The sequence below is a fragment of the Flavobacterium chryseum genome, assembly GCF_004362015.1.
Classification (GTDB): Bacteria; Bacteroidota; Bacteroidia; order Flavobacteriales; family Flavobacteriaceae; genus Flavobacterium.
In genome coordinates this window covers 1-57671 of sequence record NZ_SNWW01000012.1, presented here as the reverse complement: position 1 = coordinate 57671, position 57671 = coordinate 1, and the positions used below count along the sequence as shown (strand labels likewise).

Annotated in this window: 43 protein-coding genes (1 of these 43 running past the window's edge); 18 read left to right on the top strand and 25 right to left on the bottom strand. The window is 34.0% G+C overall.

The annotated features are described in order from the left end of the window. The 9 genes from nusG to EV143_RS18925 form a co-directional block, all read left to right on the top strand. Positions 1–136: the final stretch of a transcription termination/antitermination protein NusG gene (gene nusG / locus EV143_RS18965; RefSeq protein ID WP_133509511.1), read on the top strand. 416 nt of this gene lie to the left of the window's left edge; the window shows 136 of its 552 coding nt (coding positions 417–552); its start codon lies beyond the left edge, outside the window; its stop codon occupies positions 134–136. Positions 137–203: 67 nt separating this feature from the next. After that, the gene (rplK, locus tag EV143_RS18960; protein WP_007807442.1) at positions 204–641 is read left to right on the top strand and encodes a 50S ribosomal protein L11; all 438 of its coding nucleotides are present in this window, start codon (positions 204–206) and stop codon (positions 639–641) included. Positions 642–654: 13 nt separating this feature from the next. Beyond that, positions 655–1344: a 50S ribosomal protein L1 gene (rplA, locus tag EV143_RS18955; protein ID WP_007807440.1), complete on the top strand. Its 690-nt coding sequence runs from the start codon at positions 655–657 to the stop codon at positions 1342–1344. Between the two features lie 22 nt (positions 1345–1366). Then, positions 1367–1870 carry a 50S ribosomal protein L10 gene (gene rplJ, locus EV143_RS18950; RefSeq protein WP_056195154.1) on the top strand — a complete coding sequence of 168 codons (504 nt, stop codon included), beginning with the start codon at positions 1367–1369 and terminating at the stop codon, positions 1868–1870. Positions 1871–1959: 89 nt separating this feature from the next. Continuing rightward, on the top strand, positions 1960–2331 hold the full coding sequence (gene rplL, locus EV143_RS18945) for a 50S ribosomal protein L7/L12 (RefSeq protein ID WP_007807437.1): 372 nt from the start codon (positions 1960–1962) through the stop codon (positions 2329–2331). A gap of 261 nt (positions 2332–2592) precedes the next feature. Further along, positions 2593–6405 (top strand): DNA-directed RNA polymerase subunit beta, encoded by a 3813-nt coding sequence (gene rpoB / locus EV143_RS18940; RefSeq protein ID WP_133509510.1) that lies wholly within the window; start codon positions 2593–2595, stop codon positions 6403–6405. Positions 6406–6707: 302 nt separating this feature from the next. Next, positions 6708–11018, top strand: coding sequence for a DNA-directed RNA polymerase subunit beta' (gene rpoC, locus EV143_RS18935; protein ID WP_133509567.1), 4311 nt, complete (start codon positions 6708–6710; stop codon positions 11016–11018). Positions 11019–11029: 11 nt separating this feature from the next. Further along, positions 11030–11341: a DUF3467 domain-containing protein gene (locus EV143_RS18930; RefSeq protein ID WP_059116017.1), complete on the top strand. Its 312-nt coding sequence runs from the start codon at positions 11030–11032 to the stop codon at positions 11339–11341. 372 nt (positions 11342–11713) lie between these two features. Beyond that, the gene (locus EV143_RS18925) at positions 11714–12454 is read left to right on the top strand and encodes a hypothetical protein (RefSeq protein ID WP_133509509.1); all 741 of its coding nucleotides are present in this window, start codon (positions 11714–11716) and stop codon (positions 12452–12454) included. Between the two features lie 99 nt (positions 12455–12553). On the opposite strand, the gene EV143_RS18920 is transcribed toward EV143_RS18925, so the two are convergent. Both EV143_RS18920 and EV143_RS18915 read right to left on the bottom strand, forming a co-directional pair. Continuing rightward, a complete protein-coding gene (locus EV143_RS18920; RefSeq protein WP_133509508.1) occupies positions 12554–14146 on the bottom strand; it encodes a peptide chain release factor 3 in 1593 nt (530 codons plus the stop codon). A 153-nt stretch (positions 14147–14299) separates the two neighbouring features. Next, positions 14300–15742 carry an alpha-amylase gene (locus EV143_RS18915; protein WP_133509507.1) on the bottom strand — a complete coding sequence of 481 codons (1443 nt, stop codon included), beginning with the start codon at positions 15740–15742 and terminating at the stop codon, positions 14300–14302. Positions 15743–16262: 520 nt separating this feature from the next. On the opposite strand from EV143_RS18915, the gene EV143_RS18910 reads away from it, so the two are divergent. The 5 genes from EV143_RS18910 (at position 16263) to EV143_RS18890 (ending at position 25711) form a co-directional block, all read left to right on the top strand. Further along, the gene (locus EV143_RS18910) at positions 16263–17693 is read left to right on the top strand and encodes a peptidylprolyl isomerase (RefSeq protein WP_133509506.1); all 1431 of its coding nucleotides are present in this window, start codon (positions 16263–16265) and stop codon (positions 17691–17693) included. A gap of 76 nt (positions 17694–17769) precedes the next feature. Then, complete coding sequence (locus EV143_RS18905; RefSeq protein WP_133509505.1) at positions 17770–18723, top strand: AAA family ATPase; 954 nt, start codon at positions 17770–17772, stop codon at positions 18721–18723. Positions 18724–19157: 434 nt separating this feature from the next. After that, positions 19158–21929, top strand: coding sequence for a bifunctional aconitate hydratase 2/2-methylisocitrate dehydratase (locus EV143_RS18900; RefSeq protein WP_133509504.1), 2772 nt, complete (start codon positions 19158–19160; stop codon positions 21927–21929). 133 nt (positions 21930–22062) lie between these two features. Then, positions 22063–24327, top strand: coding sequence for an aconitate hydratase (locus tag EV143_RS18895; RefSeq protein WP_133509503.1), 2265 nt, complete (start codon positions 22063–22065; stop codon positions 24325–24327). Between the two features lie 250 nt (positions 24328–24577). Continuing rightward, on the top strand, positions 24578–25711 hold the full coding sequence (locus tag EV143_RS18890; protein ID WP_133509502.1) for a C40 family peptidase: 1134 nt from the start codon (positions 24578–24580) through the stop codon (positions 25709–25711). A 2-nt stretch (positions 25712–25713) separates the two neighbouring features. Here the strand turns inward: EV143_RS18890 and EV143_RS18885 are convergent, their stop codons facing one another. From EV143_RS18885 to EV143_RS18875, 3 genes are all read right to left on the bottom strand, one after another. Further along, positions 25714–26100, bottom strand: coding sequence for a response regulator (locus EV143_RS18885; RefSeq protein WP_133509501.1), 387 nt, complete (start codon positions 26098–26100; stop codon positions 25714–25716). Continuing rightward, positions 26090–27514 (bottom strand): sensor histidine kinase, encoded by a 1425-nt coding sequence (locus EV143_RS18880; RefSeq protein WP_133509500.1) that lies wholly within the window; start codon positions 27512–27514, stop codon positions 26090–26092. The genes EV143_RS18885 and EV143_RS18880 overlap by 11 nt, the downstream gene beginning before the upstream one ends. Before the next feature lie 425 nt (positions 27515–27939). Beyond that, entirely contained in the window at positions 27940–28386 is a 447-nt protein-coding gene (locus tag EV143_RS18875; RefSeq protein WP_133509499.1) for a hypothetical protein, read from the bottom strand. A gap of 299 nt (positions 28387–28685) precedes the next feature. Between EV143_RS18875 and EV143_RS18870 the strand changes: the two genes are divergently transcribed. Further along, a complete protein-coding gene (locus EV143_RS18870; protein WP_133509498.1) occupies positions 28686–30098 on the top strand; it encodes an APC family permease in 1413 nt (470 codons plus the stop codon). A 197-nt stretch (positions 30099–30295) separates the two neighbouring features. On the opposite strand, the gene EV143_RS18865 is transcribed toward EV143_RS18870, so the two are convergent. From EV143_RS18865 to EV143_RS18840, 6 genes are all read right to left on the bottom strand, one after another. Further along, complete coding sequence (locus EV143_RS18865; protein ID WP_133509497.1) at positions 30296–30757, bottom strand: DUF1810 domain-containing protein; 462 nt, start codon at positions 30755–30757, stop codon at positions 30296–30298. A 154-nt stretch (positions 30758–30911) separates the two neighbouring features. Continuing rightward, positions 30912–31538: an alpha-ketoglutarate-dependent dioxygenase AlkB family protein gene (locus EV143_RS18860; protein WP_133509496.1), complete on the bottom strand. Its 627-nt coding sequence runs from the start codon at positions 31536–31538 to the stop codon at positions 30912–30914. Between the two features lie 7 nt (positions 31539–31545). Next, on the bottom strand, positions 31546–32322 hold the full coding sequence (gene xth / locus EV143_RS18855) for an exodeoxyribonuclease III (RefSeq protein ID WP_133509495.1): 777 nt from the start codon (positions 32320–32322) through the stop codon (positions 31546–31548). A gap of 71 nt (positions 32323–32393) precedes the next feature. After that, positions 32394–33773: an exonuclease domain-containing protein gene (locus tag EV143_RS18850; protein ID WP_133509494.1), complete on the bottom strand. Its 1380-nt coding sequence runs from the start codon at positions 33771–33773 to the stop codon at positions 32394–32396. Positions 33774–33821: 48 nt separating this feature from the next. After that, positions 33822–35081 (bottom strand): Y-family DNA polymerase, encoded by a 1260-nt coding sequence (locus EV143_RS18845; protein ID WP_133509493.1) that lies wholly within the window; start codon positions 35079–35081, stop codon positions 33822–33824. Between the two features lie 105 nt (positions 35082–35186). Then, complete coding sequence (locus tag EV143_RS18840) at positions 35187–35636, bottom strand: LexA family protein (protein WP_133509492.1); 450 nt, start codon at positions 35634–35636, stop codon at positions 35187–35189. A 97-nt stretch (positions 35637–35733) separates the two neighbouring features. Between EV143_RS18840 and EV143_RS18835 the strand changes: the two genes are divergently transcribed. Beyond that, positions 35734–36507 (top strand): XRE family transcriptional regulator, encoded by a 774-nt coding sequence (locus EV143_RS18835; RefSeq protein ID WP_133509566.1) that lies wholly within the window; start codon positions 35734–35736, stop codon positions 36505–36507. Between the two features lie 108 nt (positions 36508–36615). Here the strand turns inward: EV143_RS18835 and EV143_RS18830 are convergent, their stop codons facing one another. From EV143_RS18830 to EV143_RS18785, 10 genes are all read right to left on the bottom strand, one after another. Next, on the bottom strand, positions 36616–37377 hold the full coding sequence (locus EV143_RS18830; protein WP_133509491.1) for a phosphatase PAP2 family protein: 762 nt from the start codon (positions 37375–37377) through the stop codon (positions 36616–36618). A gap of 228 nt (positions 37378–37605) precedes the next feature. Continuing rightward, positions 37606–39324: an ATP-binding protein gene (locus EV143_RS18825; RefSeq protein ID WP_133509490.1), complete on the bottom strand. Its 1719-nt coding sequence runs from the start codon at positions 39322–39324 to the stop codon at positions 37606–37608. 206 nt (positions 39325–39530) lie between these two features. Beyond that, positions 39531–40655, bottom strand: a complete 1125-nt coding sequence (locus EV143_RS18820; RefSeq protein WP_133509489.1) for a universal stress protein — start codon at positions 40653–40655, stop codon at positions 39531–39533. A 144-nt stretch (positions 40656–40799) separates the two neighbouring features. Next, the gene (locus EV143_RS18815; protein WP_133509488.1) at positions 40800–41876 is read right to left on the bottom strand and encodes a porin; all 1077 of its coding nucleotides are present in this window, start codon (positions 41874–41876) and stop codon (positions 40800–40802) included. A gap of 385 nt (positions 41877–42261) precedes the next feature. Next, the gene (locus EV143_RS18810) at positions 42262–42813 is read right to left on the bottom strand and encodes a K(+)-transporting ATPase subunit C (protein WP_133509487.1); all 552 of its coding nucleotides are present in this window, start codon (positions 42811–42813) and stop codon (positions 42262–42264) included. 105 nt (positions 42814–42918) lie between these two features. Then, complete coding sequence (gene kdpB, locus EV143_RS18805; protein WP_133509486.1) at positions 42919–44976, bottom strand: potassium-transporting ATPase subunit KdpB; 2058 nt, start codon at positions 44974–44976, stop codon at positions 42919–42921. A gap of 182 nt (positions 44977–45158) precedes the next feature. Then, positions 45159–46880, bottom strand: a complete 1722-nt coding sequence (gene kdpA / locus EV143_RS18800) for a potassium-transporting ATPase subunit KdpA (protein WP_133509485.1) — start codon at positions 46878–46880, stop codon at positions 45159–45161. Between the two features lie 100 nt (positions 46881–46980). Continuing rightward, positions 46981–47058: a K(+)-transporting ATPase subunit F gene (kdpF, locus tag EV143_RS18795; protein ID WP_073099479.1), complete on the bottom strand. Its 78-nt coding sequence runs from the start codon at positions 47056–47058 to the stop codon at positions 46981–46983. 184 nt (positions 47059–47242) lie between these two features. Next, entirely contained in the window at positions 47243–47566 is a 324-nt protein-coding gene (locus EV143_RS18790; protein ID WP_458692897.1) for a DUF7674 family protein, read from the bottom strand. Positions 47567–47768: 202 nt separating this feature from the next. Beyond that, positions 47769–49124 (bottom strand): sigma-54-dependent transcriptional regulator, encoded by a 1356-nt coding sequence (locus tag EV143_RS18785; RefSeq protein WP_133509483.1) that lies wholly within the window; start codon positions 49122–49124, stop codon positions 47769–47771. A 250-nt stretch (positions 49125–49374) separates the two neighbouring features. On the opposite strand from EV143_RS18785, the gene EV143_RS18780 reads away from it, so the two are divergent. After that, complete coding sequence (locus EV143_RS18780) at positions 49375–50610, top strand: polysaccharide deacetylase family protein (RefSeq protein WP_133509482.1); 1236 nt, start codon at positions 49375–49377, stop codon at positions 50608–50610. A gap of 105 nt (positions 50611–50715) precedes the next feature. Here the strand turns inward: EV143_RS18780 and EV143_RS18775 are convergent, their stop codons facing one another. The 4 genes from EV143_RS18775 to EV143_RS18760 form a co-directional block, all read right to left on the bottom strand. Beyond that, on the bottom strand, positions 50716–54255 hold the full coding sequence (locus EV143_RS18775) for an ABC transporter permease/M1 family aminopeptidase (RefSeq protein ID WP_133509481.1): 3540 nt from the start codon (positions 54253–54255) through the stop codon (positions 50716–50718). Between the two features lie 4 nt (positions 54256–54259). Further along, positions 54260–55144, bottom strand: coding sequence for an ABC transporter ATP-binding protein (locus tag EV143_RS18770; protein WP_133509480.1), 885 nt, complete (start codon positions 55142–55144; stop codon positions 54260–54262). 108 nt (positions 55145–55252) lie between these two features. Continuing rightward, positions 55253–55459 carry a helix-turn-helix domain-containing protein gene (locus tag EV143_RS18765; RefSeq protein ID WP_042564041.1) on the bottom strand — a complete coding sequence of 69 codons (207 nt, stop codon included), beginning with the start codon at positions 55457–55459 and terminating at the stop codon, positions 55253–55255. Between the two features lie 2 nt (positions 55460–55461). Beyond that, positions 55462–55977: a DUF2975 domain-containing protein gene (locus tag EV143_RS18760; RefSeq protein ID WP_133509479.1), complete on the bottom strand. Its 516-nt coding sequence runs from the start codon at positions 55975–55977 to the stop codon at positions 55462–55464. A gap of 186 nt (positions 55978–56163) precedes the next feature. Between EV143_RS18760 and EV143_RS18755 the strand changes: the two genes are divergently transcribed. After that, the gene (locus EV143_RS18755) at positions 56164–57165 is read left to right on the top strand and encodes an LLM class flavin-dependent oxidoreductase (RefSeq protein ID WP_133509478.1); all 1002 of its coding nucleotides are present in this window, start codon (positions 56164–56166) and stop codon (positions 57163–57165) included. Positions 57166–57671: the final 506 nt, after the last annotated feature.

Genomic DNA, 57671 nt, shown 5'->3' with positions numbered 1-57671 from the left:
CGATGGTCCTTTTAACGGATTTAACGGAACAGTTGAAAAAATCAATGAAGAAAAGCGTAAACTTGAAGTAATGGTGAAAATTTTCGGAAGAAAAACGCCATTGGAATTGAGTTTCATGCAAGTTGAAAAAGTATAATTTTTGTTACATCTATAATAACCACTATAATCGCTTCCAATGATTATGGTGTTAAATTTTTTAAAAAATGGCTAAAGAAATTAGTAAGGTAGTTAAACTACAAGTTAAGGGAGGTGCTGCGAATCCGTCGCCACCGGTTGGACCTGCTTTAGGAGCTGCTGGGGTTAATATCATGGAGTTCTGTAAGCAATTTAATGCTAGAACACAAGATAAACCTGGCAAAATATGCCCAGTACAAATTACTGTGTATAAAGACAAATCATTTGATTTTGTTGTTAAGACTCCTCCAGCTGCTGTCCAATTATTGGAAGCTGCAAAGCTAAAGTCTGGATCAGGTGAACCAAATCGTAAAAAAGTAGCTAGTGTTACTTGGGACGTTATCAAAGCAATTGCTGAAGATAAAATGGTAGACTTAAATGCATTTACAATCGAATCTGCAATGAGCATGATCGCTGGAACTGCTAGGTCTATGGGTATAACTGTATCAGGAGATGCTCCTTTTTAATTAAGAGAAAGAAATGGCAAAATTAACAAAAAAGCAAAAAGAGGCTGCTTCAAAAATTGAAAAGAACAAACTATACTCTTTGAAAGATGCAGCTGCATTGATTAAAGTTATAGCTTCTGCAAAATTTGATGAGTCTGTTGATATCGCAGTTCGTTTGGGTGTAGATCCAAGAAAAGCAAATCAAATGGTTAGAGGTGTGGTTACATTACCTCACGGAACAGGTAAAGACGTTAAAGTATTAGCATTGGTTACTCCAGATAAAGAAGCGGAAGCTAAAGAAGCTGGGGCTGATTATGTAGGTCTTGACGATTATTTACAAAAAATTAAAGATGGTTGGACAGATGTTGATGTAATTATCACTATGCCAGCTGTTATGGGTAAATTAGGTCCATTAGGTCGTATTTTAGGACCTAGAGGTTTAATGCCAAACCCTAAAACAGGTACAGTAACTATGGATGTTGCTAAAGCTGTTGCAGAGGTTAAAGCTGGTAAAATTGACTTTAAAGTTGATAAAACTGGTATCGTACATGCAGGAATTGGTAAAGTTTCTTTTGGAGCTGAGCAAATTTATGACAATGCACACGAAATTATTCAAACATTAATCAAACTTAAACCAACTGCTGCTAAAGGTACCTACATTAAAGGTATTCACCTTACAAGCACTATGAGTCCTGCAATTGCATTGGACCCTAAAGCAGTATAATTGGTAGTTAATAATTTTTAGTATGACTAGAGAAGAAAAATCAATCGCGATTGAAGATTTAACTGCACAGTTAGCTGGTACAAATATTATTTATGTATCTGATATTTCTGGATTAAACGCAGAAACTACTTCAAGCTTGAGAAGAGCTTGCTTTAAAGCAGGTATAAAATTAGAGGTAGTAAAAAACACTTTGCTTGCAAAAGCAATGGAAGCTTCTGCTAATGACTATGGTGATTTACCTTCAGTATTGACTGGTAATAGTGCTATATTTATTTCAGATGTTGCAAATGCACCTGGAAAAATAATTAAAGATTTCAGAAAAAAATCAGCAAAACCTGTATTAAAAGGAGCTTATATTAATTCTGAAATTTACATTGGAGATGATCAATTAGATGCATTAGCAACTATTAAATCTAAAGAAGAACTTCTTGGAGAACTTATTGGATTATTGCAATCACCAGCACAAAGAATTATTTCTGCTTTACAAAACAAATTCGCTGGTAGCGAAGAAGAAGCTGAAGCATAATAATTCAATACAAGGGAATTTCCTTGTAGCTTAATTAGCGCACAATAAACAAAATATAATTTTACAAATCATTTTAAACGATAGAAAAAATGGCAGATTTGAAACAATTCGCAGAACAATTAGTTAACTTAACAGTTAAAGAAGTTAACGAATTAGCAACAATATTAAAAGACGAGTATGGTATCGAGCCTGCTGCTGCAGCTGTAGTAGTTGCTGCTGGTGGTGGAGAAGGTGCTGCTGAAGAAGCACAAACTGAATTTACAGTTGTATTAAAAGAAGCTGGTGCTTCTAAATTAGCAGTTGTAAAATTAGTTAAAGAACTTACAGGCTTAGGTTTGAAAGAAGCTAAAGATGTAGTTGACGGTGCTCCAAGTAACGTTAAAGAAGGTGTTTCTAAAGAAGAGGCTGAAGGTCTTAAAAAATCATTAGAAGAAGCTGGAGCTGTAGTTGAACTTAAATAAGTTTACTCGGTTTTAAGAACTAGGTTTAGGTCTTGAGTCAACGCTCAATGGCCTAAACCATTTTTCGTATAATAAAATATTACAAGTTTTATTATCACATAGTTTAAAATACGAAAAAGTTTTTGATCAATACGAAGAAAAAAATTGAACTCATTTTCTTGTTCATTTTAAAGATGTATTGATTTTAAAAAGAAGGTATTAATTAAACATTGTGTTTTTACACAAAAATTTACTTTTTTTTAATCAAAATTTTGTCCATTGATGATAACAAATCAGACTGAAAGATTGAATTTTGCCTCTACAAAAAATATTCCTGACTATCCAGATTTTCTAGATGTTCAGGTTAAATCTTTTAAAGATTTTTTTCAATTAGAAACTAAATCTGACGAAAGAGGCAACGAAGGGTTGTACAATACCTTCATGGAAAACTTTCCAATCACAGATACAAGAAACAACTTTGTATTGGAGTTCCTAGATTATTTTGTTGATCCACCACGTTATACAATTCAAGAATGTATAGAGAGAGGTCTTACTTATAGTGTACCTTTAAAAGCCAGGTTGAAACTATACTGTACAGATCCAGAACACGAAGATTTTGAAACTATTGTACAAGATGTTTATCTTGGAACAATACCTTATATGACTCCAAGCGGTACTTTTGTTATCAATGGTGCTGAGCGTGTAGTAGTATCTCAACTACACCGTTCTCCTGGGGTTTTCTTTGGACAATCATTCCACGCAAATGGAACAAAACTTTATTCTGCCAGAGTAATTCCTTTTAAAGGATCTTGGATAGAATTTTCTACAGATATAAACAGCGTAATGTATGCTTATATCGATAGAAAGAAAAAATTACCGGTTACAACTTTATTCCGTGCAATTGGGTTCGAAAGAGATAAGGATATCCTTGAAATCTTTGACCTTGCTGAAGAAATTAAAGTTTCTAAAACTGGTATTAAAAAATATATTGGAAGAAGACTTGCTGCACGTGTATTGAACACTTGGCACGAGGATTTCGTTGATGAAGATACCGGTGAGGTAGTTTCTATCGAACGTAACGAAATCATCCTTGATCGTGATACAATTATCGATAAAGATAATGTTGAAGAAATCATCGATTCTAACGTTAAATCTATTTTGTTGCACAAAGAGGATAATAACCAAGCAGATTATGCTATTATCCACAACACGTTACAAAAAGATCCAACAAACTCTGAAAAAGAAGCTGTTGAGCATATTTACAGACAATTGCGTAATGCAGAACCGCCTGATGAAGAAACTGCTCGTGGTATTATAGATAAATTATTCTTCTCTGATCAACGTTATAACTTAGGTGAAGTTGGTCGTTATAGAATGAACAAAAAACTTGGTTTAGATATCCCAATGGAAAAGCAAGTGCTTACCAAAGAAGATATCATTACCATTGTAAAATATTTGATCGAATTGATCAACTCTAAAGCAGAGATTGATGATATTGATCACTTATCAAACCGTCGTGTTAGAACAGTTGGAGAACAATTGTCTCAACAATTCGGTGTTGGTTTAGCACGTATGGCTAGAACTATTCGTGAGAGAATGAACGTTAGAGATAACGAGGTGTTTACACCAATCGATTTGATTAATGCTAAAACATTATCATCGGTTATCAACTCTTTCTTTGGTACTAATCAGTTGTCTCAATTTATGGATCAAACAAATCCATTAGCTGAGATTACACACAAGAGAAGACTTTCTGCCCTTGGACCTGGTGGACTTTCGAGAGAGAGAGCTGGTTTTGAGGTTCGTGACGTTCACTATACACACTATGGTCGTTTATGTCCGATTGAAACTCCAGAGGGACCAAACATTGGTTTGATTTCATCTCTTGGTGTTTATGCAAAAGTTAACGGAATGGGTTTCATCGAAACTCCTTACCGTAAAGTAACAAATGGTGTAGTTGATTTAGAAAGTACTCCTATTTACTTAAGTGCTGAAGAAGAAGAAGGAAAAATGATTGCTCAGGCAAACATTGAAATGGATGCTTCTGGTAAAATTACAGCTAGCAATGTTATTGCTCGTGAGGAAGGTGACTTCCCAGTTGTTGAGCCATCAGCAGTACATTATACAGACGTTGCACCTAACCAGATTGCTTCGATTTCGGCTTCATTGATTCCTTTCTTGGAACATGATGATGCGAATAGAGCCTTGATGGGATCTAACATGATGCGTCAGGCGGTTCCTTTGATCCGTCCGGAAGCACCAATTGTTGGTACTGGTTTAGAGCGTCAGGTGGCTTCAGATTCTAGAGTATTGATTAATGCTGAAGGAGATGGAACTGTAGAATATGTTGATGCTAACATCATTACTATCAAATACGACCGTACTGAAGAAGAAAGAATGGTAAGTTTTGATGCTGATGAAAAAACATACAACTTAATTAAATTTAGAAAAACCAATCAAGGAACAAGTATCAACTTGAAACCAATCGTAAGAAAAGGTGACAGAGTTATTCTTGGACAAGTATTATCAGAAGGATATGCTACTCAAAATGGTGAATTAGCTTTAGGTAGAAACTTAAAAGTTGCGTTCATGCCATGGAAAGGGTATAACTTTGAGGATGCGATTGTAATTTCTGAAAAAGTAGTTCGTGATGATATTTTTACTTCTATCCACGTTGATGATTATTCATTAGAGGTTAGAGATACGAAGTTAGGAAATGAAGAGTTAACAAACGATATTCCTAACGTTTCTGAAGAAGCTACTAAAGATTTAGATGAAAACGGTATGATCAGAATTGGAGCAGAGGTTAAACCTGGCGACATTCTAATCGGAAAAATTACACCAAAAGGAGAATCAGATCCTACTCCGGAAGAGAAATTGCTTCGTGCAATCTTCGGGGATAAAGCAGGTGATGTAAAAGATGCTTCATTAAAAGCGTCTCCATCTTTACACGGTGTAGTTCTTGACAAAAAATTATTTGCAAGAGCCGTAAAAGATAAACGTAAACGTACTCAGGATAAAGATGCTTTAGGCGCTTTAGAAATGGAGTTTGAAACTAAATTTGTTGAATTAAAAGACAGATTGGTTGAAAAATTATTCTTGATCGTTAACGGAAAAACATCTCAAGGTGTAATGAATGATTTGGGTGAAGAAGTTTTACCAAAAGGTAAAAAATATACTCAAAAAATGCTTTACGCAGTAGAAGATTTTGCTCACTTAAGCAAAGGTCAATGGGTTGCTGATGATGCTACTAATAAAATGGTTAATGATTTAATTCATAACTATAAAATTAAGCTGAACGACTTACAAGGATCTTTAAGAAGAGAAAAATTCACTATTACAGTTGGAGATGAATTACCATCTGGAATCTTGAAATTAGCGAAAATTTATATCGCTAAAAAACGTAAACTGAAAGTAGGGGATAAAATGGCGGGACGTCACGGTAACAAAGGTATTGTTGCTAGAATCGTTCGTCATGAAGATATGCCTTTCCTTGAAGACGGAACACCGGTAGATATCGTATTGAATCCACTTGGGGTACCTTCACGTATGAACATTGGTCAGATTTATGAAACTGTTCTTGGATGGGCTGGACAAAATTTAGGTAGAAAATTTGCTACTCCAATTTTTGATGGTGCAACTTTAGATCAAATTAATGAATTAACTGATGAGGCTGGAGTACCACGTTTCGGACATACACACCTTTATGATGGTGGTACTGGAGAGCGTTTCCATCAAGCAGCGACTGTGGGTGTAATTTACATGCTTAAATTAGGACACATGGTTGATGATAAGATGCACGCACGTTCTATCGGACCATACTCGTTGATTACACAACAACCACTTGGAGGTAAAGCTCAATTTGGAGGTCAGCGTTTTGGAGAAATGGAGGTTTGGGCACTTGAGGCTTATGGAGCATCAAGTACACTACGTGAAATCTTAACAGTTAAGTCGGATGACGTTATTGGTAGAGCTAAAACTTACGAAGCTATCGTTAAGGGTGAATCTATGCCAGAGCCAGGATTACCTGAATCATTCAATGTATTAATGCATGAATTAAAAGGTCTTGGACTTGACATTCGTTTAGAAGAATAATAAGTATTAAGTAGTTTTCAGTTTTCGGATAGCAATATCTGAAAACTGATTACTCATTTATAAAAGTTTTTAGGATTTATACCCGTAAACCGTTCCGATTTTTTATATAAACCTGAAAAGTTTTATAATTAGCACTTCAAAATTTGTTTGAAGTTTAGAGAAGTAATCCGAGGTAGTGTTTAAGTCGAAAGTTTGAAAGTCCAAAGTCTAAAGTCGTTCGTGGCTTTAAAAACTTTATGACATTTGACTTTAGACTAAATAAAATCAATTTTTTAATTGCAGATAAATCAATAGTAAAAACTATGATGAATAATAGAAATAATAATAAGGATAAAAATCCAGTTAAAAGATTTAATAAAATCTCAATTGGATTAGCTTCACCAGAATCTATCTTGAAAGAATCAAGAGGAGAGGTGTTGAAACCAGAAACAATTAACTACAGAACTCACAAACCTGAGCGTGACGGACTTTTCTGCGAAAGAATCTTCGGACCTGTTAAAGATTTTGAATGTGCTTGTGGTAAATATAAAAGAATTCGTTACAAAGGGATCATCTGTGACCGTTGTGGTGTTGAAGTTACTGAGAAAAAAGTACGTCGTGACAGAGTAGGACACATCAACCTTGTTGTGCCAATTGCACATATCTGGTATTTCCGTTCTCTTCCAAACAAAATTGGTTATATCCTTGGTCTTCCATCTAAGAAATTAGATATGATCATTTACTACGAAAGATATGTAGTAATTCAAGCTGGTATTGCTAAAAATGCAGAAGGAGAATCATTACAAAGATTAGATTTCTTGACTGAAGAAGAATATTTGAATATTTTAGATACTCTTCCGCAAGAAAACCAATATTTAGATGATATGGATCCTAATAAATTTGTTGCCAAAATGGGAGCAGAGTGTATTATGGATTTATTAGCTCGTATTGATTTAGATGCTTTATCTTATGAATTAAGACACAGCGCTAACAACGAAACATCTAAACAACGTAAAACTGAAGCTTTAAAAAGATTACAAGTTGTTGAGTCTTTCCGTGAGTCTAACTTAAACCGTGAAAATCGTCCTGAGTGGATGATTATGAAAGTGGTACCAGTTATTCCACCAGAATTGCGTCCGCTTGTTCCACTTGATGGAGGTCGTTTTGCAACTTCAGATTTAAATGATTTATACCGTCGTGTAATCATCCGTAATAACCGTTTAAAAAGATTAATGGAGATTAAAGCTCCGGAAGTTATCTTAAGAAACGAAAAACGTATGTTACAGGAATCTGTAGATTCATTATTTGATAACACTCGTAAAGCTTCTGCTGTTAAAACAGAATCTAACAGACCATTAAAATCATTATCAGATTCCTTAAAAGGTAAGCAAGGACGTTTCCGTCAAAACTTACTTGGAAAACGTGTGGATTATTCTGCTCGTTCGGTAATTGTTGTTGGTCCTGAATTAAAATTATTCGAATGTGGACTGCCAAAAGATATGGCATCTGAATTATACAAACCTTTCGTGATCCGTAAATTGATTGAAAGAGGAATTGTTAAAACAGTAAAATCTGCTAAGAAAATTATAGACAAAAAAGAGCCTGTAGTTTGGGATATCCTTGAAAATGTAATTAAAGGACACCCTGTATTGCTTAACCGTGCTCCTACGTTACACAGACTTGGTATTCAAGCTTTTCAACCAAAATTAATTGAAGGAAAAGCGATCCAATTGCACCCATTAGTATGTACGGCTTTCAACGCCGATTTTGATGGGGATCAGATGGCAGTTCACTTGCCATTAGGACCAGAGGCTATTTTAGAGGCACAATTATTAATGTTGGCTTCTCACAATATCTTGAATCCTGCAAATGGTGCTCCAATTACTGTACCTTCTCAGGATATGGTCTTGGGTCTATATTATATGACCAAAGAACGTATCTCAACTCCAGAACATGTAATTTTAGGTCAAGACTTAACTTTCTATTCTGCTGAAGAAGTAAATATCGCATTAAATGAAGGAAGATTAGAATTGAATGCTCGTGTAAGAATCAGAGCAAAAGATTTTAATGAAGCCGGAGAGTTAGTGTACAAAATTATTCAAACAACTGCAGGACGTGTATTATTTAATGAAGTAGTACCTGAAGCAGCTGGATATATCAATGATGTATTGACTAAGAAAAACCTTAGAGATATTATTGGACACATTTTAAGTGTGACTAATGTACCTACTACTGCTGCTTTCTTGGACAATATGAAAGATATGGGTTATAAATTCGCATTTAGAGGAGGTTTATCTTTCTCTCTTGGTGATATTAGAATTCCAGAGCAAAAAACAAAATTAATTGCAGATGCCAGAGAGCAAGTTGAAGGTATTTCTGTGAATTATAACATGGGTCTTATTACCAATAACGAACGTTACAACCAAGTTATTGATGTTTGGACTTCAGCAAATGCTCAATTGACAGAATTAGCAATGAAAAATATTAGAGAAGACCAACAAGGTTTCAACTCTGTATATATGATGCTTGATTCTGGAGCGAGGGGTTCTAAAGAACAGATTCGTCAGTTAACTGGTATGCGTGGTTTGATGGCTAAGCCTAAAAAATCTACTGCTGGTGGTGGGGAAATTATTGAAAACCCGATTCTTTCTAACTTTAAGGAAGGTCTTTCGATTCTTGAGTATTTCATTTCTACTCACGGTGCTCGTAAAGGACTTGCGGATACGGCTCTTAAAACTGCCGATGCCGGATACTTAACAAGAAGGCTTCATGACGTTTCACAAGATGTTATTGTTAACATCGAAGATTGTGGTACATTAAGAGGTGTTGAAGTTTCTGCTTTGAAGAAAAATGAGGAAATTGTTGAATCTTTAGGAGAAAGAATTTTAGGACGTGTTGCATTGCAAGATGTTATAAATCCTCTTACTAACGAAGTATTAGTTCAATCAGGTCACCAAATTACTGAAGCAATCATGAGAGTTATCGAAGCTTCTCCGATTGAAAAAGTAGAGGTTAGATCTCCATTAACTTGTGAGGCTTTAAAAGGTATTTGTGCTAAATGTTACGGTAGAAACTTAGCTACCGGAAAAATGACACAAAGAGGTGAAGCTGTCGGAGTTATTGCCGCTCAATCTATTGGAGAGCCAGGTACACAGTTAACACTTCGTACGTTCCACGTTGGAGGGGTTGCAGGAGGTATTTCTGAAGAATCTAGTATTGTTACAAGATTCAACGGTAGACTTGAGATTGAAGATTTAAAAACTGTAAAAGGTGAAGATAGTGAAGGTAATGCGGTTGATATCGTAGTATCACGTTCAACTGAATTAAAATTAGTTGATGAGAAAACTGGAATCGTCTTAAATACACATAATATTCCTTACGGTTCTAGTATCTTCGTTAAAGACGGAGAAACTGTTACTAAAGGATCTGTAATCTGTAAGTGGGATCCATATAATGGTGTAATTGTTTCTGAATTTACTGGTAAGATTGCTTACGAGGATTTAGAGCAAGGACAATCGTTCATGGTTGAAATCGATGAGCAAACAGGTTTCCAGGAAAAAGTAATTTCTGAAGCTAGAAATAAAAAATTAATTCCAACTTTATTGGTTTACGGTAAAGAAGGTGAATTGATTCGTTCGTATAACTTACCAGTAGGAGCCCACCTTATGGTTGAGAACGGTGAGAAAATTAAAGCCGGTAAAGTATTAGTAAAAATTCCACGTCGTTCTTCTAAAGCAGGAGATATCACGGGAGGTTTACCAAGAATTACTGAGTTGCTTGAGGCTCGTAACCCTTCAAACCCAGCAGTTGTTTCTGAAATTGACGGTGTTGTTTCTTTTGGAAAAATCAAAAGAGGTAACCGTGAAATTGTTATCGAATCTAAATTTGGTGAGATTAAAAAGTATTTAGTTAAACTTTCAAGCCAAATCTTAGTACAAGAAAATGACTTCGTAAGAGCAGGAGTACCATTGTCTGACGGTGCAATTACACCAGACGACATCTTAAGAATTCAAGGACCGGCTGCTGTTCAACAGTACTTGGTAAATGAAATTCAAGAGGTATACCGTTTACAAGGGGTAAAAATTAATGACAAGCACTTTGAGGTAGTTATTCGTCAAATGATGCGTAAAGTAAGAGTTCAAGATCCAGGAGATACATTATTCCTAGAAGATCAATTAATTCACACTAAAGATTTTATCGTTCAAAATGATAAATTATACGGTATGAAAGTAGTTGAAGACGCTGGAGATTCTGCTGTATTGAAACCAGGTCAGATTATTTCTCCTCGTGATTTACGTGATGAAAACTCATTGTTGAAACGAACTGATAAAAATCTTGTTGTAGCAAGAGACGTAATTACTGCAACTGCAACGCCAGTTTTACAAGGTATTACAAGAGCTTCGCTACAAACTAAATCATTCATCTCTGCTGCTTCTTTCCAAGAAACAACAAAAGTACTTAACGAAGCTGCTGTAGCTGGTAAAGTAGATGATTTAGAAGGATTAAAAGAAAATGTAATTGTTGGACACAGAATTCCTGCGGGAACTGGTATGAGAGAATATGATAATACTATCGTAGGATCTAAAGACGATTACAATGAAATGATGGCGAATAAAGAAGAATATATTTATTAATTAGGGAAACTATGAGTAATCCGAAACAACAACAAGAGCAAATTAATATTGAGTTAGACGAAACTATTGCAGAAGGAATTTATTCTAATCTTGCGATTATAAATCACTCATCATCAGAGTTTGTTTTAGATTTTGTGAGCATTATGCCGGGTATTCCTAAAGCCAAGGTAAAGTCAAGAATTGTCTTGACACCACAACATGCTAAAAGATTATTGAAAGCAATTGGTGAAAATATTCATCGTTTTGAAGCCGCTCATGGCGAAATCAAAGACACTGAACAAGCACCAATACCGCTTAATTTTGGTCCTGCAGGACAAGCATAAATTTTAAAAGCCCCAGTAATGGGGCTTTTTTTTATTTGTAATTTTAAATAAATGCAGTTTACCCGATTAATTTCACTTTCATCGAGTATATTTCTTTTGTAAGTGTTATTCTCTTAATTTCGATATTCCTAATAAAAGATTAATTTTTTAGAATATAATGACTTAGTATAAGGTTGATTAATTCAAATTAATAAAAAAAGCGCTAGTGAAAATTAGCGCTTTTTTTTATTTAAGATCTTTCAGGAATTAAAATCGCAATAAAAATTGTGCTGAATAAAAATAATTTTACTTTCTTTCCAACCTTTTTATAAAAAATGTTCTCTATATAAGTAATAAGTATCTGTAAAAGATTTTAACTTAATAAAGTATAGTATGAAAAAGAAATTCACCTTAGAAATAGCAAACCCTTGTTCTGAAAATTTTAATAAAATGATTCCTAATGCAAGTGGTTCATTTTGTAATTCGTGCGCAAAAAATGTAATCGATTTGAGTAGGAAATCAAATTCTGAAGTTGCTAAATTTATCGCAGAGAGTAAAGATGCAACCATTTGTGCGAGACTAAAAGTAACACAATTAGAAGAAGAATTTCAATATAACGAAACTTCCAGACTTAATAATTTTAAATATGCAGCTATAGCAGCATCTGTTTTAATAGCATCAAATGTTGTTGGACAAGAAAAAGAAATAGTGAAAACGGAAGTAAATCGTCCATACCCGAATATGCATACTATGGGTAAAGTAGCATATACTAAAGTTGTTGAAGAAGAAGTTTCAATAACCGTAAAAGGGAAATTATTAGAAGCTAAAACAAGAAGGCCATTTAACAGCAAAAAATATCCAAATTTAGCACTTACTATAAACAGTTCTTCGGGTACAATAAAAGTAAATTCTAAAACGGGAGAGTTTTCAATTCCTGTGCAAGTTTTGAAAAACAGTAAAACTCTGGAAGTTACTATTACTGGAGATGATTATTATCTTTCAAAAACAATTCCGTTTGATATAAAGTCAGTTAAAAATGATATACTTTTTCAAAATATAATTATTGCCGAAGATGAACTTTCAAAAATTATGATTGCGGGAGGATTGGGTATTAATTATATTGATGGAAAGTAATTAAATATCTGAAATAAACATCTTGAAATTTCATGGAGATAAAAAAATGCCGTCTAAATTGCTTTAGACGGCATTTTTGTTTTCCTTTTAAAGAGGATATTAATCAAATTCTGAAGTGAAGAATAATTTCACACTCGGATATTTATTTTGTGTCATTTGAATCGTAAAATCAGAATCAGCTAAAAACACCAATTGACCATACTTGTCATGCGCTAAGAATTTTTGTTTGATACGTTTAAATTCTTTAAACTCATCGTTTTTGGCATCATCAGGTTTTACCCAACAAGCTTTATGAACTGGGAAATTTTCATAAGTACATTTTGCACCGTATTCATGTTCTAAACGATATTGAATTACCTCATATTGAAGTGCTCCAACAGTTCCAATTATTTTACGATTGTTCATTTCTAAAGTAAACAACTGCGCAACACCTTCATCCATCAACTGATCAATTCCTTTGTCTAGCTGCTTGGCTTTCATAGGATCAGCATTATTGATGTATCTAAAGTGTTCTGGAGAGAAACTCGGAATTCCTTTAAAACTCATAATTTCGCCTTCAGTCAAAGTATCTCCAATTTTAAAGTTTCCAGTATCATGCAAACCAACAATATCACCAGGATATGAAATATCAACGATTTCTTTTTTCTCAGCAAAAAATGCATTTGGACTAGAGAATTTTAAATTTTTCTTTTGACGAACATGGTAATAGGGTTTGTTTCTTTCAAAAGTTCCGGAAACAATTTTTATAAATGCTAAACGATCTCTATGTTTTGGATCCATATTAGCGTGAATTTTAAAAACAAATCCGCTCATTTTTTCCTCAGCAGGATTTACTAAACGTGTTTCAGAATCTTTTGGTCTTGGTGATGGAGCGATTGTAACAAAACAATCTAACAATTCGCGAACTCCAAAATTATTCAAAGCTGAACCAAAAAATACAGGCTGAATTTTTCCGTCTAAATAATCCTGACGTTCAAATTTAGGATATACTTCATCTATCAATTCTAATTCTTCACGTAATTTATCTGCTGGTTTTTGGCCAATAATTTTATCTAATTCCGGATTATTCTGAACATCAGAAAAAGCAATTGTTTCCTCAATATTTTTACGGCTGTCTCCACTAAAAAGATTAATGTTTTGCTCCCATAGATTGTAAATTCCCTGAAAATCATAACCCATTCCGATAGGGAAACTTAAAGGCGTAACTGTTAGACCAAGTTTTTGTTCTACTTCATCCATTAAGTCAAAAGCGTCTTTTCCTTCACGGTCTAATTTATTAATGAAAACAATCATCGGAATATTACGCATTCTACAAACCGCGACTAATTTCTCCGTTTGTTCCTCAACTCCTTTTGCAACGTCAATAACAACAATAACACTATCAACTGCAGTTAAAGTTCTAAAAGTATCTTCGGCAAAATCCTTATGACCTGGCGTATCAAGAATATTGATTTTTTTGTCTTTATAATTAAAAGCAAGTACAGATGTTGAAACCGAAATACCTCTTTGGCGTTCGATTTCCATGAAATCACTTGTTGCTCCTTTTTTAATTTTATTATTTTTTACAGCTCCAGCTTCCTGAATTGCACCTCCAAACAACAATAATTTTTCAGTTAAAGTTGTTTTACCGGCATCAGGATGCGATATAATTCCGAATGTTCTTCTACGTTGTATTTCTTTTAAAAAGCTCATATTTTGTATAAATAGGTTGCAAAAGTACTATTAATTACGGCTTAATAAAAATATTCACTTCTTAATTTAGAAGTCTTTAGTGTGTAAAAGAAATGTTTCAAACAAAAAGTAAGGCTGTTCTAAAAGAACAGCCTTAAAATATCATTTTATATATTATTGATTAATTGACCAAACAGTATATCCTTTAGGCGGACATTGAATTTTAACCCATTTATCTGCCTGTGTAGTTGGGTACCAGGTAGAATTTCCGGTAAAATCTTTAATTTGAGTATTGGCCCAATTGGTTTCAACCCATCTTTCCTGCCATGAAGTCGAATTGTTGATATAAACCACTAATCCAGGATTTCCGTTGTATCCGTTTCTTCTTGCCACATATTCATCATTATCAGAATATAAGATTGATGTTGTACCAGTTGCTTTATTGTTGTGAATCCAGATAAGATTGTTCAATTTAGCTTTATCCAGCCATTCTTCGTAATCTCTGTAGAAAATCGTTGGATATCCTTCGTGAGTTAAAATATAAGAATAGGCCAATAATTTATTTGAAATTTCATCGGTATCATGATTCGTAACAAAAGTTACCGCTTTGTACGGATTTCTTTTCCACATCATATCATCATTTAATACTGCAAGATTATTTCCGTCAAAAGCATCATTCATTTTATAATAACATGCAAAATCAAATACAGAACTGTTTGCGTTATTTGCCCAGTCATTTAATATGTTTACATTCGAATCCCACAATTCTCCAACAGAAAATCCACCAACATTCGCATTCCACGCATTGACAACCCAAGCACCAAAACCTTTTACATAATCAAATCTCCAGCCATCAAATTTCATGGTGTTTTTATAATATTTACCAACTCCGTCAGCTCGTAGCCACAACCAGTCTTTTACATAAGGATCTGCATGACATAAATCAGGAAATCCTCCAAAAGAACCTTCATCATTATTACCAAAACTGTTTTTGTAAAAATTAGTGTAAGTACGTTTGAATTTTCCCGAAGCAACTCCATTAAAGTTAGTCCAGGTATTAGTTCCGGTAAACGGATTTGCTTCTGATTGTCCTCCACTATTGTGATTAATTACAATATCAGCGTACACTTTCATATTTTCAGTATGTGCTTTTGTTATTAAACTTACCAATTCAGTTTTTGATCCAAATCTGGTTTCAATAGTTCCGTTTTGGTTAAAATCTCCAAAATCAAAATAATCAGTAGGATCATATCCCATCGAAAAGGGACCATTTTGTGCTTTAGAAACGGGTGGGAGCCAAACAGAGCCAATTCCGGCGTTCGACCAGTCGGTTAGTTTAGTAGTAACAGTGTTCCACCAATTTCCTCCGGCGGGAACATCCCAATAAAAAGCTTGCATCATGACACCTCCTCCCGGATTGTCTACATATTTTCCGGTAAGAGATGATTTTGTTTCTCCTGTGCTAAAAGGTTTTCCGTCGTGATGTGTTACATTGATGATTTTAAATTGCTGGCTTTCAGATTTTACATCATTTTCACTCATTTCATTTTGAGAACATGAAAACAGTAGCGTTGTCGTAGCCAAAATGCAATACATTTTTGCATAAGAATTTTTCATAATAAAGATTTGGTTTAGGTTAGTAAAGTGTAATTGTTGAATAATGTTGTTATAAATATGATATATTCATAATTTTAACACCAATAAATTGCTAATTACATATCGAAAGTATGTAAAATTTGCTATGTTTTTATTTATAGGAAAATATTTATGTTACGAAAACGTTGTAGTGTTGAAAACTTTTTGTATTTCATATAAGAATACTTGCTTCTGTATTGTCAAAATACTTAACAACGAAAAGTTTTAAGCTTATGAAAAAGTGTGTGTAATTTTGATTAGAACTGAAATTGTTGCCTGAAAAACAGCTTATTACTAATACTGCTAAAAAGGTATCCTATAATTTTTTGTTAATAGTATTGCTGATAGTTGTATTATGTAATTGAATTGTTATTTTTGTTCGTTATAAGTTAAAACAAACAAGATCTTATATATTGAATATTTTCAGATTGATTTTGAAAATCATAATAGAGGATCAACAGCTTAAACAAAGGTCTAAGGCATTCAAATTAAATTTAAAATAATGTTATTAAAAAAATTACAGCTAAAAACAATTGATTACAGATTCGGGTTAACAATATGTTTTTTATTTTTTTTCAACTCAATTATTTCGGCACAAGAAATTATACCAGATGTTGTTGCTGAAAAGCCAATTGAAACTCCTTCAGGACAAAAGCAAAAAATTGATGGTATTATTGCTAATGTTGGAGATTATATTGTTTTAGATTCAGACATTGATAAAGGATATTTAGAAATTACAAGTCAGGGAGGTTCTACAAAAGATATTACCAGATGCCAAATGCTTGGTAAACTGTTAGAAGATAAATTATACGCGCATCAGGCGATTCAGGATAGTATTATTGTAAGTGATGCAGAGGTTAGATCTATGATGGATGAACGTTTGAATTACATGATTCAACAAGTTGGTGATATTAATAAAGTTGTAGCTTATTACAAGAAAAATTCTGTAGAGGAATTTAAAACTTATTTTGCAGATATATTAAAGGAGCAAAAATTAGCTTCAGAAATGCAAAAAAAGATTATTGATGCAGTTGAAATTACACCCGAAGAAGTTCGTAATTTCTTTAAAAAAATACCAAAAGAAGAATTGCCAACTTTTGGAGCTGAAATGGAAGTAGCGCAAATTGTAGTAGAGCCTAAAGTTTCTGAAGAAGACAAACAAAAAGTTAAAGATAGATTAAATGCTATTAGAAAAGACGTTTTAGAAGGATCAAGTTTTGCAACAAAAGCAGTTTTGTATTCTCAGGATCCGGGATCTGCACATAGTGGAGGTTATTATAAAATGACCAGAAAAACACCTTTTGTTAAAGAATTTAAAGATGTTGCTTTTAGTTTAGGTGAAGGTGAAATTTCTGAGCCATTTGAAACTAATTTTGGATATCATATTATTATGATTGATAAAATAAAAGGACAAGAAGTAGAATTGCGTCATATTTTGATAGCTCCAACTGTTTCTGAAACAGCTTTAAAAGATGCTAAAGAAAGAATTACTAATATTAGAAATAAGATAGTAAACAAAGAAATTACATTTGCTGAAGCAGCCAGAACAGAATCTGATGAAAAAGAAACAAGAACAAACGGTGGAACTTTAGTAAATCCTAATACACAAGATACTCGTTTTGAACTCACAAAAATGGATCCTACTTTGTATAGCCAGGTTTCTAATTTGAAAGATACTGAAGTTTCTCAGCCACTTTTAAATACAGATGATAAAGGTAAAAAAACATATAAATTGATTACCGTTACTAATAGAATTAACGAGCATACAGCAGATTATGCTCAAGATTATACTAAAATTAAAGAATTAGCATTAAAAGAAAAACAAATCAATGCAATTGCAAAATGGTTTGATGATAAAATTAAAGATACTTATATTAAAGTTATTGGAGAATACAGAGATTGTAAGTTTACAAACAATTGGTTGAAAAAATAATTTTATTAAATAAATAAAAGAGTTAGTTTTATGATTTCATAGAACTAACTCTTTTTAATTTTAAATACATTCATAAATGTCTGACGTAGCAGCGATTCATAACTTAGTTCAAAAACGTAACGAATTAAAAGCCGAAATAGCAAAAATCATTGTAGGCCAGGATGATGTTGTAGATCAAATATTGATTTGCATATTTTCTGGCGGACATGCCCTTTTAATTGGTGTACCAGGATTAGCAAAAACATTATTAATAAATACATTATCTCAGGCGTTGGGATTGGATTTTAAAAGAATACAGTTTACGCCGGATTTAATGCCTTCTGATATTTTAGGAAGTGAGATTTTAGATGAAAACAGAAAATTTAAATTTATAAAAGGACCGGTTTTCTCTAATATTATTTTGGCGGATGAGATTAACAGAACGCCACCTAAAACGCAAGCAGCTCTGCTTGAAGCCATGCAGGAACGTTCCGTAACAATTGCCGGAGAAAATCATAAATTAGATTTACCTTATTTCGTTCTGGCTACTCAAAATCCTATCGAGCAGGAAGGAACTTATCCTTTACCGGAAGCACAGTTAGACCGTTTCATGTTCGCTATAAAATTAGAATATCCAAGCTTTGAAGAAGAAGTGCTAGTTGTAAAACGTACTACATCTGATGCTAAAACAACAATAAATCCTTTATTTTCTGCACAAGAAATAATCGATTTCCAACATTTAATCCGCAGAATTCCTGTAGCAGACAATGTTATTGAATATGCTGTAACCTTGGTTAGCAAAACACGTCCGGACAATAGTTTGTCTAATGATTTTGTAAAAAATTATTTAGATTGGGGAGCAGGGCCAAGAGCTTCGCAAAACTTAATTTTAGCTGCAAAAGCTCATGCCGCTTTCAAAGGGAAATTCTCTCCGGATATTGAAGATGTAAAAGCAGTTGCAACCGGAATTTTACGTCACAGAATTATTAAAAATTATAAAGCAGATGCTGAAGGAATAACGGAAGAAATTATTATTCAGAAGTTGTTGTAAGTTTATTAAAATATTGAAAAGAAAGCCTAACATTTATTGTTAGGCTTTCTTGTTTAAATCGATATTGACGTTGTAAACTTATCTTTAATAAAGCTTTCTAAAATTCTATTTTGAGAATCATTAAAAAACGATGTTTTATGCTAACTATAACGATGTAAATTCTAATTTAGAAAGATTCTTTACTCAAAATAGCGTTAAAATAAGGTTTGTTTTTGAGAGCAAATTTCGACTTTGTTAAAGAAAAGATTTTAAAATGTTAAAAATTCATTTTTTTAATACAATATTGACATTTTGATAAAAACAAGCAGTGAAAATCGTTTTTTAACAATAATAATTTTTGAAAAGGCGACTTCTATTATATTTTTTTTAATTCTCAGCATTAATAACTAAATTTGCGAACAAAAAAATAAAAATACCTACAAAATACCTTTACTATGAATATTTATCAGGATTACATTCAAGAGATTGCAGATCGTAAAGAACAGGGACTTCATCCAAAACCAATTGATGGTGCTGAATTACTAAGCGATATCATTGAACAAATTAAAGATGTAAATAACGAATACAGAGAAGATTCTCTTAAATTCTTTATTTATAATGTTGTACCGGGAACTACGAGTGCTGCAGGTCTTAAAGCTAAATTTTTAAAAGAAATCATTCTTGGAGAATATGCAGTAAAAGAAATTACACCTGCTTTTGCTTTTGAGTTACTATCACACATGAAAGGCGGGCCTTCTATTGAAGTGCTTTTGGATTTAGCACTTGGCGAAGATTTTGTTATTGCCAAAGAAGCTGCAAATGTTCTTAAGACACAAGTTTATCTTTATGAGGCAGACACAGATCGCCTAAAAGAAGCTTTTAAAAATGAAAATGTAATTGCCAGAGAGATTCTTGAAAGTTATGCAAAGGCAGAATTTTTTACTTCATTGCCAGAGGTAGTTGAAGAAATTAAAGTTGTTACTTACATCGCTGGTGAGGGGGATATTTCGACTGACTTGTTATCTCCGGGTAATCAGGCGCACTCACGTTCTGACCGTGAACTTCATGGTAAATGCATGATTACTCCTGAAGCACAAGACGAAATCAAGATGCTGCAGGCACAATATCCAGATGCAAGTGTGATGTTAATTGCAGAAAAAGGTACAATGGGTGTAGGTTCTTCTAGAATGTCAGGTGTGAATAACGTGGCTCTTTGGACAGGAAAACAAGCAAGTCCATATGTTCCATTTATTAATATTGCACCAATTGTTGCGGGAACAAACGGTATTTCTCCAATTTTCCTAACAACTGTTGATGTTACTGGTGGTATTGGTTTAGATCTTAAAAACTGGGTAAAAAAGCTAGATGCAGATGGGAATGTTCTTAGAAATGAGAATAATGAGCCTATCTTAGAAGAAGCTTACTCTGTAGCAACTGGTACTGTGCTTACAATAAACACAAAAACTAAGAAGCTGTATAACGGAGATAAAGAATTAATTGATATCTCTAAGGCATTCACGCCTCAGAAAATGGAATTTATAAAAGCTGGTGGATCATATGCAATTGTATTTGGTAAAAAGCTTCAGACATTAGCAGCGAAAATTCTGGATATTGAAGCTCCTCTTGTATTTGCTCCATCAAAAGAAATTTCTATTGAAGGGCAAGGTCTTACAGCAGTAGAAAAAATCTTCAACAGAAACGCTGTTGGGATAACTCCGGGTAAAGTTTTACACGCAGGATCTGATGTTCGTGTAGAAGTTAATATAGTAGGTTCGCAAGATACGACTGGTCTTATGACTGCTCAGGAACTAGAATCTATGGCAGCTACAGTAATTTCTCCAATCGTTGATGGTGCTTACCAGTCAGGTTGTCACACAGCATCGGTATGGGATAAAAAAGCTCAGGCAAATATTCCAAAATTGATGAAATTTATGAATGACTTCGGATTGATCACAGCTCGTGATCCGAAAGCCATTTATCATTCAATGACAGATGTAATTCACAAAGTTCTAAACGATATTACAATAGACGAGTGGGCTATCATTATTGGTGGTGACTCTCATACAAGAATGTCAAAAGGTGTTGCTTTTGGTGCTGACTCAGGAACAGTTGCTCTTGCACTTGCTACCGGTGAAGCTTCAATGCCAATTCCAGAATCAGTAAAAGTAACATTTATTGGAGAGATGAAAGGTTATATGGACTTCCGTGATGTGGTTCATGCAACACAATCTCAAATGCTTAAAAAGTTTGGTGGTGAAAACGTATTCCAAGGAAGAATTATTGAAGTTCATCTTGGAACTCTTACTGCTGATCAGGCATTTACTTTTACGGATTGGACTGCAGAAATGAAAGCAAAAGCTTCTATCTGTATTTCTGAAGATGATACCTTGATTGATTCATTGGAGATTGCAAAAGGCAGAATCCAGATCATGATCGACAAAGGTATGGACAATCACAAACAAGTTCTTCAGGGATTGATCAATAAAGCAGATAAGAGAATTACTGAGATTAAATCAGCTGAGAAACCAGCATTAACTCCAGATGCAAACGCTAAGTATTATGCTGAAGTTGTTGTTGATCTTGAACAAATTGTTGAGCCAATGATTGCTGATCCGGATGTAAATAATGTTGATGTTTCTAAACGATATACTCACGATACCATCAGGCCTTTATCTTTTTATGGAGGAGAGAAAAAAGTAGATCTTGGATTTATTGGTTCTTGTATGGTTCACAAAGGCGATATGAAAATTTTGGCTCAAATGCTAAAAAATATAGAAGATTTACATGGTAAAGTTGAGTTTAAAGCCCCTCTTGTAGTAGCGCCACCAACTTACAACATTGTAGATGAACTTAAAGCTGAAGGTGATTGGGAAGTTTTACAAAGATATTCTGGTTTCGAATTTGACGATAATGCTCCTAAAGGTGCGGCACGTACAGAATACGAAAACATGTTGTACTTAGAGCGTCCTGGATGTAACCTTTGTATGGGGAATCAGGAAAAAGCAGCAAAAGGAGATACTGTAATGGCAACTTCTACGCGTCTTTTCCAAGGAAGAGTTGTAGAAGATACGGAAGGTAAAAAAGGAGAATCACTTCTTTCTTCTACACCAGTTGTTGTATTATCTACAATTCTAGGCAGAACTCCTACAATGAATGAATATATAGCTGCAGTAGAAGGCATTAGTCTGACTAAGTTTGCACCTTCTAGTAAACAGTTAGTAATGTAATAATATACGATTAGTTATAATCATTATATATAAAAAGCCCGAGTCATAAACTCGGGCTTTTTCTTTTCTGGCTACTCTATTTTTTGTACCTTGTGATGTTCAAAATAAAATAAACAAAAACAATTATATACTTATGGCTTTTGATATTGAAATGATTAAAAAAGTGTATGAGAACATGCCGGATCGTGTTGATAAAGCACGCGAGATTGTTGGTCGTCCACTTACTTTAACGGAGAAAATTTTGTACAATCACCTTTGGGATGGAGATCCGACAAAGGCGTTTGGAAGAGGAGTTGATTATGTTGATTTTGCACCGGATCGTGTTGCATGTCAGGATGCAACAGCTCAAATGGCATTATTACAATTTATGCACGCTGGTAAATCAAAAGTAGCAGTTCCTACAACGGTTCACTGCGATCACTTGATTCAGGCAAAAGTAGATGCTGTAACCGATTTGGCCAGGGCAAAAACACAAAGTAACGAAGTTTTCGATTTTTTATCGTCAGTTTCAAATAAATACGGAATTGGTTTCTGGAAACCAGGCGCCGGAATTATTCATCAGGTAGTACTTGAAAATTATGCTTTCCCCGGCGGAATGATGATTGGTACCGATTCTCACACTGTAAATGCAGGTGGTTTAGGAATGGTAGCAATTGGTGTTGGTGGAGCTGATGCTGTAGACGTTATGTCTGGTATGGCTTGGGAACTTAAATTTCCTAAATTAATTGGAGTTAAACTAACTGGTAAATTATCAGGATGGACTGCTCCTAAAGATGTTATTCTTAAAGTTGCCGGTATTCTTACTGTAAAAGGTGGTACTGGAGCAATTGTTGAATATTTTGGTGAAGGTGCAACTTCTATGTCTTGTACAGGAAAAGGTACTATTTGTAACATGGGAGCTGAAATTGGAGCAACAACTTCAACTTTTGGTTATGATGATTCTATGAGTCGTTACCTGCGTTCTACAAACAGAGCCGATGTTGCTGATGCTGCAGATAAAGTAGCTTCTTACTTAACTGGAGACCCGGAAGTTTATGCTAACCCGGAACAATATTTTGATCAGGTGATCGAAATCAATTTATCAGAATTAGAGCCACACCTAAATGGACCTTTTACTCCGGATTTAGCGACTCCAATTTCTAAAATGAAAGAAGAAGCGATCAAAAATAACTGGCCATTACAAATTCAGGTTGGTTTAATTGGTTCATGTACAAACTCTTCTTACGAAGATATTGCTCGTGCAGCTTCTTTAGCCAGACAAGTAAGTGCTAAAAACTTAAAAACTAAATCTCAGTTCACCATTACTCCAGGTTCTGAAGTAGTGCGTTATACAATTGAAAGAGATGGATTTATTGATACTTTCGAAAAAATTGGCGCTACCGTTTTTGCTAATGCCTGCGGACCATGTATTGGTATGTGGGACAGAGAAGGTGCAGAGAAAGAAGAAAGAAACACTATCGTTCACTCTTTCAACCGTAACTTCTCAAAACGTGCAGATGGTAATCCAAATACTTTAGCTTTCGTAGGTTCGCCAGAATTGGTTACCGCTATGGCTATTGCGGGAGATCTTGGATTCAACCCATTAACAGATACTTTAATTAATGAAGATGGGGAAGAAGTAAGACTTGATGCTCCAACAGGAGACGAATTGCCTCCAAAAGGTTTTGATGCCGAAGATCCAGGTTTCCAGGCTCCGGCTGAAGACGGTTCAGGAGTTCAGGTTGCTGTAGATCCTGCATCAGAGCGATTACAATTATTAGCTCCGTTTGATGCCTGGGATGGTAAAAATATTACCGGTGCTAAATTGTTAATCAAAGCATTCGGAAAATGTACTACTGACCATATTTCTATGGCTGGACCATGGTTACGTTTCCGCGGACATTTAGATAACATTTCTAACAATATGTTGATTGGTGCAGTAAATGCATTCAACCAAAAAACAAACTCTGTTAAAAATCAATTAACCGGAACTTATGATGCAGTTCCTGCTGTAGCTCGTGCTTACAAAGCAGCCGGAGTTCCATCTATTGTTGTGGGAGATCACAATTATGGTGAAGGTTCTTCTCGTGAGCATGCCGCAATGGAACCGCGTTTCTTAGGAGTTAAAGCGGTTTTAGTAAAATCTTTTGCGCGTATCCACGAAACAAACCTTAAAAAACAAGGTCTTTTAGGATTAACTTTCGCTAACGAAGCTGATTACGATAAAATCCAGGAAAACGATACAATTAACTTTACAGATTTAACTGAGTTCACTCCAGGAAAACCATTAACATTAGAGTTCGTTCACGCAGATGGTTCTAAAGATATTATCTTGGCAAATCATACTTATAACGCTGGTCAAATTGGTTGGTTCGTTGCAGGTTCAGCATTAAATTTAATTGCTGCCGGAAAAGCTTAAATTTTTAAAATTTAGTTAAAATAAAAAAACGTTCTGTGAAAACAGAGCGTTTTTTATTTTAAAGTTATATATTTGTAAGTTTTTTATTATGTATTAATGTTTTGAAATATTGAAGAGTAGAAATTAGTTGTTAAAAAAAGTGTTTTTTTTACATAAAAAAGTTAAATTCGCTCCATCAGTAATCAAATTTGTCTCTTTAGATGTTATGTTGTTGATTGTAAAGAGATAATGAAAATAATTCCCCCAAATTATGATTTATAGATTAGTCGTCATGTTGTTGTTTTTTAGTTGTAGTGTTTTTTCGCAGGAAAAATATATAAAACATACCATTTCTAAAGGTGAGAATATCACAGTAATTGCAAAAAAATACGGAGTAAAACCCAAAGCAATTATAGAAGCAAATCCTAATGCTCCTAAAATTTTAAAACTAAATTCAGTTTTATTAATTCCAAATACAAATCAAGCCAATACAAAAGTAGTAGCAGTAAGTGAAACAGTTGTAAATAATAATCCTGGTGCACACGAGGTTTTAGCTAAAGAAACATTGTGGGGAATCTCAAAGAAATATAATGTTTCGGTAGAGGATTTAAAAAAGGCCAATCCACTTCTGGAAACAGAAGGTTTGAAAGTAGGGCAGCAAATTGCTATTCCATCAAACGCAGTTGCAATAACGGAAAAACCAATTGAGAATAATCAAATATCTAATGAAGTAGAAGTTGTCGTAGAGGTTTTGCCTAAAGAAACCAAATATGCCATTGCAAAAAGATACGGAATAACAGTTGTAGAATTAGAAAAACAAAACCCATTCATAAAAGGTCAATTGCCTGTAGGATATGTTCTAAAAATTCGAACGACAAAAGAAAAGGCCGATGCAGCAGCTTCTGCCACAAGTCAGGAAATAAAAGATCCAATGTTAACGGCGGAAACAGCTATTGCCGATGCTTCTGTAAAAAAAGATTCAACAAGTACAAATACAATAATAAAAGTTAGTAATCACTCTGATTTGGTTAATCAGTTAATTGTAAATGCAACTGAAAATATTGGTACAAGATACCGATCAGGAGGAACTACAAAAGCAGGTTTTGATTGCTCAGGTTTAATGATTTCGACTTTTAGCAGTTTTGATATTAAGTTGCCCAGAAGCTCGATAGAACAATCGAGAATGGGAATGGTAGTTACAAGTGATGAAGCTCAAAAAGGAGATTTAATTTTCTTTAAAACTAACGGAAGGAATCAAATTAATCATGTTGGAATGGTGGTCGAAGTAGTTGATGGAGAAATTAAATTTGTGCATTCCTCAACTCACGGTGGTGTTATGATTTCTTCAACAAAAGAAGCTTACTATCAACGAGCTTTTTCGCAAGTAAATCGCGTGGTTCAATAACATTAACTAAGATATATTTTCTTTTTAAACTCTTCAATTGGAAGTGGTTTGCTTAAAAAATCTGTCACATAATTATTGTCTTCAATTTGTTTAATTTCATCCGCATCCAAAGTAGATGAAAGGACATAAATGTGAATTTCTTTTTTAAATTCCTCGCTTAGCTTATCATATTCAGACAAGAATCCAAAACCATTCATTATTGGCATTTGAATATCCAATAAGATAATCAATGATTTTAAATTTTGATGATTGTAAAGCCACTGAATGCCTTCTTCGCCATTATTAGCAATAATTAAGTCAGCATCAAGAGTTTTTTTTATAAGTTGTTTAGTAACAAGCTGGTCTATCAGGTTATCATCAATTAATAAAAATACAGGTTTAAATTCCATTTGCGCTTGGTATTGTTACAATAAATTTACTTCCAATGTTATTTTCTGAAGACATATAAATATTTCCCCTAATATTTTCAACCGCTTCTTTTACGATATAAAGTCCTAATCCTGATCCTTTATTTTTGTTTGTTCCAAAGTACATTTCAAAAATATGTTCTTTAAACTCGTCTTTAATTCCAATTCCGTTGTCTGATATTTCAATTTTGTTTAAACCATCAACGATATAAGTTTTAATCGAGATAATCATTTCTTGTTTGCTATTATCAGCATATTTTATAGCATTTGAAAGTAAATTAGAGATAATGATTTTTAAGCGTAAACTGTCGCTCTCAATTTCATCAACCAATAACTCTTTTGTAATAGCAATTTGATTGGCATTTTCGAAATGCATAAGCTGTGCAATGGCCTCGTCAAAAAGTTCCCGCAGACTCACAGGTTCCATAATGATCTGTTTTCGTTTGTTTTTAGAATAATCTATGATGTCGCTAATAAACTGATCTTGTCTGGCCAGGCTCGTATACATTAGTTTTAAATATTCTCTAATCTGACATACATTTTCTTCTGATTGTGTAATTTCTATTAAGCCTTTTAAAGAAGTTATCGGGGATCTTAAATCGTGCGAAGCACTATAGACAAAACGATCAAGTTCATGATTTACCAATACTAAATTTTCGTTTTTAACCTCGATTTCTTTTTTAGAAACAATTAATCGTTTTACCATTATAGAATAGTAAAGACAAACGCTGCAGACAATGATCAGCGTAAAAAGAACATTTGTAAAAACGAGCAAGTCTTTTATTTTCCGTGTTCCTTCACCAAGTGTGTTCGAAAAATTGCGTTCGTTAATGGTAAGTTTGTCACTGATGACACTAATTTCATGAAGAAAATTTTGCTGATCAGTAACAGTCAATATTTTGTGTTTTATTTTGGCATCGATTTGTTGTCCTATAATGAAAAGTTTAAAAATTAATTTATCGCCTTGTTCCCATTCGTGAATTGCTTTTGCTAAAAAAGATACCTTTTTGAAATTGACAAACAACCAAACAAGATCATCTAAATCCTCCGGATGATTTCTACCTACAAGCAATGCTTTTCTGGCTACTTCATTATCGCCCACTTTTAACAAAGTCATTCGGGCAGTACCATCGCCTTGAGGAACTTTTAATTCTTCTAAATACAGTTTCCACTGATTTGGATCCTGAGTGTATAAATAAGTAATTAAATGCCGTGAAGCATCTTTTTGACCTTTCGAATAATGTGATTCGCCATTTATGTAAGCTCTATTTGCAGATAAAGTTTTGATGGTAAAAAAATTGATACAAATTAATAATGCACAAGAAAAAAATACAATTAGCAGAAGAATGAAAACGTTTGGAAAACGAAGTTTCTTAAAAGCTTTGAACTTAAACATAACTTCTGAATTTGTAGGTTAATAATTGATCTCAACTTTTGCAAAGATGTTTTCAGTAATAATCTACAGGGCATGAGTATTGTCTGAAAATTAAACAAATGTTAATTATATTTTCTAAATTTTAACATTGTTTTGATACTTTATACAAATTTAATAAAAAAATAATACGGTTTTACAAATGATGCTTTTTTTCTTGTTAAATTTTTTAAACATTTTTTATTGTTTAATTTACTGAAATAGAGTAAATTATGTTTCGAGGCGGAGTATTTTTTTAATTTTAGAGTGTAATAAATAAATGTAAACAATATATTCATTTCGTTTCATGAGAAAAAAGAAATGAAAATAAGTGAATTTTGTTTAACTATTCAGAAGAAATGAATAGATTAAAGTTGTTATTGAGATTTTATTATAGTCTTTATTGTCCTTTATTGTCCTTTTTTATATTCCTCGATATCTTCAGATCCATCTTCAAAAGATTGGATTATATATAATATTTGATTATTTTCTCGAAAACTAATTTTTTCATCATATTCAGAATCTCTCCATCTTCCATCAATATTTGCCCAAATTATTTTATTACCGGTAAATTTTATTTTGTAATCAAATTTTTTATTGTCTGACTTCCTAGTATACGATACATAATACAAATTACCATTTTTTATTACTTTAATTATTTTTGGAGATTGTCCCATAATTGATGCCATTGTATATTTGGCAATTTCTTCGTAAGTAAAAGTCTTTAAAGTGTTTTCTTTCGCTATATTTATTTCTTGGATTTGAAGCTGTTCTTTTACTACAACTTTATTTTCTACTTTTTGATTGCAGCTAAAGAATAAAATAGCGATAATTAAAGAAGGTATAATTGATTTCATAATCTTTGGTTTAGTTTATATATTTTATAAATAATAAGAAATTTTAATTACTCAAATTTAAAGGAATGGAATCAATAATTTTATGGAAAACCATAACACAATTATTTCTTATGAAAACGGAATTGCGTGAGGGATAGAGGCGGTATCCTTTTATTAGCGAAGCGCCGTAAAAGATATAGCCGAAAGCCCGACCCAGAGGGACACGCCCAAAAAAGATAAAATCAATAGCTAAAATCTAATGATCGAATTAAAAAATTTCAGAAAAAAGTATATCTTTAACCAACCCAAAAACTAAAATAATGCAAGAAAACGATCAGGAAAATTTTAAAAGAGAACTCGGATTACTAGACGGAACCATGCTTGTAGTTGGTTCTATGATTGGATCGGGAATATTTATCGTAAGTGCCGATATTGCCAGACAAGTAGGATCTGCAGGATGGCTAACTTTAATTTGGCTTATCTCAGGATTAATTACCATTATTGCCGCCGTAAGTTATGGCGAATTGAGTGCGATGTTCCCTAAAGCTGGAGGACAATATGTGTACCTGAAAGAAGCCTACAACAAACTAATTGCTTTTTTATACGGCTGGAGCTTTTTTGCCGTGATTCAAACCGGAACTATCGCTGCCGTTGGTGTAGCTTTTTCTAAGTTTGCAGCTTATATTTATGAACCTTTAAGTGATGAAAATATATTGTTTGAGTTAGGTGCTTTTAAGCTAAATGCTGCTCAAATTGTTTCGATTTTTACGATTGTTTTACTGACTTATATTAATAGTCGTGGAGTAAAAAACAGTAAAATTCTACAGACTGTTTTAACGATTATCAAAATATTATCATTGTTGGGTTTAATCGTTTTCGGATTAACATTGGCTGCAAAAGCTTCGGTTTGGGATGCTAACTGGGCAGATGCCTGGACAACACGTTCATACAACGCCGAAAATGGTTCGTGGTTACCCATTAGCGGAACGGCTTTGATTACCGGAATTTCTGCCGCAATGGTAGGATCGTTATTCTCAAGTGATGCCTGGAACGGAGTTACTTTTATTGCTGGTGAAATTAAAAACCCAAAACGTAATGTTGGTTTTAGTTTATTTCTTGGAACTTTCATTGTAACGATTATTTATGTTTTAACCAATATCATGTATTTGGCTGTCATTCCTTTAAATGAAATTGCAACTGCAAAATCAGATAGAGTAGCAGTGGTTGCTTCACAATATATTTTTGGAGATATCGGAACTTTGATTATTGCAATCACCATTATGATTTCGACTTTTGCCTGCAACAACGGACTAATCATGGCAGGTGCAAGAGTATATTATACAATGGCAAAAGATGGTTTGTTCTTTAAAAAAGCGGCCATTCTTAACGAATCTAGCGTTCCGGCTTGGGCATTATGGGCGCAATGTATTTGGGCTTCGGCTTTGTGCCTGACAGGAAAATATGGTGATTTATTAGATTTCGTAATCATTATCGTTTTGATTTTTTACATTTTAACAATCTACGGAATCTTCATTTTACGTAAAAAAATGCCAGATGTAGAAAGACCATATAAAGCATTCGGATATCCATTTTTACCATTATTATACATCGTAATCGCATCAGCAATTTGTATTTCATTACTTATCACGAAATTTTCAACTTGTGGTTGGGGAATCTTAATTATGTTAATTGGAATTCCGGTTTATTACGTAACAAAACCGAAAGAAGTTTAGAAAAAGTACTGAGATTCTAAGTTAACTTTTCAGAAGAATAAAATAGAAAGCGCCTTGTATTAGCAAGGCGCTTTTGTTTGTTATACATTTTGCCACAGATTAGAATCCGCTCAATGTGCAAAATCTGCGTGACAAAAAAACTTGAAAAAAAAGACACTACTTAATAGCAGTGTCTTTTGATTAAAATCTATGAGTAGTTATACAATAGCAGACTCAACAGAAGATTTTATAGTTGAATTAATAATAGAAATAGTAAGCGGATCTGATTCGCCAGAGAAAAAAGCATTTAATATTTCCTGAAATACAGGATTTGCATTTTCTACTAAAGAAAAAAGCGTCATTGAGGAACGTAATTTTCGGGCATCTAAATCTCCTAGAATGCCATCTGCTGATTTTCTTTTAAAAGTCAAAAATAGTTCTGAAATTTCTATAAGATGTTTTCCTAAAATTGGATGTTCTAAAAATTCCGTTGCTTCTTTTAAATCGGCAATTCCATAAAGATTTGCAGTATCACTCCTACCAAGTCCTTTTATTTGAGGAAAAATGAACCACATCCAGTGTGTTTCTTTTTTTCCTTTACTAATTTCAGAATGGGCAGTAAGATAAAGTTTGTTTTGCGCATCTAAAAAACGCGTTAAATCATTATTTGAATATGACATTATAATATTGTATTTAAAAAAGGGTTGCAAAAGTAATAAAAAAGATAAGGGTTGCCTAACAAAAGGTTCATACTGTGGATGTTTTAACTTTTGGTAAAGGAATTTTCATTCAAAAAAAACATAAGGCTAAAAAGAATTAAATTTATAATCACGATCATATTTGTCGATTAACTCTTCTAAATGTCAAATTAATTCTTGGTAATACATGTCTGGCAGTCTTAGGCACCTGATGTTGCCAATAACTATTTGTTGTTCCGGCCATCAATAAAAAAGAGCCATGATGCAGCGGAATCTCTACTTGTGGAATCTCTTTTTTAAATTTATGACGTAATCTGAACATTCTGGTTTCTCCAAAAGTTACCGAAGCAATAATTTGATTTGGTCCTGTATTGTGTTCTTTATCGCTGTGCCAGCCCACGCCATCATTTCCGTTTCTGTATAAATTGAGCAAGACGGTATTAAAATCGAGCTGAGTTTCTTTTTCGACGCGACCTCTAATTTTTAACAATTCATAAGTCCAGTCAGGACCGTTTTGATCTGCTCCGGGATTATCTTTGTCTTCATACCATGAAATCATTCGTGGAACGGTATAGGTTTTATCGTAAATTTCCATCTCATATTCTCTCCATTTCGTTTGATGAAGCAGTTTTTCATAAAGACGATCAGATTCTTCTTTAGTAAAGAAGTTATCAATCAAAATCAATTCAGAATCAGGAATATCAAATACTTTTTTTCCTTCCAAACCTGTGGTAAATAATTCGGTGTCGTTAAATAGTGTCATTTTCCATTTATTTTTTGTCAATTTCAATCCAAACAGGCGCATGATCGCTTGTTTTTTCCCAACCCCGCACATGTCGGTCAACTCCTCCGGAGTTTAATTTTTTAGCTATTTGCGGGCTTAGTAAAAAATGATCAATTCTCAAACCTGCATCTCGTTGATAGGCATTTCTAAAATAATCCCAAAAAGTGTAAATTTTCTCATCGGGATATAATGTACGAATCGCATCTGTCCATCCTTGCTCGACAAGATCTTTAAAAGCCTTTCTTATTTCAGGTCTGAAAAGTGCATCGTTTACCCATTTTTCAGGTTTATAAACATCCAGTTCCGTTGGCATAACATTGTAATCGCCAATAAGTATTACAGGAGTTTTTAACTTAAGTAAAGTTTCGGCACGCTCAGCCAGACGATCGAACCATTTTAGTTTATATTCTAATTTTGGGCCCGGTGCTGGATTTCCATTTGGAAGATAAAGGCATGCAATCACGATTCCGTTAATTAAAGCTTCAATATAACGACTCTGTACGTCCTCTTCATCTCCTGGAAGAACGCGAGTTATCTCTTCAATCTCCATATTTCGGGCAAGAATTGCAACGCCATTCCATTGCTTTTGTCCGTGCCAAATGGCATTGTAACCGGCATCATTAATCGCTTTAAGCGGAAATTTATCCTGAGGTGCTTTTAATTCCTGCAGACACACAACATCTGGTGCAGCTTCTTCAAGCCATTTTAATAATACATTTAAGCGTCCGTTAACTCCGTTTACGTTATAAGTAGCTATTTTCATAGTAGATTTAATTAGTTGTATTATTAAATTTACGGCTTTTTGAGCATTTATATTTACATAAATTCATGTTCTTATTTCAGAAACTCTTTGTTAAAGAATACTTTACGTGGATTTTTTTCTGCATAAGCAAAAATTAATTGCACAATGTATTGATTGCTTTTATAAGGCGTAGCATAATTTTTCACTTCTAACGGATCAGTAATCGCAACATCTAACGGAATATATCCCATACCATAAAAATGGCCATTTTCTATCCAGATACAACTTCGTTCTTCTGCTGTTCTTCCTTTTTCAATAATGGCAAAAGTGGGTCTGTTGCTTAATAAAAAATCAATAGCATTGTCAACTTGTTGATTATGAAGCGAAACATCAGGCAAATCTTTTACATCATTATTTTGAAAAAGCTCTCCTTCTTCAGGTTTTGAATATTTGCAAAATCGATAATCAATTTCAAATTGTTCAGCCAAACTACGCAGTATGTTTGTTCCTTCATATAGGCTGCCAAAATGCTCAATACACGATTGAAATTTATTGAGTTTTCCAATTGCCAGATATTTGTATCCGTTGCGGGCTTCATATTGATACAACCCAAATTTTGGTTCAAATCGTTTTAACGCTCTGTTGTATGTTGGCCAAAGGTGCTTGATTTCTGTGCATTCTAACAAGAGTGCCATTAACTCGTTGCCACAGACTTCAAAGGAAATGCCGTGTATATCGCGCAAGAAATGCTGTCTTTGCGGATTAATTTTATGACCGCTAAAATGAGAAGCTACGCGCTTTTTTAAGTTGATTGCTTTTCCCACATAAATCACTTTTTTTACTTCATTATAAAAATAATATACGCCTGGTTTTTCCGGTAAATTATTAAAATCCTCAGGCGGAAGATTGGGAGGCAAACGCTGATCTTGTGCTGTGTTTTTGATCATTTTGGTAATATGACCTTCGTCATCCCATTCTAGTAATCGGGAAAATAATATGGCTGTTGCATCTGCGTCTCCGCCGGCGCGATGCCTGTTTTCTAAAGATATATTTAATGAATTGCAAAGGTTTCCTAAACTGTAAGAACTTAATCCCGGTCTAATTTTTCTTGCTGCGCGAACCGTACACAGTTTTCTCGCCGTCCATTTAAAACCTGCTTGTTCAAGTTGGTGGCGTACAAAAGAATAATCGAAGTTTACATTATGAGCAACGAAAATACGATCCGTAAGCATTTCTAGAACCTTATCTGAAATGTCATCAAAAATTGGTGCATTCGCCACCATTTCATTATTAATGCCGGTTAATCCAAAAATAGAAATCGGAATTTCTCTTTCTGGGTTAACAAGTGTTTCAAAGCGGTCAATCACATTTGTTCCGTCATGAATGATGATCGCAATTTCTGTAATACGGCTGCCACTGGCGTTTCCACCTGTGGTTTCAATATCTACTATGGCATATTCCTGCTTTTTCATCTTTATATAACGTAAAATCGATTGTTTTTCTTTTCTTAGCTAAAACATTTAAACTTTAACCGTAATAACATCCTTGAGTGAAGTAGAAAACTTGGGAGATAATCTGTCCTGCTTCATTTTCCATTGCCGCCCCAAAGATTGTACCCCGAATTTAACTTTATTATTACCATAACTCTGGTTCATTTTATCAATCGCCATCATTAAAGGCTGATGTTTAGGATTTGAAGACTCGAATAAATTAAGCTGGGTTTCACTATTTGGTGTTAAGCCCATTACAATTACACCCGCTTTTTTATAACGATAACCTTTTTTAAAAATAGCTTTAAATCCTTTTTGCGCCGCCTCATTAAGTTCTATTGTCGAATTGGTTGGGAAATCAGTAGTAATGGTAATACTTCGTGAATATTGTGCGTTTTCATCTTTCAAAAAACTAGTTTGGATAAAAACAGTTACCATATTACAATGACAATCCTGACGCCTTAGTTTCTCGGCACAAGAAGCTGTAAACGTGCTTATTCGTTCTGAGATTTCTTCGTAAGTAGTATACCTTTTTTCGAAAGATCTCGTAGTGGCAATCATTTTTCGGTCTACAGCATCTTCCAATTCCAAAGTTGATTTCCCTTCTAGTTCATGTTTTAACCGAAGCCCCACTACAGACATTTCTTTTCTTACCCAGGCATCCGGAAACTCGGTAAAATCATAAGCGGTATTGATTTTTTTTAATTTAAGACGTTTGGCATGTTTTCTCCCAATTCCCCAGACATCTTCAATTTTAGTCCACTTTAATGCTTTAATTCTTTTTTCTTCAGAGTCAATGCAATAAACACCCTGCGTACGATCTGCAAATTTCCGGGCAATTTTATTTGCCACTTTAGCCAAAGCTTTGGTGGGTGCAAAGCCGATACTCACAGGAATGCCTGTTCCTTGTGTTACTTCTTTTCGCATTTTTAAACCTAGCGTATTCATATCAAATAAATCGTAACCTGAAAATTTCAGGAATGCTTCATCAATGCTGTAAATTTCGATTTCGGGAGTATAAGTTCGAAGCAGGCTCATTACCCTATTGCTCATATCGCCGTATAGCGGATAATTAGAAGAATAGACAAAAATGTTTTTTTCTTTAAAAACGGATTCATACTTAAAAGCAGGAATAGCCATTGGCACACCCAATGCCTTTGCTTCATCAGAGCGCGAAATAACACAGCCATCATTGTTAGATAGAATAACGATAGGTTTTCCTCTTAAACGTGGATCAAATACTCTTTGACAAGAAGCATAAAAATTGTTACAATCGACTAATGCAAACATTTCTAAACGTGTTTTTTATTTTTATTTCTATTTTGTCAGTCTTAGCGAAGTCAAATATACTTGGTGCTGTGAAGCCCTTAAACTTCGCTCAGACTAACAATAAACTTAAAAGGATTTGATACTATGAATCACAATTCCCCAAATCACAAAATTATTTTCCGGAGTTACTTTTATAGGTTGATAATCTTCATTTTCGGCAATAAGCCAGATGATGTCTTTTTCTATTCTGATACGTTTTACAGTAAATTCTCCATCAATTTGGCAAACAGCAATTTTATTATTTTGCGGTTCCAGACTTTTATCAATAATCAATAAATCACCATCATTGATACCTACATTTTTCATAGAATGTCCTTTTACCCTGGCAAAATAAGTAGTGTATTTATGTTTAATAAATTCTTTATTGAGATCAATCGATAATTCGATAAAATCATCAGCAGGCGAAGGAAAACCTGCGCTAATACCAACGTCAAAGAAAGGCAGTTTTACTTCAGAACTTACATCCGGTCTGTAAAATTCTATTGATTGTGTGGTATTTATCTTTCTCAATTTCATAATCACTTCAAAAAAATGTTTTTTGTACATCACAAAATTAACACAGATGATAACATTTTTTTGTATATTTGGTGTTCCAAATTATAACAAATTAATTATGTCCTTATTTTCAGATAATATCAGAGCATTGAGGGTTAAGCATAAAATATCACAAGAGAAATTAGCTGGAAACCTAAAGATTACCCGAGGAAGATACGTTAAATACGAAGACGGAACTTCAGAAGCACCGTATGACATTTTAAAGCAGATTGCTTTATATTTTCATATGAGCATTGACTTATTATTGTCTGTTGACGTACGTAAGATAGACGTAGAGAATTTGATAAAACTCGAAGGCAACCGACTTATTTTGCCCATACAAGTAGACAGATATGGAGAAAACTTTATCGAAATTGTAAGCCAAAAAGCAAAAGCGGGTTACCTGAACGGTTATGCCGATCCGGAATATATTGAAAATTTACAGCAAATTTCACTTCCGTTTTTAGGTCCGGGAAAACACCGCGGATTTCCTGTAGAAGGAGATTCGATGCCACCGCATGAAGATGGTTCTATTATTATCGGCCGATATGTTGAAAGACTCGGAGAGGTGATGGATGGAAAGACTTATATTTTGATTACCAAAAATGAAGGAATGGTCTATAAACGCCTTAATAAAAACAAAAAGAATGCCTTGGTTTTAGAATCAGACAATCGTTTTTACCCAAATTATGAAGTGAAAGCTTCAGATATTTTAGAGATTTGGGAATACGAATGCAACATCGGCCGAAGTGATAAACGCCATGAATTGACAGAATCTCAAAGTATGAAAGATTTGCTTTTAGAAGTGAAAAGAGAAGTGATGGAAATTAAGAATAATACTTCGAATACTTAAAAAGCTTTTGCCACGAATTACACGAATTATATTAATTGTATTTTGAATAAAAATTTGTGTAATTCGCGTCAAAAAAAATAATCCTTTTTAATCTGTGGCAACAAAAATTTAAAAAGCCTTTACAAAACTCAACCCATATTGCTGCCCGTTATAAAAAGGTGCAATCATAGAAGTTGATTTGCTTTCAGAAGATGATTTAAATAATTTTTTAGAGATATATGGATTCATCCAATATGCCAATTTAGTGCTCAAAATTCCGATTCCGGCTCCGGCAGCAACATCAGTTAGCCAATGGCGGTTGTTGTAAATTCTAAATAATCCGGTTCCGGTTGCAACGGCATAACCGGCAATTCCGTACCAAATCGATTTGTCTTTGTATTCCTGCCATAAAAACTCAGCCCCGGCAAAAGCAGTTGCAGTATGCCCGGAAGGAAAAGAGTTGTCTGAACTTCCATCAGGTCTTTCTTCATGTATAATCGATTTTAATCCTAAAACAGTCGAAGCCATTATAACATAAGAGGTAACAAATATGACCGAACGATCACGCATATTATTTTTGCCTTTTACACCAAAAGCATTCAAAGCATAAACCGATGCTGCAGGTGCATATTGCGAGAAGTCATCAATGGTAATTTTTTCGTCAATATCTTCTGTAACTTCTGACTTGATTTGATGATTAAAGCTTAGGAGCTGATCATTTCCAATTCCGATAGCACCATATCCAATTAATACACCCGGAATAATTAATTGTTTGTAATTGAATTTTAGCTGAGTTGAAGTACTGTCAATTTTTATGATTGAATCATTTTGTTGTGCATTGGCAGAAAAAAATCCAACTAAAAATACTAGGGAAATCGTTTTGTAAAACATCTTTCGTTATCGTTATATGTTGCAATAATAACGAATGTATGAGCTAACTATTTTGGTTTAATCTAACCTTAAGTGAATATTAATTTGTTGGTTTTAAATGAGATAGTTGGATTAAGATTGGCTAAATTATTAAGCCTTTTTAAGTGTCAGTCTGAGCGAAGTCGAAGACCTTTTAGGACGCGGTCTTCGACTTCGCTCAGACTGACAGACGCAATAAAATGAATTCATTTATACCTTCAACGAAAACCAAAAAGTACTCCCCAATCCCAAATTACTCTCAACCCCAACATTACCATTTTGAGCCTCAATAAATTCTTTGCTAATTGCCAAACCCAATCCTGTTCCTGATTTTTGACTTCCTGGAACTTGGAAATATTTATCGAAAACTTTGTCTTTATATCGTGTGTCAATTCCTTTTCCGGTGTCGATTACCTGAAATACGATTTGATTATTTTCATTTTTTAAGTTGATAATAATCGTGCTTTTTTCAGAAGAATACCGAATGGCATTCGATAAATAATTAATCAAAACCCAGCCTGTTTTTTCACTGTCTGCTTTTACATCTTGGAGATTTTCATCAGCATTAATCACCAATTTAATTTGTTTTTGATCGGCTTGAACTTTTACGGCTTCCACAGCATAATTTACAATTTCATGCGGATTGCTTTTTTCGATATTCAGCTGAATATTTCCCGTTTCCAATTGTGATAAATTCAGCAATTCACCAGTAATTTTAAGCAATCTTTGACTGTCATCTTTAATGCTTTCGACCAATTGTTTCTGGTCATCATTCATATCGCCCGTTTTGGCATTTTCAAGCAATTGAAGACTTAATTTTATAGAGGCAATTGGCGTTTTTAATTCGTGTGAAACGGTGGCAATAAAATTGGTTTTGGCAAAATCCAATTCTTTAAAAAGCGTAATATTTCGCAGAATAATCACATCGCCAATATTGGTTTCTTTTTCTTCACCAGTTGGAATTATGGTAATGTTTAAAATTTCTTTTTCGAAATAACTTTCTTTTCCGTGTGCATAAATTTTAAGCGGTTGTTTTTTTGGAGATTCCGAATCTTCTTTTAAAATTAATGACCGAATCAAATCATTCGACAAGGCTAGAGTAGAAGCCGATTTTCCAATAACATCTTCTAATTTCAACCCAATAATCTTTAAAGCTTCATCATTGGCAAATAAAACAATTCCTTCGTTATCCAAACCAATAATAGGATCGTGCATATTATTGATAAGTGTTTCCAGTCGTTTCTTCTCAAAAAAGAGTTTATACAAATTACTATCATTATATTCCTGAAGTTTCTGCGCCATCGTATTAAACGATTTGGCTAAGTCACCATATTCGTTATGATTCGTAAAATGAACGCGTTCTGAATAATTTTTATTCGCAATTTCCTTAATACTCAGTGTCAATTCCTTTATCGGATTGGCAATATTATTCGGCAGATTAACCAGTAAATTAAAAGCAATCAGAAAGCATAAACTTCCAACAATGGCAATCCACAAATTAGCATTTTCGGCGGTAAGTTTGGCGATGTCGCTTTTCTGTTTTATGGCATCCAGATTGAGTTTCATTATCGCAAAAATATCTTTTCTGACCTGCATTTTTAAAGCTTCATCAGAGCCGTTTTTCTCTAAAAGAGCAAAACTTTTTTCCAGATTGGCAGTTGCTTCTTTTTCTCCGGGTTCAGTTACATTTTGGGTTTGCTTTTCAAGATATTCTTTAAAAACATGAATTTTAGTACTTGGAGTTTCTTTAATTTCATCCAAAGATAAAATCATATTTCGCGAATATTCCAGCGTATTATAATTCGCTTTTAGAATATTTTCCGTGTCTGCTTTTATCAAAAAAACAGAATATCCGCTTACAAGCGAAAGTATGATGATCATCAAAAATAACAATCCAACACCCAGATTCAATTTGGTTTTAATTCTCATTTTATAAAACATTTAATTTTTTTTGAACTTTTTTGAACCATATAAGTGATATAAGAAAACATTTAATTTTTTTTTAACCGCAAAGAGCGCCAAGGTTTCGCAAAGCACACAAAGATTAGAAAAAAACTTTGTGTCTTAGTGTCTTCGTGGCAAACCAAACAGCCTAATTTAAATGAACTTATATAACTTATATGGTTTAAAAAATTTCACGACAAAATAACAAGATCAACATTTGATAAAGACAATTTATTTAGCAAACGTCTGAAAATTGTTGTAGACAAAATTACTTTAAATAAATTCAAATGCGGTTTTCCTATGCAGACAGTTGTAATTTGTTTTTCTTCTGTGGCAATCAAAATTGCATCGGCAATATTTTTGTTTTCTAGTTTGATTACTTCTGCGCCTAATTGCACTGCAAGTTTAAAATTATTAATCAAATGTCGCTGTTTATCTAACGCGATTTTGGTACTGCTTTCCTGTGGAGTTTCCACATACAAAACATACCATTTACCATTGTAATAACTAGCTAATCGCGCTGCCTTTCTAATTACAATTTTAGCCGTTTTGTCATTACTGCTAATGCAAGCCAACAATTTTTCATGCCGTAAAGCATGCAATTGAGGTACTTCATTTTCTACTTTTCGAACTACCTGACTTGCCACTTCTTTCAAAGCCAATTCTCGCAATTGCAGAATTTGATCTGATTTAAAAAAGTTCGTCAACGCCGTCTGGATTTTATCTTGAGTGTAAATTTTACCTTCTTTCAAACGTGCAATCAAATCTTCAGCTGTTAAATCGATATTTACAACTTCATCAGCCAATCGCAAAACATTATCCGGAATGCGTTCCTGAACATCAATGTTTGTAATGCGTTTTACAGCTAAATTTAAACTCTCAATATGCTGAATATTTACTGCCGAAATTACATTAATTCCTGCATCCAAAATCTCCAGAACATCCTGCCAGCGTTTTTCATTTTTGCTTCCTTCAACATTGGTGTGTGCTAATTCATCTACAATTACGACTTCAGGTCGAAGATTAATAATCGCCTGAACATCAAGTTCCTCTAATTCTTTTCCCTTATAAAAAATAGTCCGTCGCGGAATCACAGGCAAACCCGCTAATAATTCATGCGTTTCCTTTCGCATATGCGTTTCGATGTAGCCAATTTTTACATCGATTCCGTTTTTCAATAACGAATGTGCTTCCTGCAGCATACGAAAAGTTTTGCCCACACCAGCGCTCATCCCAATGTAGATTTTAAATTTTCCTTTTCGAGATTTCTGAATTAAATCGAGAAAGTGCTGTGCGTTATTTTTTTCGTTTTCCATATGTTTGCCACGAAGGCGCATTTTTTTTAACCATTAAGATATTAAGTTAATAAAGGTCAAAGCTTAATTTCCTTAATATAAGTCCATTAAGGCAAAGCTTAACTTTTTTAATATCTTAATGGTAAAAAATCATTTTTTTAGTGTTTAAAATGAAATCGCCAACGAAGTTGTTAAAAAAGTATTCGTATCCGTTGGAAGATTATTTTTTGTAAAGATTTCATCTTTGCTTGAAAGATTTCTGGCTTCAATTCTAAACATAACATTATCAGCAAGTAAGTAATCAAAGTTAGCCGAAAATCCGTAAGTTTTAAAACCATTTGGCGTTTCAGTTGCGATAATTACACCTTTTTCATCGCTGTAATATTCCCCACGCGCTGCAAGCTGAATTTTATCTGTTGGTTTGTATTGCAGAATCAAAACTGGCGAAAACCAAGTATCATATTTATTACTGTTTTTAGCCGATTGCTGAGAACCAACATCAAAACCAGCCGTTACATTTGTCTTATCCGAAACTTTAAATTGTCCGTAAAAGTTATTAAAATAACGCCATTTTTTATCGATATCCGGTTGCTCATTTCCAACATAAGTACTCCAATTCAAAACTACTTTATCAGATGGTTTGTACGTAATCTGCGTTCCAAAAGCCGGCGTTTGATTGCCTTCTACTTTCTCAATTCTTTGCCAGCCATTCAAGTACATTCCCGCCAAATACCATTTTCCAGATTCAGAAGTGTAACCAATTTTGACTCCCGTTTCATAGTAAGGAGAATTCTCAGCCAAAATACTTCTCGTTAAAGTTTGGCAGTCTTTTCCAATCGCACTTTCAAAACCAATATGCGACGGCATAATTCCGGCATCAATCCATAAATTATGAGTCGATGAAATCTTTACACCCACATTTGCCTCGTAAACATTTTTCAGCAAACCTTGCTCGGCAGCCATATTATATTCGGCATAAGTTCCCGCCATCAAAGCAAAATTCCCGCGAACATTTTCTTTCGAATAATTCACTTTCGCCATACCCAAATTCAGATTTACTTCGTTGCTTTTATTATAACTGTAAAAAAATCCAAGACGCGTATGATCTTCCGGTTTTCCGAAATCATAACTGTAATAAGCGTCTACATATCCCGAAAACGTAAACGGACTTTTTGATTCTTCCTGTGCGTGTAAATTGCTAAAACCAAAAGCGATTAAAGCAGTAAGTATTATTTTTTTCATTTTTGTGGTATTCAATTATTTATTAGTAGATTTTTTAGGAGCTAATCCCGCTATCCGTTTCAATCTTTTGTGCCGAACCCCGGCATAAAAGGATTTCCACTACTATCGGGGCTAGGGCACTCAGGGCAAAAGGGCGTTTTGTATTATAATAGGTTTTATATTCTAACAGTCCCGAAACTTCGGGACAAAACCTGTTAGATATCTTTTAAGTTTAATTTTCGATTCCAATTCTCGACATAATTTGTCATTGCGAGGAACGAAGCAACCACATTTTCAAAATCAACTTTATGTCTAATTGTAGTGAGGTTGCTTCGTTCCTCGCAATGACAAAAAAAGCGAATAGAAAATCTTAGAACCTTAGCGACTCAGAACCTCAGAACCTTTTTTAGCGAAGCGCATTCAGCGCCACATTCAATTCCAAAACATTAACTGTTTCCGGTCCCACAACAGCCGTATTAATTTTAGACTCCACCAAAGCTTTTACTTTCGCTTCAGCTAAATTTCTTTCTTTAGCAATACGCTTAACCTGAATTAATGCACCTTGCGGAGAAATATTCGGATCCAATCCGCTTCCAGAAGCTGTTACCATATCTGATGGAATTTCAGATTTTTTCAAATAAGGATGAACCAATAAAAGTGTATCAATTCTTTTTTGAACCAAAGCCAGATATTCAGCATTGCTTGGCCCTTTATTGCTTCCGGCACTTCCGGCACCGTTATAATCAATAGCCGATGGTCTTCCCCAGAAATAATTGGATTTGTCGAATTTCTGACCGATTTTTTGGTAACCAACAACTTTTCCGTTAACCAAAATCGTTTCTCCTTTTCCTTGATTGGGAGCAATTTGTGCGATTCCGTAAATCGCAAGAGGATAAATAACCGCAAACAGAATTAAAGTAAGTACGGTAAGTTTTAATAGTGAAAATATAGTTTTCATTTTTTTTTCTTTTTAGAGATTCTAAGGGACTAAGGTTCTGAGGTACTAAGAAAAAAACTTAGTACCGAAGCTTCGGGATAGCATCTCAGCACCTTAGCAACTTTTTTACATAAATAAAGCTACGAGCAAATCAATTAATTTAATTCCGATAAAAGGCACGATTAAACCTCCTAAACCATAAATCAAAAGATTTCTTTTTAAGATTGCACTTGCGCCAATCGGTTTATAATCAACACCTCTCAAAGCTAGCGGAATCAAAATCGGAATGATAATCGCATTGAAAATTACAGCCGATAAAATGGCGCTTTCAGGACTGTGTAAATGCATGATATTCAAACCTTGTAAAGCCGGAATTGCTGTGATAAAAAGCGCTGGAACAATTGCAAAATATTTGGCAACGTCATTCGCAATTGAGAACGTAGTTAAAGTTCCGCGAGTCATTAAAAGCTGTTTTCCAATTTCGATAATCTCAATTAGTTTTGTTGGGTCATTGTCAAGATCAACCATGTTTCCGGCTTCTTTCGCAGCCTGAGTTCCACTGTTCATGGCAACACCCACGTTGGCTTGCGCAAGGGCAGGAGCGTCATTCGTTCCGTCACCCATCATGGCAACAAGTTTACCCAGGTTTTGCTCATTTTTAATATAATTCATTTTGTCCTCAGGTTTAGCTTCGGCAATAAAATCATCAACGCCGGCAGCTTCGGCAATAAACTTCGCCGTAAGCGGATTATCTCCCGTAACCATCACCGTTTTTACACCCATTTTTCTCAAACGGTCAAAACGTTCTTTCATTCCGGTTTTTATGATATCCTGAAGCTCGATTACACCTTGAATTTCATTGTTTTTAATGACCACTAATGGCGTTCCTCCGTTAGATGAAATCGTAATAACTTGTTGTGCAGTATCTTCAGGAAAGGTGTTTCCGGCTTGTTGCGCAATATTCCTTGCCGCATCTTGTGCGCCTTTTCGAATATTAGTTCCGTCTTTTAAGATTACACCCGAAGTTCTGGTTTCAGCAGTAAACTTTATCGTTTGTGAAATTTCAGAATTATTCTGTAAAGCGCTTGGTTTAATTTCACTTTTCACATCCAACATTTCACTTAATTCTAGAATACTTTTTCCTTCCGGAGTATCATCTGCAAGCGAACTCAAAACGGCAGATTTTATAAAATCATCCAAAGAAATTCCTTTTGTAGGATAAAAATTGGTTGCTTTTCTGTTTCCAATTGTGATAGTTCCAGTTTTATCCAAAAGCAGAACATCAATGTCTCCGGCAGTTTCAACCGCTTTTCCCGATTTTGTAATTACGTTAGCACGTAGCGCTCTGTCCATTCCCGCAATTCCAATCGCAGAAAGTAAACCTCCAATTGTTGTTGGAATCAAGCAAACGAATAGTGCAATAAAAGCAGCAATCGTGATAGGCGCATTCGCATAATCTGCAAATGGTTTTAAGGTAACGCAAACAATTACGAAGATTAAAGTAAAGGCTGCTAGCAAAATAGTTAATGCGATTTCGTTTGGTGTTTTCTGACGACTCGCACCTTCAACCAAAGCAATCATTTTGTCTAGAAAGCTTTCGCCTGGTTCAGAAGTTACGATTACTTTAATTTTGTCTGATAATACTTTTGTTCCTCCTGTAACAGATGATTTGTCTCCGCCAGCTTCCCGAATTACAGGAGCACTTTCTCCCGTAATGGCGCTTTCATCAATTGTGGCTAAACCTTCGATAATTTCGCCATCAGTTGCAATTAAATCACCTGATTCACAAACGATAATATCTCCTTTTTTTAATTCAGATGAACTGATATTTTTGATTTCTCCGTTTGGTAAAATTTGTCTGGCAGGAGTTTCTTCACGTGTTTTTCTTAAACTGTCGGCTTGTGCTTTTCCTCTGGCTTCAGCAATGGCTTCAGCGAAATTGGCAAACAAAAGCGTTGCCAGTAAAATTAAAAATACAATTAAGTTATAAGTAAAACTGCCTTGGTCAGTTGCTCCCATTAAGATGGAAACACAAACGGCAAGCATAATTGCAGTTCCTATTTCTACGGTAAACATTACCGGATTTTTGATCATCAATTTTGGGTTAAGCTTCACAAAAGATTGCGCTAAGGCTTCTTTTACTTGCTTACTTTCAAACAACGATGTGGATTTATTAGTTGTCATTTTTTGAATGTTATTTATTAAACTGATAATTTTTTAAACACATAGAAACATAGATTTACTTTGAGGTAAAGGCATTTCATTTAACATATCAACACATAGCTATGTGTAAAAACTAGTTTTTTAGAATACTCTTTTGTATATTTTATTTCTATGTTTCTATGTGTTTAAAATATTCAGCATTTTTATTTTTGTGTAAAATATTCCGCTAAAGGTCCAAGGGCCAAAGCTGGAAAGAATGATAAAGCAGCAATGATTGCGATTACAGCGAAAACCATTATTCCAAAAATTGTGGTATCCGTTTTTAAAGTTCCAGCACTCTCCGGAATGTATTTTTTATTGGCTAATAATCCAGCAATTGCTAGTGGTCCAATTATCGGAATGAAACGGCTTAACAGTAAAACAATTCCAGTAGTGATATTCCAGAATGGATTATTATCTCCTAAACCTTCAAAACCAGAACCATTGTTAGCAGCACTCGAAGTATATTCGTATAACATTTCAGAGAATCCGTGATTACCAGGATTGTTCAGCCAGCCCGTTGCATTTCCGCTAAACCAATAACCCATTGCGGTATCATGTGCAGCAAAATAAGAAGCTAAAGCAGTTCCGGCTAATATTAATAATGGGTGAAGAATAGCAATAAAAGCAGCAATTTTAACTTCTCGTGCTTCGATTTTTTTTCCTAAAAATTCAGGAGTTCGACCCACCATTAATCCGGAAATAAATACAGCCAGAATAATGAAAATATAAAAGTTGAGGTAACCAACGCCACAGCCTCCGTAAAACGCATTGACCATCATGGCTAATAATTGCATAGCGCCAGAAACAGGCATTGCGCTATCATGCATAGAGTTTACAGAACCTGTAGAAATTACGGTTGTGGCAATACTCCAGAAACCTGATATTGCGGGTCCAAACCGAACTTCTTTTCCTTCCATTGCTCCGGTTGTCTGTGCAATTCCCATTTTTTCTATGGCTGGATTTCCGTTGAGTTCGCTTGAAATTGTTGGAATTACTAAAAGTAAAAATCCAACGGTCATAACACCAAAAATGATGTAGGCAAATTTTCTTTTGTTTAGGAAAAATCCAAGAGCAAAAATCATTGCAAATGGAATAATTAATTGTGCACAAAGCTCAACTGCATTCGTAATATAAGTTGGATTTTCTAATGGATGTGCCGAGTTAGCTCCAAAAAAACCACCTCCATTTGTACCAATGTGTTTGATTGCAATAAAAGCTGCAGCAGGTCCACGAGAAACTTCTACTTTATCACCTTGCAGACTTGTAATCGCATCTTTTCCTTCAAAAGTCATTGGTGTTCCACTAAAAACTAAGATGATAGCAACAATTGCAGAAAGCGGTAATAAAATACGAGTGCAGCTTTTGATGAAATAATTGTAGAAATTCCCCAGTTTATCTGTGGTTCTTTCGCGCATTGCAGTAAAAACCATTGCTGCAGCTGCTATTCCTACGCCAGCCGAAACAAATTGCAGGAACATTAAAACCATTTGTGACAAATAAGAAACACCGCTTTCACCAGAATAATGCTGTAAATCGCAATTCACTAAAAATGAAATGGCAGTATTAAATGCCAAATCTGGCGACATTGAAGGGTTGTTATCAGGATTTAAAAATAAAGAACCCTGAAATAGTAAAACAAAAAAACAGAGAAAGAACCAAACCATATTGATGCTTAAAAGTGCTTTTAAGTGTTGTTTCCAGTTCATTTCTTCAGTGGAATTAATACCGCTGATTTTAAAAATAAATTTTTCAATTGGATTGAAAATTGGGTCAAGAAGTGTTTTATCTCCCAAAAAAACTTTAGCAATATATTTCCCAAAAGGAATTGCTAAAACAATGGTCAGGATAAAAACACCAATAACACCTAATAATTCTGTATTCATAATTTTTATTTTTTGTGAGATGTGATTTGTAAAAAGTGAGATGTAATTTGTAAAGATTGACGCGTAACATCTAACTTCTCACTTATAACTTTTCACTTGATTAAAATTTTTCCGGTTTGATTAATACATAAATCAAATACACGAAAACGGCGATTGAAATAATAAATAGTGCGGTCATGATTTAGATTTTTTCAAAGAATTCAACGGACTTAAAACAAATGGCAAAAAGCACAACGGCTAACGCGAGTAAAAGAAAAGTAATTAACATAGTATATGATTTTAGATTTGTGAAATGTAAAATGTAAGATGTGATTTGTAAAAAGACGTGTGAGCATCTAACATTTTACAACTCACATTTTACACTAGACCCCTGAAGCATTAATCTGTTTGATATATTCCGCTTTAAGTGTTTGCGGAAAAAGATGAGAAATGTTGCAGTGGCGTACCTCCATAAAAGAAGAAACGGAGAAAACATAGACGTTAGAAATCGCATTTTTAGTTTCGATGCTTCCGTTAATAAAAAGACGTTCAGCAAGTGCCAAACATTTTTTTGCACGAACGATATTACCAGAAATGATAGATTTTTTGGTTATTTCAGCAAAGCGTTCAGCTTGTTTGTAAATTGAGGTGACTTGATTTTTCATGAGAAATGAATTTTTATGTTCTTCCTCCTTATGCCAAAATATGTTCCGAAAAAGTCAAGTTGTAGTTAAAGTGCTGTCAATAAAAGGAATATGGTGTGGTGCCAAAAATCAGGCATAAAAAAAGCCTATCAAAATGATAAGCTTTTATTGAAATGATAAGGTTGTTTTAATTATTAATTGTGAATTGTGAATTGTAAAATGTAGTCTCTTTTGAATTAAATATTGGAATTTGGAATTTGGAATTTTAAATTTTGGAATTTTCTATCCCATATTCTTCAAGTTTTCTATATAAAGTCGCAATCCCAATTTCTAATAATCTTGCTGTCTCTGCTTTATTGCCTTTGGTGTAATTTAAAACCTTTTGAATATGCAGTTTTTCAATACTCTGCATGGAAAAAGCCGACATTGATTTTGTGCTTTTTTCTGGTTGCTGTTGCATTTCATACGGTAGAACATCTGAAGTTAAAGTATCGCCATTACTTAAAATAACAGATCTTTCGATAATATTTTTAAGTTCACGGATGTTTCCCGGCCAGGAATAATTTTCTAATTTCTGCAGAAAATCATCACTTATATTTAAGGTTTTTTTATTTGTTTTTTCAGAAAATTGCTTAACAAAATAGTTGGTTAATAATGAAATATCTTTAATCCTTTCTCGCAAAGACGGAAGTTTTATTTCGAAAATATTCAAACGAAAATAGAGATCAGAACGGAAACGATGCGCTTCACTTTCTTCCTTTAAATCTCGATTTGTAGCAGCAATTAATCTGAAATTTGATTTTTTAGGATTTGTATCTCCAACGGGAATATATTCTGAAGTTTCTAAAACACGAAGTAATTTGGCTTGAAGATCGATTGGCATTTCACCAATTTCATCCAAAAATAAAGTACCGCCATTCGCTTCTTCAATAAAACCTTTTTTATCTTTTAAAGCTCCGGTAAAAGCACCTTGTTTGTGACCGAAAAGTTCGCTTTCGAGAATTTCTTTGCTAAAAGTACTGCAGTTCAAAGCCACAAAAGATTTCCCGACGCGATTACTATTTTCATGAATTGCCTGCGCAAAAACTTCTTTTCCGGTTCCTGTTTCGCCTGTAAGTAGAACAGTCGAATCGGTTTTGGCGACTTTTTGCGCCAAATCAATAACTTGTTCAATTCCCTTAGATTTACCAATAATAGTATTGAAGGAATATTTGTCATTGATTCGTTTTTCAAGCTGCTGTACTTTTTTCTGCAACTGCACTTTTTCTACAGCTTTATAAAGGAGCGGAATAATTTTATCGTTATCATCACCTTTTACGATATAATCGAATGCACCGTTTTTCATCGCCTGAACGCCATCCGGAATATTTCCAAAAGCCGTTAAAAGAATAACTTCAATCAAAGGAAAACTGCCTTTTATGGTTTGTAAAAAATCAACACCATTTCCGTCAGGAAGTTTCACATCACATAAAACAACATCAATATCCGTTTGCTCTAATTTCTTAAAACCTGATTTTAAATCTTTAGCTTCGATGACTTCAAACCCTTCCGATTTTATAATGCGCGCCAGCAGACTTCTAAGTTTTTCTTCGTCGTCTATAATTAAAATTTTGTTTGCCATGGGAGAAAAGCTAAAATCGAAAGTTGTTTTTGAAGTACAAATTTAGGATATAAATCATTTGCCTTTTTGATTGATTTGAAATTCTTACGAAAATTCGATTTTTAAAATTAATAGACTTGTTGCTGAATGATGCTTTTTAGAATTATTATATTTCGTTAAAAGATATTTTGCACTATTGAAATATCATTTTTTTAAATAAGATTTCATTAAAAGAGATGTATCTTTAATAACTATAAATCAACTGCTTCTAATGAAAAAAACACAATCAGGAACAAAAGCATTTTTATTGACTATTGTTCTAATACTTAATTTTACATCGTTTTGTTTTGCGAAAAATTCAAACTTCAAAACGGATTCTGTAAAATCAAAATCGATATCATTTAAAATAAAATTAAAATCAGCTGATAAAGCCACGATTAAACCTTCAGCATTAAAATTCAACAAACATTTAGCATACAGCTTTACCGTTGATGACGGATATCGATCTGCTTATTTAACCGCTTTCCCATTATTTAATGGAGGAAAAATAAGCGAACCAATGATTAACGAATGGAAAAACGATCAGGGCGGCGACGGAACAAAATCAAAAGGACTTTTTTATTCTGATGGTTTTGGAAATAAAATTCCGTTTAAATTAGGTTTAGCAATTAATGGAAGCACAATTGGGGATTTTTCAGCTTTTCGTGGGCATCTTTCTTGGGCAGAAGTAAAAGAGATGTACGATGCAGGCTGGGATGTTTTGAATCATAGCTTTCATCATGCGACCAAACACGGAACCAATTTTTTGACAGAAGTAACAGAGAATACAACATCAATAAAACAAAATTTAGGATTTACAATGTCGCATTTTGTAGTTCCTGGCGGAGAAAGTGATCCCGGATATCAGTTAGAATATGAAAGAGATGCGATGGCAAACGGTTCATTTTCTGTTGCATCTTACGTAGGATCAGGGCCTGTTATTAATGTGCAGGAAAAAGTAAATCTGGAGAAAATGATTTATGCCAGAACATTTGTTCAAAGTTCAAAAGATACAATTGGATTCAAGACAATGGATCGTTTTTTGAAAACATTCGATTCAATTGCAAAATCGCCCAACCCGGTTTGGTACAACGAATTCACGCACGGAGTCGGAAACGGAAATCTTTGGAACTTAAGTATGCGTTTTCCTGATTTTAAATATTATATGACTGCGATTGCTGCGAAATATGGTTCAAAAGGAAATGATTCAATTTGGATGGCGCCATGGCAGGAAGTTTACGAATATATTTGGTTAAGAGACAGAATTAAAATCAATTATATACAAAATAATAAAGAAGGAATAGTAACAATTGAACTTCCTGAAATTCCGGAAACATTTAGATATCGCGCTATTTCGTTAGCGATTGATACGCCGGCTAAATTTGAAATAGAATCAAGTTCACCAGATTTTAAAGTTTCTAGTGACGGCAAAACCAATCATACATTAATTACGATTCAGTTGAAGTAAAAAAGTTTTTTTGCCACGAATTACACGAATTTCGCTAATTTTTATTCAGTTTGAGCTGAATATAATTTGTGGAAATTTGTGTAATTCGTGGCAAAAAATAAAAACTTAATTAATTTCCTTTTCGTTATCCTTATAAAAAGTATCTATATTTTTTAAATACGGATCAACAATAATACGCTGAGGTTTTGTTTTGAGTTTAATGTTCCCTTCAACCGAATTGTTTCTAATTAAAAAAGGATAAGAAAATAACTTTCCGTTTTCATCATAAACCCCAATATCTATTATAACATCATTTGGAATCAGTTTTCGTTTTCCGTTTGCATTCTCTGAATATTTTTCAGAATTCACTTTAAAAGAAACTTCGTAAAAACCGTTCTTCTTTTGACTTTCGACCGAAACGACATTAGATGAGTACGTAATAATTTGCTTGAACATTTCATCTAATTTATAATACAGTTTAGGATCCGTTGCCAAATAAATTTGCTTTAATAGATCTTCAGCATCCGGAGTTTGATTTGGATATTTATATTGACTTAAAAAATGCTGTAAAGCTAAATTTAATTTTTCTTCACCAATTAACATTCTCAATTGATGCATCACAAGCATTCCTTTATCATAAGGTAAATATGGGGTATCATAATTCGTTTTATAAAGAGGCCTTTCAGGATCGTAGCTTCGGCTGCTTAAATACAAATCCAAGTGAATTTTTAAAGTTTCCAGTGCTTTTTCTAGTCCATGTTCTTTTTCATAAAGCATTAACTCCGTGTATTGTGCTAAAGTTTCGGTCAAAATCCAGCTTCCTTCTTTTTGTTCCGGACTAATCTGGGCATTTCCCCACCATTCATGCGAAAGTTCATGTGCCGTTAATTGATTGATTACATCTTCTTTATCTCGATGATTTAAGTCGCTGTAAAAACCAAAATTCTCTTTCATAAAAACAGTAGAAGGATAAGAAGTCGCGGCAAAACCATCGGCGAAAGCAGAAACTTCGGCATAACGAATGCTTTTGTAAGGATATTTTCCAAAGTTCTTTTGGCAATAATCCAAAGTATTTTTTACATCCTTTATAAGTTTCGGAACATTTCTTAAATGTCTCGTATCATAATAAACTTCAATAGCAATACCTTTATAAAGAGTTTTTTGAACTTTATATTTGGCAGAAGAAAAAGCAAAGCGAAACGGAATCTTTCCATTTGATTTATAATGAAAATAATTGCGATCGTTTTTTTTCCATTTTGTAATTAAATCCCCAACTCCAATCGCTGTTTGATTTTCGGAAGTAGAAACTACAGTTTCATAATCAATAAAATTATACGGTACTATTGATTTGTCTTCCAGTTTTTTAAGCGGACTTTGAGCCGGTAAATGTCTTTTTAAACGTTCTTTTTTGCTTTCAATTTCATTAGAATCCTGATAACCAAAAGTTGGAAAATATCGACTAATTCGCATAAAAGAACCATTTTCTATAATTGAATTAAAAGAAGTATGACCTTTAAATGGTGACCAAGTTGATTCAAACGAAAACGAAATTTTCATTTTCTGTTGAGGTCGAAGCGGTTTTTCTAATCGAAACCAATAATGATTAAATGCTGAAACATCACCTATTTTTTTAGCATTCGGAATTTCAATATAAGTTAGCTTCGAATTTCGATCTATATATAGGAGTAAACTATCAATTGGTTTCTCAGCATTATTGATTAATTCGTACGTTCCTTTTACCTCATAACGATTTTCAGACGGAAATAAATCCACATTACTTTTTACAGAAGTTATGGTAGGTTGCGCTAAATCAGCATATTTTTTAAATTGCAACTCATATTGTTCACTCCAATTGTTCTGATATTCTTCAGTAATATAAGGATACTCAATATTGGTTTTATAGAAAAGAAAAGTTCCAAAACCGATAAAAAGTAAAATTCCTAAAGTAAAAACCGCTTTTTGAATAGTATTAAACGAATGTCTTCGGAATGATTTCAGGATAGAAGTATTTCGTTTCCAAAAAATTCCAGTTACAATTATTAGAATCAAAGCCAACCCAAGATTGTATAACATCGAAACATCAAACGCAAAAGTATATTTCCCAAAACCATTCAAATCAAAATATTCTCTTTTGAAGGAATCTCCAAACCGTAATAAAAGATGAGAAACTCCTAATTGTTGCCCAATTCCCGTACTTATTAAAATCGTGATAATCGTTGCGGCAGAAAGTCCTTGATATTTATTAGAAATTACCGTCTGAATAAAAACAACTAAAACCGAAATCAATAAAATAGGTAAACCCAAATAATAGAATAACGAAAGATAAAGCCCAAATTCTATTGGAGCATTAGCATGAACGATTTGAAAACCACAGCCAATCAAAATACTCAAAGCAATTATAATAAGCGGAATCGTAAAAAGTGAAATGATTTTTGAAATTAAAACAACCGTTTGTTGATATGGCGTTGTGTTTTCGAGCATTTCAAATCGAGAACTTTCACTTCGGTTTATCAATTCGTTACTATAAAAAAGCAGAATTAAAATCAAGATAAAAGGCAAACGATCCATGATCGTGCTAATCATCAAAGCAGTATTCGTGATGTTTTGTGCCAATCTGATTCCGCCATCAATCTCGTCAGAAATTTCAATTGCTAATAACCCGGAAAACAAAAGGGCAATTAAGAAAAACGGAATTCCTTTCAAAATCAAGGAAACATCCATTTTGATGTAACTTTTTAAAACCAATAAATTTTGTTTGAAAGTTCTGAATTCGATGTTTTTTGGCAATTCCGTAGAAAAAGAAAGAGTTTCCGTTTTTAGAACTTTAATTGGTTTTGCCTTTTTAGTTTTAGTTTTTCTAAAAGAGAAGAAACAATACGAAATCAAAATCAATAGAACAGAAATACTTAACCAAAGAATTCTGTTGAACAGAAAATTACCGGATAAATCAAGAAGATTGGTGTTTTTCTCGATAGCTGTAAAATATCTCGTTTGTTCCAGAAATGCCGCCAACCCAAACGGATCTACTTTTGCCGCAAACGACATCGCAGCCGCTGATGAAGGAGATGCATTTGCAAAAATAGGAGAATTAGAGAACAGCGAACCGGCGATATATAAAATGTAAACCATAAAACCGCCTACATATATAAAGAGTTTACTTCTCGTTAACCAAGCCAAAGTTGTCAAAACAGAAAGACACAAGAAGATATTCGGGATTACCAAAACCAAATACGGCCAAAAATAATTCAGAAACGAAAACGTACGTATTTCATCTTTTGATAACCAAGGCATCAAATGACCAATCATCATACCGATTATAAACATGCCAAAAGAAACAACCGCAATCCCAAAAGCAATACTAAATTTGCTTCCTAAATAATGAAACTTAGAAATTGGCGTCGTGAAAATGATTGTGTCAAATTTAGTTTCATATTCTTTCAGGAAATTCTGCACCACCTGAAGCGTGATCGAGAATATTGTCGTTAACGAAATCAAGCCAATGGCATACGTCAAAACATAAGGACTATTTTTATAAGCACCAGAAAAAGAGAAATTAGCAAAAGCACTTACAAAAAATCCCAGGATCAAATAAACTAAAAATGTGGCATAAAAGCTCCAATTTCTGGTATTGTTATGCCATTCAAATTCTAATAATTTTGAGAACATAACGTTACTTTTTAAATTGATTTTGAGCTAAAACAGAAAAATACACATCACTTAAATCCGGAGAAATTAAACCAAAACCAGAATCAGGTTGCTGATCTGCACAAACATGAATATTCAGTTTCCCGGAATTCAAATGCGAGGATATAATATTAAAATTCGTTTGATAATCCTGCCATTCAGATTTATGAATCACTTTCATCCAGATTTTATTCTTTAAAGAATCAACAGCATCGTTAGGATTTCCTTCAGAAATTAATTTTCCGTTTGCAATAATTGCCATTTTGGTACACAAATCACGAACATCTTCAACAATATGAGTCGATAGCAATACAATAATACTTTCTCCAATTTCGCTTAGTAAATTATTAAAACGGTTTCTTTCCTCAGGATCAAGACCCGCCGTAGGTTCATCGACAATAATAATCTTCGGATTTCCCAGCAAAGCCTGCGCAATTCCAAACCGCTGACGCATTCCGCCAGAAAAGGAGTGAACCGCCTTGTCTTTATGTTGCAGTAAATTAGTTTGTTGCAATAAAGTCACAATCTGATCGTGTCTTTCCTTTTTATTGACAATTCCTTTCAAAATAGCCAAATGATCTAATAAACGATAAGCGGAAATTTTAGGATAAACGCCGAATTCCTGAGGTAGATAACCCAGATTTTCTCTTACATACATTGAGTTTTCCATAATGTTGATTCCGTTAAACTCAATTATTCCAGAAGTAGGTTCCTGCAAAGCCGCAATAGTTCGCATTAAACTAGATTTTCCGGCTCCATTTGGCCCCAATAAGCCAAACATTCCGTTCGTGATTTCTAGCGATACATCAGCCAGCGCTTGTGTACCGTTCTCATACGTTTTGCTGAGATTTTTGATTGATAAAATGTTCATTTTTTGATTGATTTAATGATTATATAAATGATGATTAAAAAAAAATTAGGCAATAGAATTCCTGCCGACCTTGGAGAGTCGATTTTATAATGAGATTTTAAAAAAGATTTATTCGCTTACGTACTCTAAAATATCGCCGGGCTGGCAATCCAGTATTTTACAAATAGCTTCCAGAGTATCAAACCGGATTCCCTTGGCTTTTCCGGTTTTAAGTATCGATAAATTGGCGGGTGTAATTCCTAGTTTTTCAGCCAACTCTTTACTTTGCATCTTGCGTTTCGCAAGCATGACATCAACGTTTACAATTATTGGCATGATTATATAAATAAGTCTTGTTCGTTCTGAAGGTTTAATCCTTGTTTAAAAATAGCAGCTAAAAAATAAGCAAATACGCCCAGCATAAAATGCAGCACAATAAAAATGCTAACCTCATTGTCAAGTGAAACAAAGAAAGAAGCTAAAAATATCACCACACTAGGTAAAATTAAATTAGTCAAGTAAAATCGCCTCAAATGATTGATCCCGTTTTGCGTAAACAATTTAGGCTGAAAAAATATCTTAAAAACATTGCTGATCAGCAAAAAGAAAAGTCCGTAAAGACTCAAAGGAGACAAAAAATCGAAAATAATATAAGGAAGATTATAATCGCCTAGCATAAGAGGATGATCTGTAAAAGGATAGCAAATCTGAAAATATTTTCCGTTATCCTTAAAATTCAGTGACCATCCTGTCAGCAAGGTTAACAAAGAATAAAGTGCCAACGTAAAATATACAATAGCTAAAAAGCGGGTAACATAAAATAAGATTTTCGAAACAATGTATGTGGTTTTCATTTGTGACTAAATTTAGTTTTAATATTGCAAATGTATAATTAATTATCGTAAAACAATAATTAATTATAAAGATTTATAATTTGAGTGTTCTTTTTACCTAAAATAAAAACATTATAATTCTATTAACACTAGAAAAGAAAAGACATCTTTATAAATGAATTAATTTTGTACAAATTAAAAAATTACATGAAAAACCCAATTTCAATCTCCATATTAGAACTCGCTATTATAACCCAAGATAGCAACGCAGCAGAAACATTTCAAAAAACAAAAGAAATAGCCCAATTAGCAGATCAATTAAATTATAAGCGTTTTTGGCTGGCTGAACATCATAATATGGCACACGTTGCCAGTTCAGCAACCGTAGTTTTAATTGGTTTTATAGCCAGTCAGACAAAAAATATCCGCGTAGGTTCAGGCGGAATCATGTTGCCGAATCATTCTCCTTTAATAGTAGCCGAACAATTTGGAACGTTAGAAACCCTTTATCCTAACCGAATTGACTTAGGATTAGGAAGAGCGCCAGGAACAGATCAGCCAACTGCCGAAGCAATCCGAAAAGACTTTTTTGAGCAAGCACAACGTTTTCCTGCAAATGTTACCAAGCTTCAGGATTATTTTTCAACCGAAAATGCGACCGCAAAAGTGCGTGCATTCCCTGCCGAAGGCACAAATGTTCCCATCTGGATTCTGGGTTCAAGTATGGAAAGTGCCGCTCTTGCCGCTGCCTATGGTTTGCCGTATGCTTTTGCAGGACATTTTGCACCGCGCCAAATGATACAAGCTTTTGAGTTCTATCGCGAAAATTTTCAGGCTTCAGATGTTTTAGACAAACCCAAAACAATGGCCTGTGTTAATATCGTAGCAGCAGATACAAATGAAGAAGCTGAATTTTTATCAACCAGCTTATATCAGATGTTTTTGAATTTAATCCGTAATGACCGCAAAGGTTTACAACCGCCAGTGCCTTCTTTAGATGATATAATGAGCGAAGAAGAACGTTTTCACGTAAATCAAATGACCGCATGTACATTTACAGGAAACAAAGAACAGTTAGCAATAGACCTTAAAAAGTTTATTGATTACTCACGTGTTGATGAATTAATGGCAACAAGTCCAATCTTCGATCATCAGGCAAAATTAAAAAGTATTCAAATCACCAAAGAAGTAATAGATAGTTTAAATTAAAGTATACATATATTAAGTACAATTTGACGCTCCTACTATATAAGAGTAAAATTTACTCCCACAACCCGACAGTTTTTCAAAGCCTGTCGGGTTTATTTTTGCTGTCTATATTTTGTCCAGCTGAGCGCAGTCGAAGCTCTTTAAGTTGGTATTTGTAATTTGAAAATTTAGAATTTAGTTTTTCAGGAGATGTTTCCCGCTATTTGTTCCAATCTTTTGTGCCGACCCCCGGCACAAAAGGATTTCTCCCGAGACTTCGGGACTATCGGGGCTAGGGGCAGTAGTTTTCAAAAGAAGCCTCCTTATATATAAGCAAAGAAGGCAACCTATAACCTTAAAACAAAAAAAAGCCACTTTGCATAGTTCTGTAAAAAGGGGTAATTAAGGTGCGAAGTCCATAAAACAGGGATGAATTAGAAGCTGAGGATTGCGAAACCCACAACGGCTACAGAAATTCCTCACAAATACTAAAAAAGTTATAATTGTAAAAAGGGGGTTATCAGAGA

Coding starts and splice junctions, on each gene's coding strand:
- rplK (WP_007807442.1), top strand. CDS start 204: ATGGCTAAAGAAATTAGTAAGGTAGTTAAACTACAAGTTAAGGGAGGT.
- rplA (WP_007807440.1), top strand. CDS start 655: ATGGCAAAATTAACAAAAAAGCAAAAAGAGGCTGCTTCAAAAATTGAA.
- rplJ (WP_056195154.1), top strand. CDS start 1,367: ATGACTAGAGAAGAAAAATCAATCGCGATTGAAGATTTAACTGCACAG.
- rplL (WP_007807437.1), top strand. CDS start 1,960: ATGGCAGATTTGAAACAATTCGCAGAACAATTAGTTAACTTAACAGTT.
- rpoB (WP_133509510.1), top strand. CDS start 2,593: ATGATAACAAATCAGACTGAAAGATTGAATTTTGCCTCTACAAAAAAT.
- rpoC (WP_133509567.1), top strand. CDS start 6,708: ATGATGAATAATAGAAATAATAATAAGGATAAAAATCCAGTTAAAAGA.
- EV143_RS18930 (WP_059116017.1), top strand. CDS start 11,030: ATGAGTAATCCGAAACAACAACAAGAGCAAATTAATATTGAGTTAGAC.
- EV143_RS18925 (WP_133509509.1), top strand. CDS start 11,714: ATGAAAAAGAAATTCACCTTAGAAATAGCAAACCCTTGTTCTGAAAAT.
- EV143_RS18920 (WP_133509508.1), bottom strand. CDS start 14,146: ATGAGCTTTTTAAAAGAAATACAACGTAGAAGAACATTCGGAATTATA.
- EV143_RS18915 (WP_133509507.1), bottom strand. CDS start 15,742: ATGAAAAATTCTTATGCAAAAATGTATTGCATTTTGGCTACGACAACG.
- EV143_RS18910 (WP_133509506.1), top strand. CDS start 16,263: ATGTTATTAAAAAAATTACAGCTAAAAACAATTGATTACAGATTCGGG.
- EV143_RS18905 (WP_133509505.1), top strand. CDS start 17,770: ATGTCTGACGTAGCAGCGATTCATAACTTAGTTCAAAAACGTAACGAA.
- EV143_RS18900 (WP_133509504.1), top strand. CDS start 19,158: ATGAATATTTATCAGGATTACATTCAAGAGATTGCAGATCGTAAAGAA.
- EV143_RS18895 (WP_133509503.1), top strand. CDS start 22,063: ATGGCTTTTGATATTGAAATGATTAAAAAAGTGTATGAGAACATGCCG.
- EV143_RS18890 (WP_133509502.1), top strand. CDS start 24,578: ATGATTTATAGATTAGTCGTCATGTTGTTGTTTTTTAGTTGTAGTGTT.
- EV143_RS18885 (WP_133509501.1), bottom strand. CDS start 26,100: ATGGAATTTAAACCTGTATTTTTATTAATTGATGATAACCTGATAGAC.
- EV143_RS18880 (WP_133509500.1), bottom strand. CDS start 27,514: ATGTTTAAGTTCAAAGCTTTTAAGAAACTTCGTTTTCCAAACGTTTTC.
- EV143_RS18875 (WP_133509499.1), bottom strand. CDS start 28,386: ATGAAATCAATTATACCTTCTTTAATTATCGCTATTTTATTCTTTAGC.
- EV143_RS18870 (WP_133509498.1), top strand. CDS start 28,686: ATGCAAGAAAACGATCAGGAAAATTTTAAAAGAGAACTCGGATTACTA.
- EV143_RS18865 (WP_133509497.1), bottom strand. CDS start 30,757: ATGTCATATTCAAATAATGATTTAACGCGTTTTTTAGATGCGCAAAAC.
- EV143_RS18860 (WP_133509496.1), bottom strand. CDS start 31,538: ATGACACTATTTAACGACACCGAATTATTTACCACAGGTTTGGAAGGA.
- xth (WP_133509495.1), bottom strand. CDS start 32,322: ATGAAAATAGCTACTTATAACGTAAACGGAGTTAACGGACGCTTAAAT.
- EV143_RS18850 (WP_133509494.1), bottom strand. CDS start 33,773: ATGAAAAAGCAGGAATATGCCATAGTAGATATTGAAACCACAGGTGGA.
- EV143_RS18845 (WP_133509493.1), bottom strand. CDS start 35,081: ATGTTTGCATTAGTCGATTGTAACAATTTTTATGCTTCTTGTCAAAGA.
- EV143_RS18840 (WP_133509492.1), bottom strand. CDS start 35,636: ATGAAATTGAGAAAGATAAATACCACACAATCAATAGAATTTTACAGA.
- EV143_RS18835 (WP_133509566.1), top strand. CDS start 35,734: ATGTCCTTATTTTCAGATAATATCAGAGCATTGAGGGTTAAGCATAAA.
- EV143_RS18830 (WP_133509491.1), bottom strand. CDS start 37,377: ATGTTTTACAAAACGATTTCCCTAGTATTTTTAGTTGGATTTTTTTCT.
- EV143_RS18825 (WP_133509490.1), bottom strand. CDS start 39,324: ATGAGAATTAAAACCAAATTGAATCTGGGTGTTGGATTGTTATTTTTG.
- EV143_RS18820 (WP_133509489.1), bottom strand. CDS start 40,655: ATGGAAAACGAAAAAAATAACGCACAGCACTTTCTCGATTTAATTCAG.
- EV143_RS18815 (WP_133509488.1), bottom strand. CDS start 41,876: ATGAAAAAAATAATACTTACTGCTTTAATCGCTTTTGGTTTTAGCAAT.
- EV143_RS18810 (WP_133509487.1), bottom strand. CDS start 42,813: ATGAAAACTATATTTTCACTATTAAAACTTACCGTACTTACTTTAATT.
- kdpB (WP_133509486.1), bottom strand. CDS start 44,976: ATGACAACTAATAAATCCACATCGTTGTTTGAAAGTAAGCAAGTAAAA.
- kdpA (WP_133509485.1), bottom strand. CDS start 46,880: ATGAATACAGAATTATTAGGTGTTATTGGTGTTTTTATCCTGACCATT.
- kdpF (WP_073099479.1), bottom strand. CDS start 47,058: ATGACCGCACTATTTATTATTTCAATCGCCGTTTTCGTGTATTTGATT.
- EV143_RS18785 (WP_133509483.1), bottom strand. CDS start 49,124: ATGGCAAACAAAATTTTAATTATAGACGACGAAGAAAAACTTAGAAGT.
- EV143_RS18780 (WP_133509482.1), top strand. CDS start 49,375: ATGAAAAAAACACAATCAGGAACAAAAGCATTTTTATTGACTATTGTT.
- EV143_RS18775 (WP_133509481.1), bottom strand. CDS start 54,255: ATGTTCTCAAAATTATTAGAATTTGAATGGCATAACAATACCAGAAAT.
- EV143_RS18770 (WP_133509480.1), bottom strand. CDS start 55,144: ATGAACATTTTATCAATCAAAAATCTCAGCAAAACGTATGAGAACGGT.
- EV143_RS18765 (WP_042564041.1), bottom strand. CDS start 55,459: ATGCCAATAATTGTAAACGTTGATGTCATGCTTGCGAAACGCAAGATG.
- EV143_RS18760 (WP_133509479.1), bottom strand. CDS start 55,977: ATGAAAACCACATACATTGTTTCGAAAATCTTATTTTATGTTACCCGC.
- EV143_RS18755 (WP_133509478.1), top strand. CDS start 56,164: ATGAAAAACCCAATTTCAATCTCCATATTAGAACTCGCTATTATAACC.